This is a genomic window from Candidatus Weimeria sp. HCP3S3_B5 (assembly GCF_052064335.1).
Taxonomy (GTDB): Bacteria; Bacillota; Clostridia; order Lachnospirales; family Lachnospiraceae; genus Weimeria.
Map to the genome: position 1 here is coordinate 1 of NZ_JBQHVU010000008.1, position 57,671 is coordinate 57,671.

At 46.1% G+C, this 57,671-nt stretch carries 52 protein-coding genes, 5 tRNA genes and 1 other annotated feature (1 of these 58 running past the window's edge); of the genes, 14 read left to right on the forward strand and 43 right to left on the reverse strand.

The features are described from left to right. Positions 1 to 313 precede the first annotated feature (313 nt). The 9 genes from ACTNCK_RS05270 to ACTNCK_RS05310 all read right to left on the reverse strand — a co-directional run bounded on the left by ACTNCK_RS05270 (position 314) and on the right by ACTNCK_RS05310 (position 8,829). Positions 314 to 1,108 carry a P-loop NTPase gene (locus tag ACTNCK_RS05270; protein WP_441081558.1) on the reverse strand — a complete coding sequence of 265 codons (795 nt, stop codon included), beginning with the start codon at positions 1,106 to 1,108 and terminating at the stop codon, positions 314 to 316. 503 nt (positions 1,109 to 1,611) lie between these two features. Continuing rightward, positions 1,612 to 2,664, reverse strand: coding sequence for an electron transfer flavoprotein subunit alpha/FixB family protein (locus tag ACTNCK_RS05275; protein WP_441081410.1), 1,053 nt, complete (start codon positions 2,662 to 2,664; stop codon positions 1,612 to 1,614). Positions 2,665 to 2,786: 122 nt separating this feature from the next. Next, positions 2,787 to 3,590, reverse strand: coding sequence for an electron transfer flavoprotein subunit beta/FixA family protein (locus ACTNCK_RS05280; protein WP_441081411.1), 804 nt, complete (start codon positions 3,588 to 3,590; stop codon positions 2,787 to 2,789). A 55-nt stretch (positions 3,591 to 3,645) separates the two neighbouring features. Next, on the reverse strand, positions 3,646 to 4,806 hold the full coding sequence (locus tag ACTNCK_RS05285; RefSeq protein ID WP_441081413.1) for an acyl-CoA dehydrogenase: 1,161 nt from the start codon (positions 4,804 to 4,806) through the stop codon (positions 3,646 to 3,648). A 43-nt stretch (positions 4,807 to 4,849) separates the two neighbouring features. After that, positions 4,850 to 5,731 (reverse strand): 3-hydroxyacyl-CoA dehydrogenase family protein, encoded by an 882-nt coding sequence (locus tag ACTNCK_RS05290; RefSeq protein WP_441081414.1) that lies wholly within the window; start codon positions 5,729 to 5,731, stop codon positions 4,850 to 4,852. Between the two features lie 81 nt (positions 5,732 to 5,812). After that, positions 5,813 to 6,172 carry a four helix bundle protein gene (locus tag ACTNCK_RS05295; protein WP_441081416.1) on the reverse strand — a complete coding sequence of 120 codons (360 nt, stop codon included), beginning with the start codon at positions 6,170 to 6,172 and terminating at the stop codon, positions 5,813 to 5,815. Between the two features lie 42 nt (positions 6,173 to 6,214). Beyond that, on the reverse strand, positions 6,215 to 7,402 hold the full coding sequence (locus tag ACTNCK_RS05300) for an acetyl-CoA C-acetyltransferase (RefSeq protein WP_441081418.1): 1,188 nt from the start codon (positions 7,400 to 7,402) through the stop codon (positions 6,215 to 6,217). Between the two features lie 189 nt (positions 7,403 to 7,591). Next, a complete protein-coding gene (locus ACTNCK_RS05305) occupies positions 7,592 to 8,560 on the reverse strand; it encodes a DNA/RNA non-specific endonuclease (RefSeq protein ID WP_441081420.1) in 969 nt (322 codons plus the stop codon). Further along, positions 8,557 to 8,829, reverse strand: a complete 273-nt coding sequence (locus ACTNCK_RS05310) for a hypothetical protein (protein WP_441081422.1) — start codon at positions 8,827 to 8,829, stop codon at positions 8,557 to 8,559. The genes ACTNCK_RS05305 and ACTNCK_RS05310 overlap by 4 nt, the downstream gene beginning before the upstream one ends. 135 nt (positions 8,830 to 8,964) lie before the next feature. On the opposite strand from ACTNCK_RS05310, the gene ACTNCK_RS05315 reads away from it, so the two are divergent. The 6 genes from ACTNCK_RS05315 (at position 8,965) to ACTNCK_RS05340 (ending at position 10,454) form a co-directional block, all read left to right on the forward strand. Continuing rightward, complete coding sequence (locus tag ACTNCK_RS05315) at positions 8,965 to 9,894, forward strand: D-2-hydroxyacid dehydrogenase (protein ID WP_441081423.1); 930 nt, start codon at positions 8,965 to 8,967, stop codon at positions 9,892 to 9,894. A gap of 71 nt (positions 9,895 to 9,965) precedes the next feature. Then, positions 9,966 to 10,037 (forward strand) — tRNA-Glu (locus ACTNCK_RS05320). Between the two features lie 5 nt (positions 10,038 to 10,042). After that, positions 10,043 to 10,116 (forward strand) — tRNA-Ile (locus ACTNCK_RS05325). Between the two features lie 11 nt (positions 10,117 to 10,127). Beyond that, a tRNA-Asp gene (locus tag ACTNCK_RS05330) sits at positions 10,128 to 10,201 on the forward strand. Positions 10,202 to 10,233: 32 nt separating this feature from the next. Further along, positions 10,234 to 10,317 (forward strand) — tRNA-Leu (locus tag ACTNCK_RS05335). A gap of 63 nt (positions 10,318 to 10,380) precedes the next feature. Then, a tRNA-Arg gene (locus ACTNCK_RS05340) sits at positions 10,381 to 10,454 on the forward strand. A gap of 133 nt (positions 10,455 to 10,587) precedes the next feature. Here ACTNCK_RS05340 and ACTNCK_RS05345 read toward each other — a convergent pair. From ACTNCK_RS05345 to ACTNCK_RS05375, 7 genes are all read right to left on the reverse strand, one after another. Further along, complete coding sequence (locus ACTNCK_RS05345) at positions 10,588 to 12,306, reverse strand: peptide ABC transporter substrate-binding protein (protein ID WP_441081424.1); 1,719 nt, start codon at positions 12,304 to 12,306, stop codon at positions 10,588 to 10,590. 59 nt (positions 12,307 to 12,365) lie between these two features. Continuing rightward, the gene (locus tag ACTNCK_RS05350) at positions 12,366 to 13,406 is read right to left on the reverse strand and encodes an ABC transporter ATP-binding protein (RefSeq protein ID WP_441081426.1); all 1,041 of its coding nucleotides are present in this window, start codon (positions 13,404 to 13,406) and stop codon (positions 12,366 to 12,368) included. A 1-nt stretch (position 13,407) separates the two neighbouring features. Then, positions 13,408 to 14,412, reverse strand: a complete 1,005-nt coding sequence (locus ACTNCK_RS05355) for an ABC transporter ATP-binding protein (RefSeq protein ID WP_441081428.1) — start codon at positions 14,410 to 14,412, stop codon at positions 13,408 to 13,410. A gap of 11 nt (positions 14,413 to 14,423) precedes the next feature. Further along, the gene (locus ACTNCK_RS05360) at positions 14,424 to 15,509 is read right to left on the reverse strand and encodes an ABC transporter permease (protein WP_441081430.1); all 1,086 of its coding nucleotides are present in this window, start codon (positions 15,507 to 15,509) and stop codon (positions 14,424 to 14,426) included. A gap of 12 nt (positions 15,510 to 15,521) precedes the next feature. Beyond that, positions 15,522 to 16,433 carry an ABC transporter permease gene (locus ACTNCK_RS05365; RefSeq protein ID WP_441081431.1) on the reverse strand — a complete coding sequence of 304 codons (912 nt, stop codon included), beginning with the start codon at positions 16,431 to 16,433 and terminating at the stop codon, positions 15,522 to 15,524. Between the two features lie 427 nt (positions 16,434 to 16,860). Next, a complete protein-coding gene (locus tag ACTNCK_RS05370) occupies positions 16,861 to 17,601 on the reverse strand; it encodes a hypothetical protein (protein WP_441081432.1) in 741 nt (246 codons plus the stop codon). A gap of 22 nt (positions 17,602 to 17,623) precedes the next feature. Further along, positions 17,624 to 17,839, reverse strand: a complete 216-nt coding sequence (locus tag ACTNCK_RS05375) for a hypothetical protein (protein ID WP_441081435.1) — start codon at positions 17,837 to 17,839, stop codon at positions 17,624 to 17,626. 121 nt (positions 17,840 to 17,960) lie between these two features. Between ACTNCK_RS05375 and ACTNCK_RS05380 the strand changes: the two genes are divergently transcribed. Then, positions 17,961 to 18,701 carry an alpha/beta fold hydrolase gene (locus ACTNCK_RS05380; protein ID WP_441081436.1) on the forward strand — a complete coding sequence of 247 codons (741 nt, stop codon included), beginning with the start codon at positions 17,961 to 17,963 and terminating at the stop codon, positions 18,699 to 18,701. Here ACTNCK_RS05380 and serS read toward each other — a convergent pair. From serS to ACTNCK_RS05410, 6 genes are all read right to left on the reverse strand, one after another. Next, complete coding sequence (gene serS, locus ACTNCK_RS05385; RefSeq protein WP_441081437.1) at positions 18,691 to 19,992, reverse strand: serine--tRNA ligase; 1,302 nt, start codon at positions 19,990 to 19,992, stop codon at positions 18,691 to 18,693. The two genes, ACTNCK_RS05380 and serS, sit on opposite strands and share 11 nt — an antisense overlap. A 12-nt stretch (positions 19,993 to 20,004) precedes the next feature. Beyond that, a complete protein-coding gene (gene glyA, locus ACTNCK_RS05390; RefSeq protein WP_441081438.1) occupies positions 20,005 to 21,255 on the reverse strand; it encodes a serine hydroxymethyltransferase in 1,251 nt (416 codons plus the stop codon). Between the two features lie 44 nt (positions 21,256 to 21,299). Then, the gene (gene secD / locus ACTNCK_RS05395; protein WP_441081440.1) at positions 21,300 to 23,666 is read right to left on the reverse strand and encodes a protein translocase subunit SecD; all 2,367 of its coding nucleotides are present in this window, start codon (positions 23,664 to 23,666) and stop codon (positions 21,300 to 21,302) included. A gap of 57 nt (positions 23,667 to 23,723) precedes the next feature. Continuing rightward, entirely contained in the window at positions 23,724 to 25,103 is a 1,380-nt protein-coding gene (gene scfB / locus ACTNCK_RS05400) for a thioether cross-link-forming SCIFF peptide maturase (protein ID WP_441081442.1), read from the reverse strand. 26 nt (positions 25,104 to 25,129) lie between these two features. After that, a complete protein-coding gene (gene scfA, locus ACTNCK_RS05405) occupies positions 25,130 to 25,279 on the reverse strand; it encodes a six-cysteine ranthipeptide SCIFF (protein WP_441081444.1) in 150 nt (49 codons plus the stop codon). Positions 25,280 to 25,359: 80 nt separating this feature from the next. Then, a complete protein-coding gene (locus tag ACTNCK_RS05410) occupies positions 25,360 to 26,478 on the reverse strand; it encodes a trigger factor (RefSeq protein ID WP_441081446.1) in 1,119 nt (372 codons plus the stop codon). 171 nt (positions 26,479 to 26,649) lie between these two features. Here ACTNCK_RS05410 and ACTNCK_RS05415 point away from each other — a divergent pair, with 171 nt between their 5' ends. The 7 genes from ACTNCK_RS05415 (at position 26,650) to ACTNCK_RS05445 (ending at position 31,628) form a co-directional block, all read left to right on the forward strand. Next, positions 26,650 to 27,150 (forward strand): hypothetical protein, encoded by a 501-nt coding sequence (locus ACTNCK_RS05415; RefSeq protein WP_441081559.1) that lies wholly within the window; start codon positions 26,650 to 26,652, stop codon positions 27,148 to 27,150. Positions 27,151 to 27,294: 144 nt separating this feature from the next. Continuing rightward, positions 27,295 to 28,209: a 4-(cytidine 5'-diphospho)-2-C-methyl-D-erythritol kinase gene (locus ACTNCK_RS05420; RefSeq protein ID WP_441081448.1), complete on the forward strand. Its 915-nt coding sequence runs from the start codon at positions 27,295 to 27,297 to the stop codon at positions 28,207 to 28,209. Positions 28,210 to 28,221: 12 nt separating this feature from the next. Further along, a complete protein-coding gene (locus ACTNCK_RS05425; RefSeq protein ID WP_441081450.1) occupies positions 28,222 to 28,899 on the forward strand; it encodes a GntR family transcriptional regulator in 678 nt (225 codons plus the stop codon). Further along, on the forward strand, positions 28,899 to 29,315 hold the full coding sequence (locus ACTNCK_RS05430) for a DUF1934 family protein (RefSeq protein ID WP_441081451.1): 417 nt from the start codon (positions 28,899 to 28,901) through the stop codon (positions 29,313 to 29,315). Before ACTNCK_RS05425 ends, ACTNCK_RS05430 begins: the two co-directional genes overlap by 1 nt. A gap of 93 nt (positions 29,316 to 29,408) precedes the next feature. Continuing rightward, positions 29,409 to 30,095: a hypothetical protein gene (locus ACTNCK_RS05435; protein ID WP_441081452.1), complete on the forward strand. Its 687-nt coding sequence runs from the start codon at positions 29,409 to 29,411 to the stop codon at positions 30,093 to 30,095. Positions 30,096 to 30,216: 121 nt separating this feature from the next. After that, positions 30,217 to 30,882, forward strand: a complete 666-nt coding sequence (locus tag ACTNCK_RS05440; protein ID WP_441081454.1) for an amino acid ABC transporter permease — start codon at positions 30,217 to 30,219, stop codon at positions 30,880 to 30,882. Positions 30,883 to 30,887: 5 nt separating this feature from the next. After that, positions 30,888 to 31,628, forward strand: a complete 741-nt coding sequence (locus tag ACTNCK_RS05445) for an amino acid ABC transporter ATP-binding protein (RefSeq protein WP_441081456.1) — start codon at positions 30,888 to 30,890, stop codon at positions 31,626 to 31,628. A 5-nt stretch (positions 31,629 to 31,633) separates the two neighbouring features. On the opposite strand, the gene ACTNCK_RS05450 is transcribed toward ACTNCK_RS05445, so the two are convergent. From ACTNCK_RS05450 to ACTNCK_RS05550, 21 genes are all read right to left on the reverse strand, one after another. Beyond that, positions 31,634 to 33,070 carry an MATE family efflux transporter gene (locus ACTNCK_RS05450; RefSeq protein ID WP_441081458.1) on the reverse strand — a complete coding sequence of 479 codons (1,437 nt, stop codon included), beginning with the start codon at positions 33,068 to 33,070 and terminating at the stop codon, positions 31,634 to 31,636. Between the two features lie 49 nt (positions 33,071 to 33,119). Continuing rightward, entirely contained in the window at positions 33,120 to 34,358 is a 1,239-nt protein-coding gene (iscB, locus tag ACTNCK_RS05455) for an RNA-guided endonuclease IscB (protein ID WP_441081459.1), read from the reverse strand. Between the two features lie 410 nt (positions 34,359 to 34,768). Next, entirely contained in the window at positions 34,769 to 36,070 is a 1,302-nt protein-coding gene (locus ACTNCK_RS05460) for an O-acetylhomoserine aminocarboxypropyltransferase/cysteine synthase family protein (RefSeq protein WP_441081461.1), read from the reverse strand. A gap of 76 nt (positions 36,071 to 36,146) precedes the next feature. Then, positions 36,147 to 37,079: a cysteine synthase A gene (cysK, locus tag ACTNCK_RS05465; protein ID WP_441081463.1), complete on the reverse strand. Its 933-nt coding sequence runs from the start codon at positions 37,077 to 37,079 to the stop codon at positions 36,147 to 36,149. 649 nt (positions 37,080 to 37,728) lie between these two features. Then, complete coding sequence (gene hydE, locus ACTNCK_RS05470) at positions 37,729 to 38,862, reverse strand: [FeFe] hydrogenase H-cluster radical SAM maturase HydE (protein WP_441081465.1); 1,134 nt, start codon at positions 38,860 to 38,862, stop codon at positions 37,729 to 37,731. Next, on the reverse strand, positions 38,831 to 39,691 hold the full coding sequence (locus ACTNCK_RS05475) for a CvfB family protein (RefSeq protein WP_441081466.1): 861 nt from the start codon (positions 39,689 to 39,691) through the stop codon (positions 38,831 to 38,833). Before ACTNCK_RS05475 ends, hydE begins: the two co-directional genes overlap by 32 nt. Positions 39,692 to 39,705: 14 nt before the next feature. Next, complete coding sequence (locus ACTNCK_RS05480) at positions 39,706 to 40,458, reverse strand: glycosyltransferase family 2 protein (RefSeq protein ID WP_441081468.1); 753 nt, start codon at positions 40,456 to 40,458, stop codon at positions 39,706 to 39,708. Positions 40,459 to 40,496: 38 nt separating this feature from the next. Then, complete coding sequence (gene rpoC / locus ACTNCK_RS05485; protein ID WP_441081471.1) at positions 40,497 to 44,177, reverse strand: DNA-directed RNA polymerase subunit beta'; 3,681 nt, start codon at positions 44,175 to 44,177, stop codon at positions 40,497 to 40,499. 15 nt (positions 44,178 to 44,192) lie between these two features. Further along, positions 44,193 to 48,140, reverse strand: coding sequence for a DNA-directed RNA polymerase subunit beta (rpoB, locus tag ACTNCK_RS05490; RefSeq protein ID WP_441081473.1), 3,948 nt, complete (start codon positions 48,138 to 48,140; stop codon positions 44,193 to 44,195). 756 nt (positions 48,141 to 48,896) lie between these two features. Continuing rightward, complete coding sequence (rplL, locus tag ACTNCK_RS05495; RefSeq protein WP_441081475.1) at positions 48,897 to 49,274, reverse strand: 50S ribosomal protein L7/L12; 378 nt, start codon at positions 49,272 to 49,274, stop codon at positions 48,897 to 48,899. A 182-nt stretch (positions 49,275 to 49,456) separates the two neighbouring features. After that, a complete protein-coding gene (gene rplJ, locus ACTNCK_RS05500; RefSeq protein ID WP_441081477.1) occupies positions 49,457 to 49,978 on the reverse strand; it encodes a 50S ribosomal protein L10 in 522 nt (173 codons plus the stop codon). A gap of 33 nt (positions 49,979 to 50,011) precedes the next feature. After that, positions 50,012 to 50,145, reverse strand: a sequence feature (ribosomal protein L10 leader region). 41 nt (positions 50,146 to 50,186) lie between these two features. After that, on the reverse strand, positions 50,187 to 50,882 hold the full coding sequence (gene rplA, locus ACTNCK_RS05505; protein WP_441081479.1) for a 50S ribosomal protein L1: 696 nt from the start codon (positions 50,880 to 50,882) through the stop codon (positions 50,187 to 50,189). Between the two features lie 224 nt (positions 50,883 to 51,106). Next, the gene (gene rplK / locus ACTNCK_RS05510) at positions 51,107 to 51,532 is read right to left on the reverse strand and encodes a 50S ribosomal protein L11 (RefSeq protein ID WP_441081481.1); all 426 of its coding nucleotides are present in this window, start codon (positions 51,530 to 51,532) and stop codon (positions 51,107 to 51,109) included. Between the two features lie 18 nt (positions 51,533 to 51,550). Further along, positions 51,551 to 52,078 carry a transcription termination/antitermination protein NusG gene (gene nusG / locus ACTNCK_RS05515; RefSeq protein WP_441081483.1) on the reverse strand — a complete coding sequence of 176 codons (528 nt, stop codon included), beginning with the start codon at positions 52,076 to 52,078 and terminating at the stop codon, positions 51,551 to 51,553. Between the two features lie 13 nt (positions 52,079 to 52,091). Next, on the reverse strand, positions 52,092 to 52,304 hold the full coding sequence (secE, locus tag ACTNCK_RS05520) for a preprotein translocase subunit SecE (RefSeq protein ID WP_441081484.1): 213 nt from the start codon (positions 52,302 to 52,304) through the stop codon (positions 52,092 to 52,094). 11 nt (positions 52,305 to 52,315) lie between these two features. Beyond that, on the reverse strand, positions 52,316 to 52,465 hold the full coding sequence (rpmG, locus tag ACTNCK_RS05525; protein ID WP_441081486.1) for a 50S ribosomal protein L33: 150 nt from the start codon (positions 52,463 to 52,465) through the stop codon (positions 52,316 to 52,318). A 351-nt stretch (positions 52,466 to 52,816) separates the two neighbouring features. Beyond that, positions 52,817 to 53,962 (reverse strand): peptide chain release factor 2, encoded by a 1,146-nt coding sequence (prfB, locus tag ACTNCK_RS05530; RefSeq protein ID WP_441081488.1) that lies wholly within the window; start codon positions 53,960 to 53,962, stop codon positions 52,817 to 52,819. 37 nt (positions 53,963 to 53,999) lie between these two features. Then, the gene (locus ACTNCK_RS05535) at positions 54,000 to 55,238 is read right to left on the reverse strand and encodes a S41 family peptidase (RefSeq protein WP_441081490.1); all 1,239 of its coding nucleotides are present in this window, start codon (positions 55,236 to 55,238) and stop codon (positions 54,000 to 54,002) included. After that, positions 55,231 to 56,139: a permease-like cell division protein FtsX gene (ftsX, locus tag ACTNCK_RS05540; RefSeq protein ID WP_441081491.1), complete on the reverse strand. Its 909-nt coding sequence runs from the start codon at positions 56,137 to 56,139 to the stop codon at positions 55,231 to 55,233. Before ftsX ends, ACTNCK_RS05535 begins: the two co-directional genes overlap by 8 nt. Continuing rightward, complete coding sequence (ftsE, locus tag ACTNCK_RS05545) at positions 56,139 to 56,810, reverse strand: cell division ATP-binding protein FtsE (protein ID WP_441081493.1); 672 nt, start codon at positions 56,808 to 56,810, stop codon at positions 56,139 to 56,141. Before ftsE ends, ftsX begins: the two co-directional genes overlap by 1 nt. Further along, positions 56,807 to 57,671, reverse strand: partial view of a PucR family transcriptional regulator gene (locus tag ACTNCK_RS05550; protein ID WP_441081495.1) — the 3' portion only. The gene runs 227 nt beyond the window's last position; only the last 865 of its 1,092 coding nucleotides appear in the window; the start codon falls outside the window, past its right edge; its stop codon occupies positions 56,807 to 56,809. Before ACTNCK_RS05550 ends, ftsE begins: the two co-directional genes overlap by 4 nt.

Sequence of the window (57,671 nt, forward strand, 5' to 3'; positions counted from 1 at the left end):
CCACACTATGTAGGAGAAGGCAATGAAAACATGTCATTTTTTCAGTATTTATGCGGCTTTTCAGCCGTTTTCATAGTGGCAACATAGGTTGGAATTCCGGGAATCCAGGTTACACAAACAGTAAAATGCCTTGCTGGACATGTGCTTATAATACCCTCTCATAGCCACAAATTCAATTAAGCGGCTATTAAAGTTCGATAAACTTTTGTTTAGATACGTTTTATTTTCTCTTTATATTTATAAACTCCTGACAAGACAGGCATAAAAAAAAGAAGAAACAAAAAAAATTCTGTTTCTTCCAAATAAAAATAAGTTACAGCGCTTCAAGGATCCTTTGCATTGCAGGCTCGAAGGGTGCCTCTATCTGATAGCACTTACCCTCGTCCTCAAGCCTGGCATAGGATGGATCGATAGGAAGCTTTCCAAGTACTGGAAGTGACAGGTCTTTTGCGACCTGATCGATATTACTTTCACCGAATACAGAAATCTTCTCGCCACAATGGGGACAGATCATATAGCTGTAATTTTCAACTATTCCAAGTACAGGGACCTTCATCATGGAAGCCATATTGTAGGCTTTTTTTACTATCATGCTTACAAGGTCCTGTGGGCTTGTCACTATGACAACTCCATCAACCGGTAGTGACTGAAAGACCGTAAGCGGTACATCTCCTGTTCCTGGCGGCATATCCACAAAAAGATAGTCCAGATCACCCCAGACCACATCAGTCCAGAACTGCTTTACTGCATTTGCTATAACCGGTCCTCTCCAGATAACAGGTGACTCCTCATCGTCAAGGAGGAGATTAATAGACATGATCTCCGTTCCATCAGGGGCTGCTATAGGATATGAGCCTCTGTCGTCTCCATATGCCGGTCCATGCACCCCATACATCTTGGGGATCGATGGTCCTGTTATATCTGCATCAAGGATTCCGACCTTATATCCGGCTCTTGCCATCATAGATGCCATCTGTCCGGTCACGAAGCTCTTTCCTACTCCGCCCTTTCCGCTGACAACTCCGATCACATGACGGATAGAAGAGTATTTATTCAGATTCTCATGAAAATCATTTACTGCTTTTGTCTTCTGCTCCTTTATGCCCAGATCCTTTCGGAACTGTTCGACCTCCTTATCGATCTCTTCCTGACTCTTTTCCTTAGCCACTAAAACCTCCTGTACTTTCGCTGTTCATGCAGCTTAACTTTCATATATAAAAATCCGGCTTTCTGCGAAGCAAGTCGCAGATATCACGAAAAACGCTTAAATGAAAGAAGGACTGAGAACCAGCGAATTCCCAATCCTTCTATCAACAATTTGACAATAGATATGATACCACAACGTCACAAAAATGTCACATGTTTTTTGTAAAAAATTGAAATATTTTTTGTGGTTTTTTTGGCAGGATTTACCAAAAATACACAAAATAGGCGATTTTAGGACATTTTCCCAGTTCGGAATATCATCCGCCAAATAACAGATGATCTGGGATTTTCAATAAAAGCTTAAGAAATGTTTTGTTTTGACAGACAAGCCCCTGGGCCTGATATAAAAAGGACATCCGTCCAAAGACGGATGCCCGATATTAAAGGAAATTAAAGGATAGCTGATCAGGCTTCCTTTGCCTTCTGTGCCTTGATAGCCTCTGTGAGCTTCGGAACGATCTTGTTCAGATCGCCTACCAGACCATAGTCAGCAACATCGAAGATAGGAGCGCCCTCATCCTTGTTGATAGCGATGATGAGATCTGACTCTTCCATTCCGGCTACATGCTGGATGGCTCCGGAAATACCGATGGCGAAATATATATTCGGGCGAACAGTCTTTCCAGTCTGTCCTACCTGAAGATCCTTCGGCTTCCAGCCATTATCAACAACGGCACGGGAGCATGAAACCATTGCACCCTTTCCAAGAGCCTCTGCAAGATCATCAAGAAGCTTAAAGTTCTCTGCTGATCCTACTCCACGTCCACCAGATACAAGGATCTTTGCATCCATGATATTTGCAACCTTTGCGACATCCTTTACTACCTTCTCGATAGTTACAGTCTTATTATTCTCTGTGATCTTGATGTCAGCATTTATTACCTCAGGCTTTCTTCCGGCAACTGGCTCAAGCTTCTGCATAACACCAGGACGGACTGTAGCCATCTGAGGACGGTTGTCAGGGCAGGCAATGGTTGCGATCGTATTGCCTCCGAATGCAGGACGGGTCATCAGCAGCTGATTGTGCTTCTGCTCTACTCCCGGCTTTGCCTGCAGAGGGAAATCACCTATATCAAGCTTTGTGCAGTCAGCTGTAAGACCTGTAGCAACACGAGCTGAAACTGTAGGGCCAAGATCACGTCCGATGGCTGTTGCGCCTACAAGCATGATCTCAGGCTTATATTCATTGATGACACCTGCAAGTGCCTGAGCGTACTGCTCTGTACGATAGGTCTCAAGCAGAGGATCGTCTACTACGATGACACGGTCTGCGCCGTACTCACCAAGCTTGTCTGTAAGTCCACCAACATTAGAACCGATAAGGACAGCTGTTACCTTCTCGCCTAATGCGTCTGCTAATTCTTTTCCTTTACCGATAAGCTCAAGAGAGATAGAAGAAAGCTCTCCGTCTACCTGCTGAGCATAGGTAAATACTCCTTTGTAATCTTCTAAAGCCATTTATTTTACCTTTCTTCAAATGAAGTTCTAATTTTCGACCAGGGAAGTTCTTTTCGCTAAATTCAAGCTTTGTCTGCGGCTTGAGCCAGGCATTCGGCTTGCTCAAGCCCACATGCCTTCGGTCAGATAAGATGCTTCTCGTTGAGCTTACCCATGATATAATCAACGGACTCCTGAGGATCGAGTGTAACCTTTTCTCCAGCTCCCTTACGAACCTTATCAGAAGCCTTTGCGATCTTTGTCGGTGAACCCTTAAGACCCAGATCCTTATCATCTACATCCTTTAAGTCGGCTCTGCCCCAAACAGTGATCCTGTCTGCCTTCTGGTCGATAGCATCGAAGATTCCGCCTGGTGTCATGTACATAGGCTCCTTTGAAAGCTCTGCAAGAGCTGTAATAAGGCAAGGCATTGATGCCTTTAATACATGGTATCTATCGTCATAGACTCTCTTGACCTCGACAGTCTTTGCTGCCTCATCAACCTTGATATCCTCTGCATATGAGATAACAGGGATTCCAAGATGCTCAGCGATCTGAGGTCCAACCTGAGCTGTATCTCCATCGATAGCCTGACGTCCTGTGATTATGATGTCATAATCGATATTCCTTAAAGCTCCGGCAATAGTCGTGGATGTAGCCCAGGTATCAGCTCCTCCGAGTACACGGTCTGTTACTAAGACACCGTCATCTGCTCCCATAGCCATTGCCTCTATAAGGACATCCTCAGCCTTAGGAAGTCCCATTGTAAGAACTGTGACAGTTGTTCCAGGATTTGACTCCTTTATACGAAGTGCAGCCTCAAGACCAGCCTTGTCATCAGGGTTCATGATCGTAAGCATTGCTCCACGGTTAAGTGTTCCGTCCGGGTTGAAAACAACTCCGCCCTTGGTATCCGGAACCTGTTTAATACATACTACAATTTTCATGTAATGTCTGCTCCTTTGATATATTCTTTGTCAGAAAAACCATTTCCTGATCTCTTTATTTCAGGAGATTTCCTGAAATAACCATTCTCTGAACCTCTGATGTTCCTTCGTAGATCTCTGTGATCTTTGCATCACGCATCATACGCTCTACATCATACTCACGAGTATATCCATAACCACCGTGAAGCTGTACAGCCTTAGTAGTAACAGCCATTGCTGCCTCTGCTGCGAAAAGCTTGGCCTCTGCAGCCTCTACAGAGAATCTTGGCTTGTTCTTCTTTGCCTCTGCTGCTGCATAAACGAGGTACTGAGCTGCCTGCATACGTGTAGCCATATCAGCAAGCTGGAACTGTGTATTCTGGAATGCTCCGATAGTGCGTCCGAACTGCTTTCTTTCCTTTACGAACTCTATAGTACGGTCTATAGCACCCTCGCCAAGTCCTAAGGCCTGAGCTGCGATACCGATACGTCCGCCATCAAGAGTATGCATTGCTTCCTGGAAGCCCTTTCCTCTTACTCCGAGAAGGTTCTCAGCAGGAATACGGCAATCCTGGAAGATAAGCTCATAGGTAGATGAAGCTCTGATACCCATCTTCTTCTCTTTTGTTCCGAATGTGAATCCTGGTGTTCCCTTCTCAACGATGAATGCTGAGAAATTCTTCTTAGGACGGCCCTTCTTATCTGTTGTGATATCTGTAACAGCGATGATGACATAGATATCTGCTTCCTTACCGTTGGTAATGAAGCACTTCGATCCGTTAAGGACCCACTCATTTGTCTTCTCGTCTAAAACTGCCTTTGTCTGTGCTCCCTGAGCATCTGTTCCTGCTCCAGGCTCTGTCAGAGCGAATGCTCCGAGCTTCTCACCCTTTGCTAAAGGTACGAGGTACTTCTGCTTCTGCTCCTCTGTACCATAGTTCATGATAGGGTCACAGCAGAGAGATGAATGAGCTGAAACGATAACTGCTGTAGTACCGCAGACCTTTGCGAGCTCCTCTACACACATAACATATGTAAGAGGATCGCATCCCTGTCCGCCATATTCCTTAGGGATGGCAATTCCCAGGAAACCGTACTTAGCCATTTTCTCAACGGTTGCTCTTGGGAACTCTTCTGTCTCATCGATTTCCTGTGCGAGTGGCTTTACCTCTTTCTGAGCAAAATCAGCGAAGAGGGAACGTGCCATCTCATGCTTTTTATCTATAATAAAATCCATGGATTAATTTTCCTCCAATTGTTGTGAGGCTACAAACCCCAAATTACTGCTTATCTACCGGTACCTTGTTCTTGAAGCCCTGTGAATAGTCATAGAAGCCACGTCCGCTCTTGACACCGAGATGTCCTGCACGGACCATCTTCTTAAGAAGCGGAGCCGGACGATACTTTGAGTCTGCTGTCTCAGTGTAGAGAACGTTCATGATAGCAAGTACTATATCAAGTCCTATGTAGTCACCGAGCTCAAGTGGTCCCATCGGGTGATTGCAGCCAAGCTTCATAGCATTATCTACACCCTCGATGTCTGCAACGCCCTCTGAATATACGAAGATTCCTTCGTTGATCATAGGGATAAGGATACGGTTTGCAACAAATCCTGCTGACTCCTGAACACGTACAGGTGTCTTTCCGAGCTTTCTAGCGATCTCCTCGACCTTCTCTACTGTCTCATCCGGAGTATTGGCACCCTTGATGACCTCGATAAGCTTCATTACAGGAGCCGGGTTGAAGAAGTGCATTCCGATAACAGGAGTCTTAAGACCTGCACCGATCTCTGTGATGGAAAGAGATGATGTGTTTGATGCAAAGATACAGTCAGGGTTCTTTACTATGTTCTCTTCAAGATCCTTGAAGCAGTTCTTCTTTATATCCATTCTCTCAAGAGCAGCCTCAACTACGAGATCAGCATCTGTAGCGATGGTATTGAGACCGGTCTTGAACTTCCCGATAATGGCATCAGCCTTAGCCTGATCGATCTTGCCCTTGCTTACGAGCTTGTCAACGTTCTTCTTTACTTTTCCGAGTCCGCCTTCTGCAAACTCCTCCTTGATATCGCAGAGATATACTGTCTCTACCTCATCACACTGTGCAAATGTCTGGGCAATTCCAGAGCCCATAGTACCAGCACCGATTACAGCTACTTTCATGTATTTTCCTCCTGTTGTATGTGGCATTTAGTATGAAGTATATTATCAAAGGTCTGAGGTGCGAGGTGCGAGGCCATAAGATCAAGTATAAACCTTAAGGTTCTTTATAAGTTTACGCAACATTCGACTAATCTCATCACTAAGTGAGAGCGACAGCCTTATCTGATCCTCAGAAAAATATCCAAGTTTCATACACAGCTCCAATTGGGTCTCAAGCTCTGCCCTTGATCCTTGTGCTATATATAGAAACCTCAAGTATTCCTTCAACGAATCACGTTCATGTCCTTCAGCTATATTCGAAGGTATCGAAACCGCTGCCCTCCGCATCTGGTCAGATAGGGCATAAAGCTCCTCACGTGGAAGAAACTTTACTAATCTGTAAATTTCTTCTACAAGAGCCATACTCTTCTGCCAGACTATTAATCCCCTATAACTATCCACCCTCTGACCTCTGACCTCTAACCTCTCACCTCTAACCTACTATCAATCTCTCTCTACTACAGTCGCGCATCCCATTCCACCGCCGATGCAGAGGGTTGCAAGTCCCTTCTTGGCATCTTCCTTCTCCATCTCATGAAGAAGTGTTACAAGGATACGGCAGCCTGATGCTCCTACCGGATGTCCGAGTGCGATTGCACCACCATTGACATTGACCTTGGACATGTCGAACTTCAGCTCCTTGGCTACTGCAACTGACTGTGCTGCGAATGCCTCGTTAGCCTCGATCAGATCCATATCATCAACTGAAAGGCCTGTTCTCTTCATAACATTCTTAACAGCTGCTACAGGGCCAACACCCATGATCTTCGGATCTACACCGCCCATTGCTCCGCCAACGAAGTATGCCATAGGCTTAACGCCGAGCTCCTTTGCCTTCTCCTCTGTCATGAGAACGACAGCTGCAGCACCATCGTTGATTCCTGATGCATTTCCGGCAGTAACGACTCCGCCTTCCACTCCTGAACAGCAACGAAGCTTTGAAAGAGTCTCTACTGTTGTTCCAGCACGAGGTCCCTCATCTGTATCGATCACGATGTCACCCTTCTTGCGGTCATGGATAGTGATAGGAACGATCTCATCCTTGAACTTGCCTGCTGCCATAGCCTTCTCGCACTTCTGCTGTGATGAAGCGGCGAACTCGTCAAGCTCCTCACGGGTAAGCTTCCACTGCTTTGCAACGTTCTCAGCGGTTACCATCATATGGTACTGGTTGAAAGCGTCCCAGAGTGCGTCATTTATCATAGTATCTACAAGGACACCGTTGTTCATACGATATCCGAAACGTGCCTTATCAAGTGCGAAAGGAGCACGTGACATTGACTCTGTGCCGCCGGCAACTACGATATCAGCCTGGCCGGCCATGATCATATTTGCAGCTTCATTAACACACTTAAGACCTGATCCGCATACTGCGTTTAAAGTAACGGCTGGAACCTCTACAGGGAGTCCTGCCTTTATTGATACCTGTCTAGCTACATTCTGTCCAAGTCCGGCCTGGATTACGCATCCGAACTTAACCTCGTCTACCTGATCTGCCGGTACCTTTGCACGCTCAAGAGCTTCCTTAACTACTGTAGCGCCCATATCAACGGCTGATACAGTAGAAAGCTCTCCACCCATCTTTCCGATTGCAGTACGGCATGCACCTGCCAGAACTATTCTTCCTGCCATGTCACGTCTCCTTTTCTAGCGATCTACGCTATCTTTTCCCAGGAAAAATGCGGTTTCCTGTTACTCTTGTCATCTAAGACTGTTAAAATTTTAACAATCTTTTCTAAAAAATATAAGCCGCCGCACCGGCTACGTCATTTACTTTATCACATACGACGATTCATATCAAGGGTTTTTGTGAAAAAAGGCCTAAGGCCTGCATCTTCCGCATGGACTATAACCCTCTCTTATAAGCGTCTTTCGCTTTGCTTTTACTGACCTTTTGTTGTGGGCTGCCATCTGATGGACTGACGGGCAGGATGGCTTGTGAAATTTTTTCGTATTTGTATTCAGCACATAGTTATGAGCTCCATTATCATTCTGTGCTGCCCTGCTGTTTCTTGTCTTCTCCCTGGTGCTTGCAGTGCTGCCCTGATAGGCAACTCCCTGACTGGAGCCGTCCTTGTAGTCGATCTTTACTCTGGGCTGTACATTATAGCAGAATACACAGAACTGGACCCCTTTTCCGCTGTCCTCGAGGCTTTCTGCCTCCATCAGGACTCCGCGTGATAAAAGTTCACGTCCCTTGAATACCGGAGTCACACGGTAAAGTACATGATCCGAAGGGTTGGAATGCAGATATGAGGCGACCTGATCCTCATATGGCAGCATACCCTCATTGTTCAGGTATCTGGTCCCTGTGATCAGATTTCTTTCATTTGCATTCTCTCCGGTAAGCTGGTATCCGATCAGATGACAACGGTTGTAGAGATAATTGCCATCTATTCCTGCATACTTTACTGTATGCCAGCCTGTAGGATGCACAGAACCAATAGGTCCCCTTTCCTTGTCCGGCATCAGATCCGTCCCTATATCAGCAATGGCCACAGTGCATCTTCCCATGCTGTCGAGATCCTTATACTTTTCATAGCTTCTTTTTACAGAAAGCTCCTTTGACGTGAAATAAGGCCTGTTGCCATGGATCTTTACACTCGGATCCTTGCCATTCCACTTCGGGACACTTTTCTGATACGAGAAGCCCCTTGGGAGAGGATTAGCCTTAGCCTCCGTAGAGACAATGGTCTGATATCCACCTGTGAATGCAGCTGGACTAAAAAGTAATGTTGCGACAGAGGCCGCAGCAAGTATCCCGTTTAATATTTTCTTATTTCTTTTCATTTCTTATCGATTGAGGATGCGAGATCCGTCGTGTAATCATTTATAGCTGATAAGTCTATAGGAGTAACTGCTGCCTCCTTTGAGGATGATGCCTCCTCATTTGCTGTCTTTACCTTTCCATATATGGACCAGCCGATCCAGACCACAAAGGCTGCACAGATGACTGCCGACACAAGTCCTATCAGAAATCTGTTCCTTTTCTGCTTTCTTACTATCTGCTTCCTGTGAAGCTTCTCCTCCTTATGCTCGAGTACCTTTTCCTGACTCATTAAACTATGCTCCTTTTTATACTTTAAGCGAATGCTTCTCTATAATTATATATTTTTTCCTACCTGTTTTCAAGGAAGTTCTTTTTGATAAGGCCTTGCTGTGGTAGAATATATCCCAGGCAGAAAGGAGTCCAGATGAATATAGTTTTTCTTGACAGGAAGTCACTAGGCGATGACCTCGATCTCTCAGACTTCAAAAGACTCGGAAACGTAACTGAGTACAATTTCACTGAGCCTGACCAGATGGAGGAGAGAGTAAGGGACGCTGACATCCTTATAGTAAATAAAACTCAGATCAATGAAGCCACTGTAGGAGGAGCCTCGCATCTGAAGGCAGTATGCGTGACCGCTACCGGAGTCAACAATATCGATATCCCTTATCTTGAAAGCCAGGGGATCCACTGGCACAATGTAGCCGGATATTCGACCGAATCAGTTGCCCAGCATACTATAGCCATTGCCCTTTATATGTATGAGCATCTGGCCTATTATGACAGATATACCTCATCAGGCCAATATGCAGAGGACGAGCTTTTCACTCATTTCGCAATGACCTTTCACGAGCTCTATGGAAAGCAGTGGGGAATAGCAGGCCTTGGAGCAATAGGTCACAGGGTCGCGCAGATTGCCGCCTCCTTTGGATGCAGAGTCGTTTACTATTCGACCTCAGGCGTTGACAGGGCAGAGCCATATCCCCGCCTTGACTGGGAAGAATTCCTGACTACATCTGACCTGATCTCTATCCATTCTCCGCTTAATAAAACTACCGAAGGGCTATTTGACAGTCAGGCATTTGAACATATGAAAAACGATGCTATTCTTGTAAATGTAGCAAGAGGTGCCATAATCAACGAAAAGGATCTGGCATATGCCCTTGATAACGGTGAGATAAAAGCTGCTGCGCTTGATACCCTGACTGTCGAGCCTATGTCCAAATCTTCTCCCTTCCTTCGTATGAAGCATAAGGACAGGCTGCTTATCACTCCGCATATAGGCTGGGCCTCTACGGAGGCAAGGCAGAGACTCATGAGGATAGTACTTTCTCAAGTAAAGGAAGAAATTTAAAAAAAGCCCTTGCATTACGTTCTTCTTTGTGATATTATAGTCAAGTCGCGGATGTAGGCGCGGCTTAACATGGCTCCGTGGTCAAGCGGTTAAGACATCGCCCTTTCACGGCGGTAACACGGGTTCAATTCCCGTCGGAGTCATTTATGGATCCTTAGCTCAGTTGGTTAGAGCAACCGGCTCATAACCGGTCGGTCCTGGGTTCGAGTCCCCGAGGATCCACTATTTTGTACGGCCTGGTGGCTCAGTTGGTTAGAGCGCCGCCCTGTCACGGCGGAGGTCGAGGGTTCGAACCCCTCTCAGGTCGTTTTGCCGTAAGCATCTGCTTTAGGGCAAAGGGCCGGCGTGGCGGAACTGGCAGACGCGCAGGACTTAAAATCCTGTGGTGGTGACATCGTACCGGTTCGATCCCGGTCGCCGGCACTTGCATAGTATATCAGACTATGTTATAATTGATATTTGTTGAGACCATTATCGGTCATTTGTGTGCTCGTAGCTCAGCTGGATAGAGCACTTGGCTACGGACCAAGGTGTCGGGGGTTCGAATCCTCTCGGGCACGCTAGATTTATATCTCCCGGATCTTTCAAGGATCCGGGAGATTTTTTATTCTCTTCTTTTTTATCAAAGCAAAAAGATGCCCCACCCTGCTTAGCAGGATGGGGTATTCTACTCATCACCCTATATGATCTCTGTCATGACTTTGTAGCATACATGAAGTACTTCATGCCGTAAACTGTGCCGAAAGCACCCTTTACGTTTCTCTTTACCATATAGATATCATTATAGTAATAGATCGGGATTATTGCCCAGGTATCCATCAGCATATCCTCTGCCTGATGCATCAGATCTACGCGGGATGCGAAGTCTGTTGACTTCCTGATCTTATCTACAAGCTTGTCATAGTCAGCCCAGTTCTGAGGAGCTGATGAATGCTTGTCCATATCACGTCCCAGCTGGCTGTCGTTGTTTCCTGAATCGGTTGTATACATCTCAAGCATGTTGATAGGATCGTTGTAGTCGGCAAGCCAACCCTCACGGGCTGCTGCGAAGTTGCCCTTCTGTCTGTCAGCTATAAGAACCTTCCAGTCCTCTGTCTGTACCTGCATATTGATTCCAAGTGCGGAGAGATCCTGCTGGATTGACTCGGCGACCTTCTTATGTCCTGAATCATCATTTAAGATATACTCAAACGAGATAGCCGGGCTGCACTTGTAGGTTCCGTCACCATTGTCTGTAAACTTATAGCCGCATCCCTCCAGAAGTTTTTTAGCCTCCTCTACGGAATCCTGACCGGTCTTGTCCGCATCATAATAGCTCTTGTTCTTGAACTCTCCGCCGTCACCATCGCTCATTCCTGCCGGGATGAATGAATCAGCAAGCTTCTGGCCTGTCTGTCCGACAGTATCAACAATATATTTCCTGTCGATAAGAAGAGCGATTGCATGTCTGAAATCCTTGGCCTGCTGCTCTGTCATGTTCTTGAAGAGATCTGAGTTTACATTGAATCCCAGATAGTAGGTTCCAAGGTTATCCATAATATTGAACTCTTTATTGTTCTTTACAGACTTGATCTCATCGTTTGGTACTGTATCAATGAAGTCAAGATCGCCCTTATTGTAGGCTGCATAGGTAGTGGTATCCTGAGCAGACAGCATGAAATGGATCTGCTTGATCTTTACCTTTGATGCGTTATAGAAGTTGTCATTCTTTACATACTCCATTGACTCATCATGCTTCCATGACTTTAATGTGTATGCACCGTTTGAGACAAAGCCTGCCTCCTGTGACCATGTACCTGCAGGCACTTTGTCTGTAACTGACTTCTCTACATCCTTCTGGTATACAGGGAAGAATGTAGGGAAGGCAAGGAGATCATTGAAGTAAGGGCATGGATTTGTAAGCTTAATCTTTAAGGTATAATCGTCTAAAGCCTCTACATCAAGCTTATTTCCCTTACGGGCAATTATATCAAAGAGATATGCATATTCTGATGCTGTCTTCTTGTCTATAACCCTGTTCCAGGAATATAAGAAATCTTTTGCTGTAAGAGGATCTCCGTTTGACCACTTGGTCTTCTTGAGCTTAATAGTATACTCTGTCTTGTCTGATGAAACCTCAGGCATTCCGTCTGCTATGTCCGGAACAAGCTTCTGATCCTGATCATAGGTATAAAGTCCGGCAAAGGAATTGATGATATAGATTCCTCCGTCGACTGCTGTGTTAAGAGCCGGATCTATAGACTGAGGCTCAGGTCCGATATTGATGTTTAACACATCATCATCGTGGTTTTCCTTTGTGGCCTTGTCAGCGACCTTTGCGGATCCGCTGGCTCCTCCCTTGCTTCCTCCGCAGGCAGCCATGGAAAGTGCCATAGAGGATGCAAGAAGCAATGCAAGTAACTTCTTCTTCATAAGTTTTCCTCCTTATAAAACTATTGATCTATTGAGAACCATCATCTGATGGATACTCACTATTTATTGAAGCAGGCAACCATATGCCCGTTTCCTCTGTCTGTAAGAGGCGGACGATGCATAGCACACTCCTCTGTAGCATAGGCGCATCTGGTCCTGAAAGGACATCCCTTTGGCATCTTCAGCGGAGACGGAACATCACCCTCAAGAACTATCCTGTGGCTTTCTCTTGCTGTCTTAGGATCCGGAATCGGAACCGCAGACAGAAGAGAAAGAGTATATGGATGGATAGGATTGTCATTAAGTTCATCCGCATCTGCAATCTCCATCAGATGACCAAGATACATAACTGCTATCCTGTCCGAGATATGATGTACTACAAGCAGGTCATGAGCTATGAAAAGATAGGCAAGACCCAGCTTGTCCTGAAGCTCTTCAAACATATTTATGACCTGAGCCTGGATAGAGACATCAAGAGCAGAAACTGGCTCATCACAGACGATAAACTTAGGATTTACAGCCAGAGCTCTTGCTATACCTATACGCTGTCTCTGCCCGCCTGAAAACTCATGGGCATATCTCATGGCATGCTCTGCATTGAGTCCTACGGTCTCCATCAGAGAAAGGATCTTCTCTCGTCTCTCTGCCTTATTCTTATAGAGATGATGGACGTCAAGCGGCTCTCCTATGATATCCTCGACTGTCATCAGAGGATCAAGGGATGAATATGGATCCTGGAAGACCATCTGCATCTTCTTCCTGTAAGGAAGCATATTCTTCTTCACGGGATTCTTGATAAGTGGCTTTCCCTTTTCATCAAGGATCACATTGCCCTTTTCATCATAGCTTTCACCGCTGTCGAACAGCACGTCTCCGTCAAAAACTATACGTCCCGCGGTCGGCTCATAAAGCCTTAGAAGTGAACGGCCTACTGTCGTCTTTCCGCATCCTGATTCTCCTACAAGGCCTAAGGTCTCGCCCGGCTTTATAGCAAAAGACACGTCGTCAACTGCCTTTAGCGGTACCTTATGAAAGCCCGAGGAAACAGGAAAGTACTGTTTTAGGTGGCTTACCTCAACGAGGTTTTTTTCCTCTGCCATATCATTCTCCTTCCTTTTCTTCAAGAGCTTCCTTGATATTCATAAAGCAGGCTGCCCTGTGACCCTGACCTACCGCGATCTCATCCGGCTTCTGATGAAGACAAATCTTCATGGCATTGGCACATCTCGGACAGAAGGCACAGCCCTCAGGCAGGTTTAACATATTGATTGGAGTACCTCCTATTGGAACCAGCTTCTCATTCATATTGTCAGCTCTTGGTATGGAACGGAGTAGCCCCTTGGTATATTCATGAGCCGGTCTATAGAAGATATCATCGGCGTTTCCTCTCTCACAGACTCTTCCTCCATACATGACCATTATCTCATCGCACATGGAGGCTATCACGCCCAGATCATGTGTAACAATAATGATCGCCATACCAAGCTTCTTCTGCAATGACTGCATTAGCTCAAGTATCTGGGCCTGGATAGTAACATCAAGAGCTGTTGTAGGCTCGTCGGCAATAAGGACGTCAGGCTCACAGCAAAGGCTCATGGCTATCATGATACGCTGCCTCATGCCGCCCGAAAGCTCATGCGGATACTGCCTCATCCTTACCTCCGGCTCATTTACTCCTACCAGCTTAAGCATCTCGACTGCCCTGTCATAGGCCTGCTTCTTTGTCTTGTCAGTATGAAGTCTTACAGCCTCTATCAGCTGATAGCCTATGGAAAAGGTCGGATTAAGAGAAGTCATAGGGTCCTGAAAAATGATAGATATGTTCTTTCCTCTGAACTTCTCCATCTTCTTTTCATTCCATCCAAGGATATTTTCGCCCTTGAAAAGGATTTCTCCCTTTGTAACCTTTCCTGTCGCTGCTAAGATCTGCATTATCGAATAAGCGGTGACAGATTTTCCTGAGCCAGACTCTCCTACTATTCCCATTGTCTCTCCCGGGCGCAGGTTGAAGTTTACTCCGTTTACGGCCTGGACCTCTCCGTTTTCAGTAAAGAAACTGGTGTGGAGATCCTTAACCTGTAAAATATACTTTTCTTCTTCACTCATAATGATCTCCTTTAATTCAGCTTCGTATCAAACGCATCCCTTAAACCATCACCAAGAAGGTTGAAGGCTAAAACGATAAGCGAGATAACGACAGCCGGTATGACCAGTCTAAGAGGATAGGTCTGCATTGCTCCTCTCGCATCATTTGCCAGAGAGCCAAGCGATGTAAGCGGGATATTTACACCGAGTCCTATGAAGGAAAGGAAGCTCTCTGTAAATATGGCGCTCGGAATCTGAAGTGCCGTTGTGATTATTATTATGGACAGGCAGTTAGGGATAATGTGGGTCCTTAGTATCCGCCCGTTCGATGTACCTATGCTCTTTGCGGCAAGCACATACTCATTATTCTTTATCTGCAGGATCTGTCCTCTTATTAGCCTTGCCATTCCTACCCAGTAGAGAAGAGCAAATACTATGAACATAGAGATCATATTTACTCCTAGCTTGGCAAGCCCCGTCCCCTGGATAAGAGGGGTAAGTGTCTGCTGCAGTACTACCGAAAGCAGGATGATTATAAGCATGTCAGGAAGCGAATATATGACATCGACTATCCTCATCATTATAAGGTCGACTGTACCTCCAAAGTACCCTGCTATAGAGCCGTAGATAAGCCCTATGATAAGGACCATGACCGCTGCAACTATCCCTACCATAAGCGATACTCTTGTGCCGTATACAACGCGGATAAAATAGTCTCTTCCCATCGAATCAGTTCCGAACAGATGAGGGAAAAGCTTCTTTCCGCTGTCCTCCATATACTGGGTCTCAAGCTGCGAATATTCCATTGGTCCTAAGTTGGTCGCGCTCTTGTCTCTGCGACCATTTACCGTTATTATGGTCTGGTAGGAATAGGGACAAATATGCGGTGCTATTACAGCGATCGCTATCAGTATGATAAGAACTACTATACTTGCCATAGCCAGCGGATTCCTTCTAAGCTTCCTCATTCCGTCCCGGAAGAAGGTTGAAGACTCACCCATTACATCCTGCTGCCTCTTTTCCTCGTCACTGGCCTTTTCAAAGTCACTTGCGTTAAACTTCGAAAGATCTATCTGAGAGCTCAGGAAGGCTCTCTTACTGTACTTTTCTTCTGCCATCTCAAAGCTCCTTTATTCGAATGTGATACGCGGATCGATTATCTTGTATAGAATATCTGTGATCAGGTTTGCTATTATCATCAGAAGTGCGAGGAATATCGTCACTGCCATGATATATGGATAATCCCTGTTATTGATACTCTGAACAAACATTGTTCCAAGTCCGGGTATTGTAAAGATACTCTCGATGACCATCGATCCTGTGATGATATAGGCGAACTCAGGTCCGACATAGGTGATCACAGGAATAAGGGCATTTCTTAAGGCATGGACAAAGATGACCTTAAGCTTCGGCACACCCTTGGCGCGGGCTGTGGTTATATAATCCTGATTCAGTGCATCAAGCATGGATGTCTTTGTGAGCCTTGTGATATAGGCCATTGGATAAACCGCAAGCGATATGACCGGCAGAATGAAGTTAGGATGGTTGACATCCCATACCGGTATCAGCTGAAGCTGCATACAGAAAAGGAGCATCAGAAGCGTCGCTAGAACAAATGATGGTATCGCTGTCCCAAGCGTAGTGAGAACTACCAACACCCTATCCGGCCATTTATTTCTCGTCAGCGCCTGGATCGAGCCAAATATGATCCCAAGGATCAGTGCCAGTATCAGAGCTGAAACTCCAAGCTTAGCAGATACTCCGAACCTTGACCTAAGATCAGGCCAGATTGCTCTCTGAGTCTTTAACGAAATACCCCAGTCGCCATGAAGGAAGTTCTTCATGTAATTGAAGTACTGGACTCCGACCGGCTTATCGAGCCCATATCTCTTGTTCAGGGTCGCGATGACCTCCTTTGACATGGCCTTCTCAGATGTGAATGGTCCGCCCGGGATCAGGTTCATCACAAAGAAGGTTATGGCGCTTACGATAATAAACGCCACAATGGCCATGACAACTCTTTTCACAATGTACTTTGCCACTTTTCTTTTCTCCTTGCTTATATTTTTATTTGCACTAACGCAAATTCAAGCCTTGATATTAAAAAAGTGCAGATAATGTCCTACTTATCTGCACTCCCTTGTGTTTATCAATAGTCTCCATTCTGCCTGGGATAATTTATTTTGTTAAAGTGTTAAAACGGTAAACTATATTGCTTATTCACAGTTTCTTCACAACAATGTCCATTATACATATTCATGAATAAATGTCAACAGAAACTTGAAATTTATCTAATGTTTATTTTTCTTATATTAGCGCTGTTTATCGGTGATGTTTTAAATTGGCAAAGTATAAATATAATATTTATTAGTAAACTATATAGATATAATTGCGTTTCTATGCATATTTATACATAAAAATACAAAAAAGGACCGGCTCAAGCGGCCAGTCCCTGATCCCTAATCCCTATCATCTAATATAGCGGTAAAAATTGCTTTCATAATTGTTTAGATAATCCTGCAGAGCATTCATAAGATTTATGTTGTCTGCGAAAAGGATCATAGTGATCACTAAAAGGACGATCGAAACAGCAGCACAGATTATCCCTGCTATCGCAAAGCCGTTGTTCTTTCTCTTCGAAAGAGAGATAATGCCGAATACGATAGAAAGGATTGCCGGCAGAACGTTAACGAATGAGCAGAAGCAGAGAAGGGAGATAATTCCAAGCACCATTGAGGCGATCCCGAACCCTCTTGATGGATCCTGCTGATAGTAGCCATTATAGGGCTGATATGGATTCTGAGGATATCCGTTTCCATTATTCCAGGCATTCTGCCCATCAGGACCGTAGCCAGGGCCAGTCTGTCCGTAAGGACCGTAGCCAGGGCCAGTCTGTCCGTAAGGACCGTAGCCAGGGCCAGTCTGTCCGTAAGGACCATAGCTGTTATTTCTATTGCCCCCATTCTGGCTCTGCCTGTATGCCTGCCACTGATCAGGGTTCACGCGACATCCCTGATCTCTATTGCCATTCATACCATAAGAATCAGGTCTGCCCTGCTCTGTACTTCCACTATCCAAAACCGGTCCGTTCTGGCTCTTATCTATATCCGAATCCTGCTCCTGCGTCTCCTCCGCAAAGATATCCTGCTCTGACGGCTTTTGATCCGGATCCTCATTGCTACCATTATTATAAAAATTGTTGTTATCCATAGATTCTCCTAATTTATATCGATCATTTTGGCGGCTTTAACGGATCTATACCTAATCCGGCAAAATAAGAAGCCCCAATGATAAATACCAGTATGTATATGACAATGTAGACAGCTGATATGACAGCGCCGCAGATCACAAGTCTGTCGTTTTCCTCACTTGATCTTCCATGCAGTACTGCGAAGACTATAGAGGCTATTGCCGAGGCAAGCCCTAAATACCATCTGAGGCAGCTCAAAATGAGAGATCCGATGCTTAGTACAAAGCATAATATTCTGTATACTGATAATTTAGTGTCTTTTTTGTCCATAAGTATGCTACAATGTATTCATTCAGCAGCTTATATCGAGGTTTTAAGTATGGTTTACGTATTTGGCTCCCAGGTGATCTATTATCAGCACATTCCCGGAAAGGAGAATGCCGCCCCTCTGATCCTGCTTCATGGAAACGGTGAGGATCATCATATATTTGACACCCTCTGTGACTCCCTTGGAGAGGATTTCGACATCTATGCCCCTGACAGCAGGGGTCACGGTCTGTCTGCCTGTCCAAAAGAGCTCCACTATCAGGATATGGCAGATGATCTCTATCGCTTTATCACAGAGCTTGATATAAGGAAGCCTCTTATTGTCGGTTTCTCTGACGGAGGAATCACTGCTCTTATATTTGCCTCCACCTACTCTCATCTATGCAGCGGAATCATATGCTGCGGAGCCAATACATGCCCTAAGGGACTTACTGGCCAGGAACGTATGGCGATAAAGAAGGCAATGAAAAGAAAGCTGTCCTCTCACGGCAGCTCGGATACTGATATAGATACTGTATCAAGTCAGGTCTTTGCTGCAAGCGGAGCCTTGGAAAGACTTATGCTGACCGAGCCTGATATATCAGAGAAGATGCTTGGACAGATCTCTGTCCCAGTCCTGGTCCTGTCTGGAGAAAATGACCTGGTAAAAAAGTCTGATACAATGAAGATCTTCTCCTCCATACAAAAAAGTCAGCTCCGTATCCTCCCCGGGGAGAATCACGGAAGCTATGTGATCGGGTCTGACAGGCTTTCCTCCTTTATAAGAGACTTCTGGGCTATCTTTACTGATTGATCTTATGCTTAGGGATAAGCTTTTCTATCCCTCCCATATAAGGCCTTAAAACCTCCGGAATGCTTACTGTACCGTCAGCATTCAGATTGTTCTCAAGGAAGGCTATGAGCATTCTCGGAGGAGCTACTACTGTATTATTCAGTGTATTTGCAAAATACTTCCTGCCATCTGCAGCCTTTACCCTGATACCAAGTCTTCTGGCCTGAGCATCTCCTAAGTTGGAGCAGCTTCCTACCTCAAAATACTTCTTCTGTCTCGGGCTCCATGCTTCGACATCACAGCTCTTGACCTTTAGGTCTGCAAGATCTCCTGAGCAGCACTCCAGTGTACGTACAGGTATATCCATGCTGCGGAAAAGCTCTACCGTATAGCTCCAGAGCTTATTATACCAGTCCCAGGCCTCTTCAGGTCTGCAGACCACTATCATCTCCTGCTTTTCAAACTGATGGATACGATAGACTCCTCGCTCCTCTATTCCATGAGCTCCCTTTTCCTTACGGAAGCAAGGTGAATATGAGGTCATTGTATAAGGCAGCTTTTCCTCGTCATTTAAGGTGTCCTTATAGCGTCCTATCATAGAATGCTCTGAGGTACCGATCAGATAGAGATCCTCACCCTCGATCTTATACATCATCGCATCCATCTCATCGAAGCTCATGACTCCGTCAACGACAGCGGAATGGATCATATAAGGCGGGATGCAGTAGGTGAAGCCCTTGCCTATCATGAAATCCCTGGCATATGCGAGTACAGCCGAATGAAGTCTTGCTATATCTCCGAGCAGATAATAGAATCCGTTTCCAGCCACCTTGCCGGCAGCATCGAGATCTATGCCGTCGAAGCTTTCCATGATATCAGTATGATATGGAACAGGGAAGTCAGGAACGACCGGCTCACCAAATTTCTCTATCTCCTGATTGCAGGAGTCGTCAGGTCCTATAGGCACAGAAGGATCTATGATATTAGGGATCACCATCATATCATCCCTTACCTTCTTCTGATACTCCTTTTCCTTCTCTTCGAGCTCCGTAAGCCTTGCGGCATTGGCACTTACCATTGCCTTGGTCTTTTCAGCCTCGTCCTTCTTTCCTTCCTTCATCAGGATGCCTATCTGCTTTGAAAGACGGTTTCTCTCGGCACGGAGGTTATCAGCCTCACCCTTTGCCTCTCTTGAAAGAGCGTCATACTTTATAACTTCATCTACTAGCGGAAGCTTCTTGTCCTGGAACTTTTTCTTTATGTTCTCACGGACTGCATCCGGATTTTCTCTAAGAAACTTAATGTCAATCATAAATGCTCCTGATCAAAAAAACTTTCCTGATAATGGATACCTATCTGTGAGCTTCTGGATGATAGCTCTTGCAGCAGGAATTCCCTCTTCCTTTTCATCGATCACAGCAGCTATTGCCTCTGCTACCTGATCGAAATCATCCTCCTTAAGACCTCTTGTGGTTGCCGCAGGTGTTCCGAGACGGATTCCTGAGGTCACAAACGGGCTCTTAGGATCATTAGGAACAGTATTCTTGTTGGCTGTGATATGAGCCTCATCAAGCCATGCCTCAACCTCCTTGCCTGTAAGTCCCTTATTTATCAGGTCAACAAGCATCAGATGATTGTCCGTACCGCCAGAAACGATATCGATCCCCCTGCTCATAAGACCGTTTGACAGGGCCTTTGCATTTAGGATGATCTGGTGGGCATATTCCTTGAACTGCGGGCTTAATGCCTCTTTGAAGCAGACTGCCTTTGCTGCTATCACATGCATAAGAGGGCCACCCTGAATTCCCGGGAAGACTGCTTTATTAAGCTTGTACTTCTCGCTTGCCTCCTTTGTCGCAAGGATAAGTCCCCCTCTAGGTCCGCGAAGAGTCTTGTGGGTAGTAGTCGTCACAATATCTGCATATGGTACAGGAGACTGATGATAGCCTGTTGCCACAAGGCCTGCTATATGAGCCATATCTACCATAAGGACCGCCCCGACCTCGTGAGCTATCTCAGAAAATTTCTTGAAGTCAATAGCCCTTGCATAGGCACTTGCTCCGGCAATGATCATCTTTGGTCTGCATTCCTTTGCTATCTCCTCGACTCTTGTATAGTCAATGAAGCCCTGATCATTTACTCCGTAAGGAACAATATTGAAATATGTCCCTGAGAAATTAGCCGGTGATCCATGGGTCAGATGTCCGCCGTGATCAAGGCTCATTCCCATTATGGTATCACCAGGCTTGCATACAGCATATTCAACTGCCATATTTGCCTGAGCACCTGAATGAGGCTGGACATTTGCATACTCTGCTCCGAAGAGCTCCTTTGCTCTTTCTCTGGCCAGATCCTCTACTATATCGACCTTCTCACAGCCACCATAATATCTGTGTCCAGGGTAGCCTTCTGCATACTTGTTGGTAAGGATGCTTCCCATAGCGCTCATAACCGCAGGGCTTACCCAGTTCTCCGAGGCGATAAGCTCAATGTGGCTCTGCTGGCGGTCGAACTCCTCGCAGATAGCCTCTGCTACTTCAGGGTCTTCGTTTCTGATGTCGTCAATAGTGTACATGTTTCCTCCTGTAAAAAAAGGCCGGGACGGACCCGGCCTGGTCACTATACTATAGCACCATTATTATACTTGTCCGGCTTTACTACCGGTTTCTTCTTCTTTTTCCTTGCGTTTGGTCCCTGCTTCTGATCAGTCTCATCGCCTTTTCCTATATGGACTCTTGCCACATACCAGAGAGGAGTAGCTACGAAGATAGATGAGTAGGTACCGCAGATAACTCCTACGAGCAGAGGGAAGGCAAACTCCCTTATCGATGATACTCCAAGGATAAGGAGCATTATTATAGTAAGAGCTGTCGTAAACGATGTACTTAAGGATCTTGTCAGTGTCTCCGTCACAGATTTATCAGAGATGTCACTGAGTACAGCAGCTGTCTTCTGCTTGCTTGTATTGCGCAGATTCTCACGGATACGGTCGAATACCACGATCGTATCGTTTATCGAATATCCTACTATAGTAAGGATACAAGCCACAAAGGCTGAACCAACCGACAGCCTGAATACCGCATATACGCCAAGAGTGACCAGCACATCATGGCAGAGTGCCAGTACAGCTGATGTAGCAAATCTGACATCACGGAACCTGAACCAGATGTAGAAGAGAATCATGATAACAGAAACGATCACAGCTATAATAGAAGTACGTCTCATCTCTCCAGAGATGGTACCGCTTATGTTCTGTGTCTGTACGTCAGACTCCTTTACTCCGAAGCTCTTGTTCAGCAGGCTGTTAAGCTTTTCTCTCTCTGACAGATCAAGAGTACGTGTCTTGAAGATTATCTGGTTTCCTCCAGTCACCTTCTGACTCTGTACGTTTGCATCTCCTGTTACCTTCTCGATAACCGGCACTATCTTCTCATCAATCTGCTCGATAGAATAATTCTTTGAGAAGTTAACAGTGGTAGATGTACCGCCTGAGAACTCAAGTGAATAATTGAGAGCCTTTCCTGTCGAAGCCTTGTATCCGATCATTGAGATGACCCCGATAGCAATAAGTGTAAGAGATATACCGAAGAAGATTGCCTTTTTCCTGATAAGAGGCATAGTCCTTACATTCCAGAGATGGCCATAAATCTTTGCATCTGTACAGCCGAAGTTGTAGAAGGAGTTCATAAGACCTCTTGTGATAAAGAGGGCTGTAAACATGGACAGGCAGGTACCGAGTCCTAAAGTAATGGCAAAGCCCTTTACTGTTCCGGTTCCTATCACTCCTAAGACAAATGCGACGATAAGAGTCGTTATATTACCATCGAGGATGGCTGACAGCGCTCTCCTGAATCCTGTCTGCATAGCAGCCTTTACTGTACGGCCTGCTGCTATCTCTTCCTTTATTCTTGAGAAGATGATGACATTCGCATCGACTGCCATTCCTATACTTAAGATGATACCGGCTATACCCGGCAGGGTAAGAGTGATATCAAATACCTGAAGTATGCTTATAATAAGCTCTGTATAAAGAAGAAGGGCAAGTGAAGCCATTGCTCCAGGGAAGAGATAGGCTATGCACATGAAGATCATCACGAGCAGAAGTCCGATTCCTGCTGCCATAAGTGATGTCTTTAAGGCATTGGATCCAAGCTGGGCTCCTACTATCTCTGACTGGATCTCCTTAAGCTTGATATCGAGACCACCGATACGGATATATGAAGCAAGGTTCTGAGCCTCCTCTATATCCTTCATTCCGTTTATCACACAGTTACCGTCCGAGATCTCCTCGTTAACACTCGGTACTGATACAAAATTGCCATCATAGTAGATACCGATAGTATCATGGCTGTCTGCAGCTGCTTCCTTTGTCGCAGCCGCGAATGCGGATGCGCCCTCGCTCTTTAGCGAGATGGATACGACAGGCTCCTTATTTCCAGTATTATTGGAATCCTCGTAAACTGCCTGTGCGCTCTTTACCTCTGATCCGTCCAGAACGATTGAGCCGTTCTGCTTTAAGCTCTTGATAGTCACGCCGTCAGACAGCTTATACTGTCCGGTCTTCTGATCATAGGTGTAGTTCTCTTTGCCGCTTGAATCCTTGTGCTTTATGAAATATAGATCACCAGGTGTCCCAAGCTGCTCCAGAATCTTGTTGGCATCCTTTACTCCAGGGATCTCGACAGCGATTCTGTCGTCACCCATCTGGTATACATTAGCCTCTGTCGTGTTTGACTCGCTTCCCAGATCGTTCTCTATACGCTTCTGAAGCTTGTAGATAGTATCCTGGATCTGGGTTTTCGTAGCCTTGCCCTTTATCTGGTAAGTGATCGATGCTCCTCCTGCCAGATCAAGTCCCAGCTTCAGACTGTTCTTACCATCTTTTAAGGTATCCCTTATCACTGTAAGAGAAAAATACCCCAAGAGCACTACGACTGCAAGAAAGGCGCAAAAAAATGCGACTGATTTTCCCTTCTTCGGTTTCATTGTTGTTACACTCCTTGTTACATTTTAGGACGCTGTCAGGGCTGACAGTGCCTGATCTCATTCTCCTTTTTCCCTGTATGCTGCCTTAAGCATGATAGCACACTCTATCCTCTTCTTCTCAAGAGCACATCCTATCTCATAGACATCCCTCAGGTTGCCTGTGAAATTATAGGCGTTTGCGCTGCATCCGCCACTACAGTAGAACCTGGCAAAGCATTCACGGCACTTAGGGCGTGAATATACATTGCAGCCCTTGAATTCAGTCACTATATCGTCCCGGCTGATTCCATTATATACATCTCCGATACAGAAATCGGTCTTTCCGACGAACTGATGGCATGGATAGATTGAACCATCTGGAGTAACTGATACATACTCGGTACCTGAGCCGCAGCCACTTAGTCTCTTATAGACGCATGGGCCTCCCTCCAGATCTATCATGAAATGGAAGAAGTTGAATTCCTCCGGCGTGCCATGACGCTTTATCATCTCTCTAGATAGAATATCATACTGTTCACACAGAACAGGAATATCCTCCGTACGCAGCGAATATGGCGCTTCCCTTGGAGCCACTACCGGCTCAATGCTTATCTGCCTAAATCCCAGATCGGCCAGAGCAAGAATATCCTTGGCAAAATCGAGATTGTATCTCGTATATGTACCGCGGACATAATACTGCTTCCCCAGAGCCTCTCTCATGGCAGCAAACTTCTGATACTTAGGGACTATTATGTCCCATGTCGGATCGCCGTTATGGAAGGGTCTCATCCTGTCATGGATCTCTTTCCTTCCATCGATCGACATAACGACATTGTCCATTTCCTGATTGGCAAATTCCATTATCTCGTCATTCAGGAGTATACCGTTCGTCGTGAATGTGAAGCGGAAGTGCTTGCCTGCCTCCTTCTCTCTCTGTCTGCCGTAGGCAACAAGCTGCTTTACGACATCGAAGTTAAGAGTGGGCTCTCCTCCGAAGAAATCCACCTCGAGATTCCTTCTCTGTCCTGAATGTGAGATAAGAAAATCGAGAGCCGCCTTTCCGGTCTCAAAGCTCATAAGCTCCGCCTTTTTTCCGAAATAAAGGCCCTCGTCAGCAAAACAGTATTCACAGCTCAGATTACAGGCATGAGCCACATTAAGACACATAGCCTTAACAACCGTTGGCCGTCTGGTGTAATCTATCACTCTGTCCTGATATGGATCAGGTGTGAACAGAGCCTTCTGATCCTTAAGCTGGGTGATCTCGTCGTAGGCCTCCCTGATATCCTCCTCCGTCTCTTGCGGATATTTCCTGGCGATATCTGAGATGACCTCCTCCTTACTCTTCTGCTCATATTCACCTATCATATCATAGGTAGGATCATCAACTATATGGATGGCTCCTGAATTCACATCAAGGACAATGTCATATCCATTATTCTTGTAATGATGAATCAAATCATAAACCTCTGCAGTCGCTTAAATCATCTCTGTGCAGGATTCTCGCAGTGCTGGTTGCCTACTGTGCAGCTGGTCTTACATGCTGACTGGCATGAGGTCTGGCACTCACCGCATCCGCCGTGCTCAACTGTGTTCTGAAGTCTCTTTTCATTTAATGTCTCAATGTGTTTCATAAAAATATCCTTTCCTGAATAATTTTGTTTCTAAACATACTGTAAAACTATAACACAATTCAAAGGAAAATAAAAGTCTTTTATTTTTCTTTGACTGTTGCCTTTTCTACGCAGTATTCAAGGGCCTTGTTGACTCTGTATATCATCTGCAGATAGTCCTTTCCCTCTGTGGCAGTAGAGCCGTATTTCTTATAAACCTGCACAGCGTCCTGGCCATCTGTGGCAAGGGACTTTATATAGCTGTTGAAGCCGGTCTTATCGAGGCTTATTCCCTCCTTGTCAGCTATAGCTGTAAATACAAGCTCTGTCTTTACGTTTTTCTTTACTGTTTCCTTTATCTTCTTATCGAATTCCTCCTCTGTGGTTCCGTACTGCTTCAGAAAGGTCTTCCACTGCTTCTTTGTGATGCCGTTCTGGGTCATGTACTGGTCCTTCAGATTCTCTGTTCTTTTCGTCAGAAGACCCTTAGGATATCCGTTTACCCTGCAATTTTTAAGCACCGCCTTCATGACAAGCTGTCTTGTCTTTGATGTCTTTTCAGACTTGTTGTTTTCAGCAAGCTTCTTCTTTGCATAATCATAGAAGGCATCCTTTGTCTCCACATTGAAGTTCTTCTTTAAAAAAGCCTTATCCACACTATCAATATCAGCCTTCTTGCAGATATAGTTCACTGTGAACTGAAAGGTGACCTCCTTGCCGGCAAGATCCGTCGCCTGATAGTCCTTCGGGAAGGTGACTTTTGAATCAACCTTGCTTCCGACCTCAGCTCCGACAAGACCGTCGGTAAATCCATCTATATAACCCGTCCCACTTGATGCATCCTTATTTCCTGAGACATCTATCGTCACATCTGTAGCAGTACCGCCGTCAAAGGCCTTGCCGTCCTTCATTCCCTTATAATCAACGTTTACTATGGAATCCTTTTCAACCTTGGTCTTGGTTGAATCTTTTATAAACCCACCTGCATTTGAAATAAGCGTCTGCTCATAATCCTTTACAGCTGCGTCATCTGTCTTATAGGCTTTGGTGAGGCTTACCTCAACTCCCTTATAATCTCCCAGAGTCACATAATCAGCTGCCTTATATGTTCCGGTCGAAGCCTTCTTAGCCCCCTGTGTTTTCTTTCCTGCTCTGCTAGTACATCCGCCTGTGATCACCATTGCTACCGCAATGATCCCTGCTGCAATTCTTCTGTTCATATTAGTTCTCCTTTTCAAACAGTAAAGAATTCTACCATAATCCACCTGTTCTTTCAACTATAATGTCTTGATATCGGCAGGTTAAAATGATAGAATTATATTGTTTTGAAACTAATTCAAAGGAGTAATAAATCTATGCTTTATCCAAATTCAGTTCCTCTCTTCCTTGCTATCGGACCACTGGCGATCACCCTTATCGTTATTGCCGCTGTCCTCGTCGCAGCCACCATAGTCCTTGCGATCCTTGGCAAGAAGGCACAAAAAAGAGCCGACGAGCAGCAGGAGCAGATTGATGCCACTGCCCAGACCTACACTATGCTGATCATTGATAAGAAAAAGATGAGGATAACCGAAGCAGGGCTTCCTGCATCGGTTACAGCCAATACACCATGGTACTCGAAGCGGGCCAAGGCTCCTGTCGTAAAAGCCAAGGTCGGGCCAAAGGTAATGACCTTCATCTGCGACCCTGAGGTCTTCGATCTGATCCCTGTCCATAAGGAGGTAAAGGCCAGAGTCTCAGGTCTTTATATAAGCCGTGTCCAGGGTGCACACGGAACTCATATCACTCCTCCTGCCAAGGAGAAGAAGGGACCTCTGGCATGGGCCAGACGTAAGGTAAGGGAAGCCCAGAAGGAAAAGGCTAAGGAAAAGAAGAATTCAAAGAAGAAATAAGGAGTCCCTTCGGGGCTCTTTTTTTTTTTGCAAAACTGGTTGAGCTTGATTTATCATCTGAATTCCGTTATAATATTTTGTATACAGCATTCAAGAAAAAACAATCGCTAATTGGACTATTTTTGAAACAATGAAAGGAACCTGGTGAAATCAGTAATCGAAAGGGCTTATGCTAAAATAAATATAGGGCTCTCTATCACCGGGAGGCGTGATGATGGATATCATCTGCTTTCCATGGTAATGCAGACGGTGGGTCTGTATGATTCGATAGGGATCTACCGAACCAATGACAGATATGAGATATCTATGGATATGGATTATGCTGGTTCCCATCCCGAGGAAGAGATCACCTGCGACGAGAGCAATCTCTGTATCAGGGCAGCAAAACTGATCTGCTCTCTCCTGCCCGAGAGTCATGGATACTATATCCATCTGACCAAGAATATTCCAGTCGCTGCCGGTATGGCTGGCGGAAGCTCTGATGCCGCCGCTGTACTTCGCGGTATAAATGCTATCGAGGGTCATATCTTCTCCTCCGATCAGCTAAGGGCTATGTCTGTTTCCTTAGGTGCCGATGTTCCCTACTGTATCGACGGAGGCCTGTGTCTCTGCGAAGGTATCGGAGAGAAGATCACTCCGATCGATGCATCACTAAAGACGCATATCCTGCTTGCAAAGCCACCATGCGGAGTTTCAACCCCAGCTGCATACAAATGGTTCGACTGCCATCCCGATTCCGCAGGCGGCGATATAAATGCTGTGATCGATTCTATCAGAAAAGGTGATATGAAAGGCATCAGGGATAATATCCACAATGACCTTGAGGATGCTGCCAGGCACCTTGTCCCTTCTATCCCAGATATAGAAGAGATAATGGAGGAAAAGGGCGCGATTCTCTCAAGAGTCACAGGAAGCGGACCTACCGTATTTGGCTTCTTCTCATCTGAGGAGGAGAGAAGTGCTGCCTCATCCGAGATAAAGAGCAAGGGACTGTGTACGGATATTTTTTCAGTGGAGGCACTGACACCCGACTATGCCCATAAGGCAGAGCGGAAATAGAAAGGTTTATATATGGAACTTAAAATGGATTCAAATTCTGACCTTCCACTCAGGGATAATGTTTTCAATGCTCTAAGAGACGCCATACTGATGGGTGAGCTGGCTCCGGGTGAGCGGCTGATGGAGATACATCTGGCCAATAAACTGGGCGTTTCCCGTACTCCTATCAGGGAGGCTATCAGGATGCTCGAACAGGAGGGCCTGGCTGTCACCATCCCGAGAAAGGGTGCACAGGTAGCGAAGATGACCGAGAAGGATCTTCTCGATGTCCTCGAAATCAGGGATGCTCTTGATGAGCTGGCCGTATCCGATGCCTGCGAGAGAATGACATCAGAGGATTTCAGAAAGCTGGAGGATGCCATGCATGACTTCGTCGAGGTGACCAGGGCAAAGGATGTAAGGGCCATAGTTGAGGCTGATGAGGCCTTTCACAATGTGATCTATGAAGCCACCGGCAATCCGAAGCTGATGAACATCATACAGAATCTGAAGGAGCAGATGTACCGCTATAGATATGAGTACATCAAGCAGGACAAGGATTACTCCGATCTCGTAACAGATCATTCCAAGATTCTCGATGGTCTCAGGAGAAAGGATGTGAACTACGTCCGTTCCGTAATGCATGAGCATCTGCAGAACCAGGTTGACTCTGTCAAGAAGGTAATCCAGGAACAGAATGAGGATTCATAATGTCTTATGAAGTAAAGATCCACCTGAAATACGTCCAGAAGTCCAAAGACATGGCCGATATCAATCATACGGATACAAGCGGCCGTCTGTCTGTCTCCTCGGGAAGCAGATTTCTCCTGAGATTTGATACCACAGATGAGAATGGCGTGACCTCCACCTCCGTAAAGTCCACCGACGGGAAGCGGATCACCGTTATAAGAAAAGGAATCTCTAATACAAAAATGGAGTTCGATGTTGATACACCGACTCCATTTCTTTATGCTACGCCTATAGGGACTCTCGAATTCATGCTCAGGACCGGTGAGATCAGTCTGATACTTGACGAAGCTCCATCGCTTTCTCTTGTAATGCGATATAAGCTTTATAATAATGGCGATATGGTCTCTGAGAACAGGATTGAGATAACTGCGGTATGATTTTTCAGAAAAGGCTTTACGAAACTGAGTTCCGGAACGATAATTATTATAACAAGGATGTTAATTAAGTGAAAGAATGTCAAGGAGGTTTTTATGGATTCAACACAGATCACTGCTGTTGGTAGCGGCAGCGCATATACACAGGCCGCTGCAGCAGCAAAGAGCACGGATGCCGTTACTGATACCAGGACTGCTGATGATGCCTCGAAGAAGGCAGGATTTTCTGATACCGCTGCCACCTATGAGAAGTCTAAGGTGACAGGCTCCACGTACAATACCAGGGTATTCACATCAGAGGAGCAGAGAACCGCATTCATCAGCCAGATGAAGTCTGATATGGAGTCAAGGCAGAAGAGCCTGATGGATATAGTCAATAAGACGATCCAGGGTCAGGGAAATGCCATCAGCAATGCCGATGATATGTGGAAGTTCCTCGCAAGCGGCAATTTCACTGTAGATGCAGCCAATAAGGCCCAGGCCCAGAAGGATATCGCAGATGACGGCTACTGGGGTGTCAGCCAGACCTCAGACCGTATCGTTGACTTCGCAAAGGCCCTCAGTGGCGGAGATTCAGCCAAGGCTGACAAGATGATCGAGGCCATCCAGAAAGGCTTTAAAAAGGCAACAAAGTCATGGGGCAAGACTCTTCCGGATATCTCCCAGAAGACCTATGATGCAGTCATGGACAAGATGAACAAATGGAAAAACGGAAAAGAAACCACTTCCACAGATAACGCTTCTAAAGACAAGACCACGCAGTCAGCAAAGACAGAGGCCTGAATACAGTCAGGACGTTTTTCAGGAGTCACCAGATGGTGGCTCCTTTTTCATACAGATTTCATTTTACATTGTACACAATCTATTATATAATATCCTTATTTACGATAAGGAGAAGATTATCATGAATAATGTATGGCAGGTTGTGGTTGATTCATTCCCACAGCTATTATCACGCGGACTTCTGATGACAATTCCGCTGACACTCATATCTTTTGCAATAGCGCTTGTGATTGCAGTTGTTGTGGCACTTGTGCAGTTCGCTCGCATTCCTGTTCTAAGGCAGATCTGCCGCTTCTATATATGGGTCATCAGGGGCACACCTTTACTTGTACAACTGTACGTTATCTTTTTCGGACTGCCTTCAATAGGCGTAAATATCGATGCATTCCCGGCGGCGGTGCTTGTTTTTTCAATAAACGAAGGAGCCTATGCTGCTGAGACTATCCGTGGTGCACTCGAGTCAGTGCCATCCGGACAGATGGAGGCCGGCAGATGCGTCGGAATGAGCTATGTCCAGATCATGTGGCATGTACTTCTGCCGCAGACATTCAGAACAGCATTCCCAGCCCTCGGAAATGAGCTGATATCAATGGTCAAGGATACTTCTCTTGCTGCCAATATCACTGTCACAGAGATGTTCTTCCAGGCCCAGAGAATCGCTGGACGTACATATCAGACAATGGCTCTCTACCTCGAGGTAGCAGTGATCTATCTGATTTTCTCAACCGTTCTGTCACTGCTTCAGAGATTCGGCGAGAAGAAGCTTTCAGTTTATGGTAAAAGGTGAAGCATATGGCATTATTAGAGATAAAAAATATCAGGAAGAATTTTGACGATAAAGAAGTCCTGCGCGGAGTCAGCTTCAATGTAAATAAAGGCGATGTGGTATCAATTCTAGGACCGTCAGGTTCTGGAAAGACCACTCTTCTGCGCTGTATCAATTTTCTGGAAAAGGCAGATTCCGGACTCATGGAATTCGATGGACAGATGTATGATCTGAAAGATATGTCAAAAAAAGAGATAACCGGCATCCAGAAGCAGACAGGATTCGTATTTCAGGACTATAATCTATTCCAGAACAAGAATGTTCTTGACAATGTGACACTCGGACTCACATCTGCAAGGAAGATACCAAAGGATCAGGCAGTACGGACCGCCATGGATATGCTCTCCCGTGTGGGAATGGAAGACTATGCAAAGCAGTATCCTTCACAGCTATCAGGCGGCCAGCAGCAGAGAGTAGCCATTGCCCGAGCCCTGGCTACAGACCCGAAGATCATCTACTTCGATGAGCCGACATCAGCACTTGACCCACAGCTGACCGGAGAAGTGCTCACTGTCATAAGACAGCTGGCCGAAGACGGAATGACAATGCTTGTAGTGACACACGAGATGTCATTTGCCAGAGAAGTGTCGAACAAAGTGATATTCATGGACGGCGGAGTCGTCGTAGAGCAGGGAGTTCCTGATGAATTTTTCTCAAATCCTAAGGAAGAGAGAACCAGAGAATTCCTGCGTCTTGAGACAGAATAATATCATCAATTTCTGATCTTCTCCCACTTATGACCAGCCAGATGTGTGAGGAACAGTATACCACGCACAATAAGCTCCGTGCACATTGAGATCCAGACACCACGAAGGCCCAGACGTCCTGAAAGAACTGCCGCCAGCGGGATTCTGACTCCCCACATGCTTATAATATTGCGGATCGTAGCCGAAAGCGTGTCACCTGTTCCGCGGAAGACACCGCTGGCCACAATTGAGGCTCCGAACATCGGCTCAGCAAATGCCTCTATACGAAGGACCTGGGTTCCAAGCTTCCTGATCACAGGATCCGGGCTCAGTATCCCTATCATCTCCGGTGCAAAAATATACATCAGAATTCCTGCACCTGTCATCACAACTATGCCACTGATAGTCGTGATCCATCCAAGCCTTCTCATGAGTTCATGTCTTCTGGCTCCATAACACTGGCCTATCAGAGTCACGGCGGCGGATTGGATGCCATATCCAGGCATATAGCACAGACTCTCGGCCGTCACAGCAAATGAATTGGCGGCAATCGAATCTGCTCCGAGAGGCGCCACAATAGTTGTAGATACTACCTGTGCGCCACCCATAATAACTGATTCTACGGCCGATGGAACAGATATTTCAAGAGCCTTCTTTATTATTTTTTTCACATCATGAATCCTCTCTCCGCTTCTCAGATGAAGCACAGGAGAGATCCTGAGCAGATAGATAAGGCATAATGCCGCAGCAACGGCCTCTGCAAGAGCAGTACCAAGCGCAGCGCCTTTTATCGTAAGTCCGAATCCATATACATGTATATTTTTTCCAAAAATACTTATATTCCTTGATGGAAAGATAAAAATCAGGTTGAATATCACATCCAGCACGCACTCCAGAACACCCAGAAAGCTCGGAAGCTTCATATTGCCTGATGCCTCAACCATACCACCTGCTATGTACATCATCTGCATGGCCGGAAGCGCCATTGAATAAATGCCAAAATATGCGCTGGCTCTGGGAGCTACCCTGCTGTCGCCACCCAGCCATAGCGGAATCTTTCCTGAGAATGCGACACAGAATGCCATTACGATCAGACTAATACATAATGCAAAAATAAGTCCGATTCGTACGATATTTCTTGCTTCCTTATCATTTTCAGCACCTATTCTGTGTGCGATCAGGACGTTGAATCCTATGCCTGCCGCTGTGCACAGCCCTCCTATGAGCCACGTCGTAGATGCCACAAGTCCTATTGCTGCAGAGTCAGTTGCCCCTAGCTGTCCTACCATTGATGCATCAATATACTGCATGATGATTGAAGACAGCTGTGCTATGATAGCCGGAAACGCAAGCTGTGCTATAAGTTCAATCTCTTCTTTTCTGTCAAGAGTATGGCCTTCACGCATACGCGCAAGCAGATTGCCTTTACGATCTGTATGCTGTGTCTGTTTACTCCCTGTCATATATATTTAGCGGTTCCTCCCACAGGCTTGCCTGTGGGAGGAACCGCCTTTAACCTACCTTTCTTTGTTCTATAAGATAACTACTACGCATTTTTAACAACTTTAGGTTTTTGTATCCTACAGAGGCATTGACATGTGTTCCGTCTAAAAACCTTAAATCCATGCGCCCGGTTGCCCTGCGGCCAAAAATAAAGCACTTCTGACCTTTCCACAGGACTTGATCGTACAATCTAAAGCCTTTAACTTCATATGGTGCTTGATTTCGTTTACGATAGCCACCTTTGATAAAGTTTACCTTATGTATCTGCCTATTGTGGCAACGAACTTTTTTGTAATAATAGACATCTCCATTACTAACAGCATTGGGATTGCCGCTAATACAACGAGCATCTATATAATGATCCTTTGACAAGCCGTTTTTTATACGAGTGTTTTTAGTGATATATCCATAAGTAAGTTTTACATCTGAATATATAGCTTTAAGTCTCTCGTACAAAGCCCAACGCATGATACCCATAAATGTAGCATCCTTAAAAGACATTCCTCTATGTATTGTCTTAGGGAGTTTTATGGTTTCCTTATGATATCCAGTATGACAGGTTTCACATAGTGTGATCAGGTTGTTAGGTGCGTTGCCGCCAGTCTTACGACTCTCTATGTGATGGACATTAAGAATTTTGTCTTTGGACTTGCCTTTACAACATTGACAAGTGTGACCGTCACGGAAAAGCACATATTCTCTGACATTCCAAAAGCCTAACTGTTCACCATGCTGATAGTCGGCGCCATTTATGGTAGGATCTTTAATCTTTTGAATATCAAAAGAAGCTACTTCTACTACGATATTTGAGATAGGCAGTATTTTGTGTACCTTTGCTATCATCGTAATGTGAGAGTCTACTTTTTGCTTTACAGAGGGCGCTAACCATCTGTCACTGCGCCTGCGATTATTAAATCTTGGTTTACGGTGACGGAGTTTACGACTCCTACGGGAACATCTTAATTCTCTACGAGTAGAAAGTAAATCAACAATATCGTCCCTAAGCTCTACATCGGATTCAAATAATACTTTATCCTTTGTAGTTGCTGAAAGACCGATATGCTTACTTCCACTATCTACGCCTAAAGTTACCTTTTGTGTATAGTTCGTGCTACTATACAACAATTGTATTGTGAACGGACAGCGGTGTATCACCTTTGCCTTACCTTGCTTTATAAGAATACGCACTTTAGCATGGTTTTCTGTAGGCATTAAAGGCTGTCCGGTTTTTGATAATACATAGACCATAGGTCGTACTCCTTTCTTAAAACCTCGAAAGGTTTTAGTCACTCACACCGAAGTGTGGTTAGTGTACCATCGCCAATGTTAATGAGAGGTTTTATACGTCTGCAACACTGTTCCTATACCTCAGAACTGTTTAATCACAGACCTTAGAGTTGCGGACTTGGTACTACATCCACAGGTAACTATATATTCTCTCCTAACGTAGTGCTCGAAGCACTTAGGCTACTTACTAAAGGTTGCTAGGCAACCCCACAGGCTTGCCCGTAGGTATTAGTGAGATATTTACCTCATTACAATAATACAGAGGCTATTATATAAAAGATTGTACGCAATGTAAAATTAAATCTGTATGAAAAAGGAGCCACACGCGGTGGCTCCCAGAAAGGTATATGTAGTATGAAGGATAAAATTAATTACCTGATTGCATCGAAGCCCTGCTGGAGGTCTTCAATGATATCATCGATATGCTCTGTTCCGATTGACAGACGGATCGTATTAGGCTTAATGCCCTGATCGCGAAGTTCTTCTTCGTTGTCCTCGGAATGAGTTGTTGAAGCCGGATGAATGACAAGTGACTTCACATCAGCAACATTTGCAAGGAGTGAGAATAGCTCGAGGTTGTCGATGAACTTCTTGGCTGTGTTCTCATCGCCCTTGATATCAAAGGTGAAGATTGAGCCGCCACCATTCGGATAATACTTCTTGTAGAGCTCCTGCTGTACAGGATCCTTTGAAGCTGCCGGATGAGAAATATACTCAACCTCAGGTCTGGTCTTCAGATAATCAACTACCTTGAGAGCGTTCTGAACCTGTCTCTCGACACGAAGTGAAAGTGTCTCAAGTCCCTGAAGGAAGATCCATGCATGGAATGGGCTTAAGGTAGCACCCTCATCACGAAGGATGATGGCACGAAGATATGTAGCGATTACAGCCGGTGCTGTATCCTTAGCGAATGTGAGTCCATGATATGACTCATTCGGCTGTGTGAGCCATGGATACTTGTCAGATGAAGCCCAGTCAAATGTACCACCATCAACGATGACACCACCGATTGTGGTTCCATGTCCACCGATGAACTTGGTAGCTGAATGAACTACGATATCAGCGCCGTACTCGATCGGACGAAGGTAATACGGTGTAGCAAAGGTGTTATCAACGATAAGTGGAAGGCCATGCTTATGAGCAATCTGTGCCCACTTCTCGATGTCCACTACTTCACTGTTCGGATTCCCAAGAGACTCTACATAGAGGGCCTTGGTATTGTCCTGAATGGCATTCTCGATCTCATCATAATTGAACGGATCAACGAATGTAGTATGTACATCATAGTCAACAAATGTATGAGCCAGGAAATTGTATGTGCCGCCATAGATATTCTTTGCAGAAACGATATGGTCTCCTGCCTTTGCTACTGCCTTGAATGCATAAGTAACAGCTGCTGCACCTGATGAAACAGCAAGAGCTGCAACACCGCCCTCAAGAGCTGCGATTCTCTTCTCGAATACGTCCTCTGTAGGATTTGTAAGTCTTCCATAGATATTTCCGGCATCCTTGAGTCCGAATCTGGCCTCAGCATGGTCTGAATTGTGAAAGACATATGATGATGTCTGATAAATAGGCACTGCTCTTGAATCAGTAACAGGGTCAGCCTGCTCCTGACCTACATGAAGAGCCAGTGTCTCAAAATGTAACTTTCTATCTGCGTATCTAGCCATTTATTATCTCCTTATTATTGTCAGGTTGAAGAATTTTCCTATCCCTGACCCCTATGTCCTAATTCCTTATAACTAATTATGAAAACAGTGCTGTTGAAAGGTATCTGTCTCCTGAATCAGGAAGAAGGGCTACTATATTCTTTCCCTTTGCTTCAGGACGGGATGCGATTATATCAGCTGCCTTTAATGCCGCTCCTGATGAAATACCTACGAGCGCTCCCTCATTTACAGCGAAACGGCGTCCTTCCTCGAACGCATCATCATTCTCGATTGTGATGATCTCATCGTAAACCTTTGTATCAAGAACCTTTGGTACAAAGCCGGCTCCGATTCCCTGGATCTTATGAGGTCCTGCCTGTCCCTTTGAAAGCACCGGGCTTCCTGCAGGCTCAACTGCTATGATCTTTACATCAGGATTTTTGGACTTGAGATAATGACCAACTCCTGTAAGGGTACCGCCTGTTCCTACACCTGCGATGAAATAATCAACCTTTCCCTCAGTCTGCTCCCAGATCTCCGGTCCTGTCGTTCTCTCATGCGTAGCTGCATTTGATGGATTATCGAACTGCTCGAGAATCAGTGATCCAGGTATCTGCTCATGAAGCTCATTAGCCTTCTCTATGGCTCCCTTCATGCCCTTGGCTCCGTCTGTGAGCACGAGCTCTGCTCCGTATGCCTTGAGAAGATTTCTTCTCTCTACTGACATGGTCTCCGGAAGTGTAATGAGTGCCTTGTATCCCTTTATCGTAGCTACTGCTGCGATTCCGATTCCTGTATTTCCAGAGGTTGGCTCGATAAGAGTAGCGCCCGGCTTTAAAAGTCCCTTCTTCTCAGCGTCCTCGATCATACCTAAGGCGATACGATCCTTTACAGATCCGGCTGGATTGAAAAGCTCAAGCTTCACGAAGATATTGGCGTCTTTAACGCCAGCTGCCTTGGCATAGCGGGATGCCTTTAAAAGAGGTGTGTTTCCTATAAGTTCAAGAATATCATTAACTGCTTTACTCATGTGTAGTATTGTCCTTTCCTTGCTGTGGTTGGTATTTTTAAGGTTTGAGGTGCGAGGTCTGAGGTCTGAGGTCTGAGGTCTGAGGTCTGAGGTCTGAGGCCTGAGGTCTGAAGTCTGAGATCTGGTCTGAGGCCTGAGGTCTGAGGCCTGAGGTCTGAGGTCTGAGGCCTGAGGTCTGAGATCTGGTCTGAGGTCTGAGGTCTGAGGTCTGAGGTCTGAGGCCTGAGGTCTGAAGTCTGAGGCCTGAGATCTGAAGTCTGAGGCCTGAGGTCTGAGATCTGAGATCTGGTCTGAGGCCTGAGGTCTGATGTTATATGGTGTAAACCTATCACCTAGCACCTAACACCTAGCACCTAGCACCTAGCACCTAGCACCTAGCACCTAGCACCTAGCACCTCGCACCTCGCACCTCGCACCTCGCACCTCGCACCTCGCACCTCGCACCTCGCACCTCGCTCTTATTTCAACATCGAATTCCGATCTTTTCTTCGAGCTTCATTTCGTCTCCTTTTCTTTCCCTAAATTCCTACTGGGAAACTAGGTTTTCTTGGTATGGTTGTATTATATCATTATATTTTCTTTTGTCAATACCTTTTTTTCATTAATATACCTTCATGTCTCCCCTGTCCATTACACGCTGATATAGGCCTTAATGTGCCTTCACATCTCCTCTGTCTATGACCAGCTGATATCCGCTTGAGCTGGTCCTTCTCTCCATGCAGCCTCTGCACTCTGAGGACAGCTCGCCGGTACATATCTTGTTGTCATAGAGCTGGTACTGCTTTCTGACCTTGACCGGAGAGAGATTTGGCATCACTACATTTGCCCCTGCCTTCATCCCCATCTCCCTTCCAAGAGGATGGATCGTTCCAAGAGCCGTTGTCGCCGGAATAAGGGCATAAGGAAAAATAAGCCTGAGGATCGAAATAAGTCTAAGTGTCATAGTCAGTGATCCATTGCAACAGTCCCTAAGCGGTGTATCGTGGTGGGTCAGATAAGGTCCTATCCCTATCATATCAGGCATAAGCGTCTGTAGAAACCTGATATCCTCCAGAAGACATCCGGCAGTCTGTCCCAGAGAGCCTACCATAAAGCCTGACCCTACCTGATAGCCTATCTCCTTTAAGTCAAAAAGACATTTCTTTCTATGCTCTAGTGAAAGCTCAGCCGGATGGAGGAGGCTGTAATGTCTGGTATCCGCTGTCTCATGTCTTAGCAGATAGCGTTCCGCTCCTGCATCAAAATACCTCTGGTATGACTCCCTTTCCTTTTCTCCTATAGAAAGAGTGATCGCGCAGTCGGGATGCCTTTCCTTTATTGATGAAACTATATCACAGATCATCTGATCAGTATAATATGGATCCTCTCCTCCCTGCAGTACAAAGGTCCTGTAGCCCAGATCATAGCCCTGATCCGTACACGATAGTATCTGATCACAAGACAGCCTGTACCTTTTTAAGTTTCTGTTATCTCTTCTGATACCGCAATAATAGCAGTCGTTTCTGCAAAAGCTTGAAAATTCTATAAGTCCCCTGACATAGACAGCTGTTTTGTATTCTCTCCTTCTTACTCTGTCAGCAGCATCAAAAAGCGCCTTTTCAGCCTCGGTAAAGGAAAGACTCAAAGGCAGCCGCTCACATGGATCAGATGCTGCCTGCGGTGTATTTGGAAAAAGACCCTCTCCGCTTCCTGTCGGCATAGTGATAAGAGCAAGCAGCTCATCATCACTTAAGTCTCCCTCCTCTGTCAGCTTATCGATCAGCTCTTCGTATTTTTCCGCCATCGAGACTTATCCTTCGCTCCTTATATAAATGTCCGACCGCCCTCTTGAATGCAGCCTTTGAAAGTCCTGTCTCACGAAGTATTACCTCCGGCGAGGCCTTTTCGGTAAAGGGCAGTACTCCTGCATATGAATCGATAATCTCCATTATCCTCTCTCCATCACTGTCAAGCTCCTTATAGGCATCTCTTCTGCCAGATAGTGAAAGCTTGCCATCAGGCTTTACCTCTGTAACACGAAGCTCGACCTGATCACCTATATTATGCCCCCTCATATCCTCATGCCGTGGTATCATGCCTGAATAGATATCATCTACTGCGACGAATGTCCCGAAATCATGTCCGAATTCATATATCCTTCCGCTGACCATATCTCCTGCCTTATATGGACTGTCAGTCCTTAAAACATCGTAGATATGCTTCATCGATGCCGCAGGCCTGCCACTCTTGTCTATATAGAGCCTGACGAGGACCTGATCACCTGTATCAGGCATATGCTCTCTGTCCCGTCTTCCTGTAATCTCATGGAAGGGAAGGAGCAGATCCTTTGGCAGTCCCCAGTCCAGAAAGAGGCCTATCCCAGTTACATCCTTTACAGTAAGTAGAGCAGGTCTGTCCTTAGTGATCAGAGGATCAGCAGTCGTTGCTATGGGTCTGTCACTTGAATCCAGATAGATAAATACCCTTATACTATCTCCTGTTGAAAGCCCTTCAGTCAGTTCCTTTGATGGCAGAAGGACCCTTTTTTTGTCATCCACTCTCTCGGCAAGAAGTGCTCCGAACTCCTTGAACGAGACTATCTTTAAATCATTATATTCACAAAGCTTAAGCATATATCTCCTTTAGATCATGAGAATTTGCGCAGACCAGAAAGTCCCCATCTGATCAGATTGATAAACGATCTGACAGGGTTAAGGTGCAGATAGCTCCTGTAAAACCTCCACTGGACGGCTACAAGCTTTTTCTTGTCACCTGTAGTAGACGTCGAAATCACACGATACTTGGCAAGGACCTTTGGGTTTCCATAGGCAGTTCCGCTCTTCTCTACACAGGTGATCCAGTAGGCATAGTCATCCCTTAAGCTTTTCAGCTCCTCATTCAGATATACCTTTCCGTATGTCCCTGCATCATAAAGTCCGCTCAGGCAGCCTATCCGGTTCATAACATACATATCCTTAAGCCTGATAACAGGAAGGCATCTGTCCACCCTTCCTATTATCCTGGAATTCTCATCTATGTGCTCATAGCTGGAGCAGACCACAGAGCATCTCTTCTCCTTTATAAAAGCGATCTGCTGGGAAAGAAATGACGGATACCATAGATCATCTGCATCAAGAAGACAGATGTATCTGCCCTTCGCAAGCCTGATTCCATGATTTCTTGCATTAGCAGAGCCTCCGTTCTCCTGATCGATCAGAATGATCCTCTGATCCTTCCTTTCATATTCATGAACTACCTCATGAGAATTGTCAGAAGAACCGTCATTGACTATTATCATCTCCCAGTCCTTATAATCCTGTGCGAGAACGCTTTCTATCGTCTCACCTATATATTTTGCTCCGTTGTAGCACGGAGTGATAATCGATACCTTTTCATTCATAGCAAAAAAGCCTGCCAGACTTACTGGCAGGCACAAGTTCAGATTTCTACCTTATCCTCAGAATCCTCTGTTTCATCCTCACAAAGAAGAGGCTCATCCTTTATCAGGTCCTCAATATTGGTTGTATAATCAGTATTCAGCTTGATATCTCTGTATCTCTTCATTCCTGTTCCGGCAGGAATAAGCTTACCGATGATGACATTCTCCTTGAGACCCTGAAGAGTATCTACCTTACCCTTTATAGCGGCATCAGTAAGAACCTTTGTGGTCTCCTGGAATGATGCTGCTGATAAGAAGGAGTCTGTAGCAAGAGCAGCCTTGGTGATTCCAAGAAGTACTCTTTCTCCACTGGCTATCTCTCCGCCTTCCTTTGCGACTCTTTCATTCTCTTCCTCGAAATCAAGGAAATCAACCTGACTTCCAGGAAGGAACTTACTGTCGCCTGACGCAGTGACACGGACCTTCTTCATCATCTGACGGACAATGACCTCGATATGCTTATCAGAGATATCAACACCCTGTCTTCTGTAGACTGTCTGTACTTCCTTAAGGATATAATCCTGTACAGCGTCTACTCCTTTGACATCGAGAAGATCATGCGGATTTATAGATCCAGCTGTAAGAGGATCACCTGCATTTACATGCTGTTCTTCAACTACCGTTATATGGCTTCCATAGTTGATAGGGTATGTCTTTACGACTGCCTCACCATCAGTGGCTGCATCGCTTATGACATCGATCTCCTGGCCTCTCTTCTCCTCGTTTCTGAAACGGATCTTACCAGAGATAGCAGTAATGGTAGCCATACCCTTAGGCCTTCTGGCCTCGAAGAGCTCCTCAACTCGAGGAAGACCCTGAGTAATATCGTTACCTGCGACACCACCTGTATGGAATGTACGCATTGTAAGCTGTGTACCAGGCTCACCGATAGACTGGGCTGCAATGATACCGACTGCCTCACCGACCTGCACTGGCTGTCCGGTAGCCATGTTGGCACCGTAGCACTTTGCACAGATACCGTTCTTGCAGCGGCAGGTGAGTATGGTACGGATCTTGACCCTGGTGACTGGATTTCCATCCTTGTCAACACCCTTTGTCACTATATCCTCAGCTCGCTTAGGTGTGATCATATGGTTAGCCTTGACTATCACGTTGCCATCAGCATCGCATATAGTCTCGCAGGAGAACCTTCCTGTAAGTCTGTCCTGAAGAGACTCGATAAGCTCAGGCTTTCCGCCGTTCTCTGCGTCTCTCTCAAATACATATACATACTTGCCAGGAATCTCTCTGTCACTGCCCTCGTTACAATCCTGCTCCTTGATGATGAGCTCCTGTGATACGTCGACCATTCGTCTTGTAAGATATCCTGAATCGGCTGTACGCAGAGCAGTATCTGACATTCCCTTTCTTGCTCCATGTGCTGACATGAAGTACTCGAGTACGTCAAGACCCTCACGGTAGTTACTCTTGATAGGCATTTCGATCGTATGACCGGTCGTATCTGCCATCAGTCCCTTCATACCTGCAAGCTGCTTGATCTGCTTATCAGAACCACGGGCTCCTGAATCCGCCATCATATGGATCTCGTTATAATCATCGAGTCCATCAAGAAGATCCTTTGTAAGCTCCTTATCCATGTCTTCCCAGATCGTGATAACAGACTTGTAACGCTCCTCGTTTGTGAGCTTACCCTTTCTGTACTGCTTCCTTATATACTCTACTTTATTCTCCGCATCATCGATAAGTCCCTGCTTCTCCTCCGGTACCTTCATATCAGAAATAGAAACTGACATTGCAGAAAGAGTGCAGTACTTATAGCCCATGGCCTTGATATCATCAAGAACCTCTGCGGTCTTTGTAGCGCCATGAACGTTCATGACCTTCTCGAGGATAGCCTTCTGGTCACCCTTCTTTATCAGCTTGTCATATTCGAGCTTCAGCTCATTGCCCGGAATGCTCCTATCGACAAAGCCAAGGTCCTGAGGGATGATCTCGTTGAACATGAATCTTCCTAATGTAGACTCAACAAGACCTGTTACCTTTCTGCCGTCAGGCATTGTCCTTGACATTCTGATACGGATCCTTGCATGATAATCAAGACCTCCGTTCTCATGAGCAAGAAGAGCCTCGTTATAATTTTTGAATACCTTGCCCTCTCCGACTGTACCAGGACGCTCCTGAGTCATGTAATAGATCCCGAGTACTATATCCTGTCCAGGAACTGCTACTACTCCACCATCTGATGGCTTGAGCAGGTTGTTTGGAGAAAGGAGCATGAAGCGGCACTCTGCCTGAGCCTCCTGTGTCAGCGGCAGATGAACAGCCATCTGGTCTCCATCGAAGTCAGCATTGAAGGCCGCACATACCATTGGATGAAGCCTTATGGCCTTTCCTTCTACAAGAATAGGCTCAAATGCCTGAATACCAAGTCTGTGAAGTGTCGGAGCACGGTTAAGCATTACCGGGTGTTCCTTTATCACGTCCTCGAGTACATCCCATACTGCCGGATCATCCTGCTTCTCGACGAGCTTCTTGGCGCTCTTTATGTTTGCGACTATCTTTCTTGCCTGAAGCTCTCTCATAACGAAAGGCTTGAAAAGCTCGATAGCCATTTCCTTAGGAAGTCCGCACTGATACATCTTTAGATCAGGTCCGATAACGATAACAGAACGTCCTGAGTAGTCAACTCGCTTACCAAGGAGGTTCTGACGGAATCTTCCGTTCTTACCCTTTAGCATGTCTGAAAGAGACTTTAAAGCCCTGTTCCCGGCTCCTGTAACTGCTCTTCCTCGGCGTCCATTATCTATAAGCGCATCGACAGCCTCCTGGAGCATACGCTTCTCGTTCCTGATGATGATATCAGGTGCAGCAAGCTCTAAGAGCTTTCTTAAACGGTTGTTTCTGTTTATTATCCTTCTGTAGAGATCATTCAGATCTGAGGTCGCAAATCTTCCTCCGTCGAGCTGGACCATAGGACGAAGATCCGGAGGTATGACTGGAAGAACATTGAGTATCATCCATTCAGGCTTATTACCTGATTCACGGAAGGCCTCCACGACCTCTAGTCTCTTAATGATTCGTGCCTGCTTCTGTCCTGAGGCATTCTTTAACTCCTCAGTAAGCTCCTTTGCATCCTTGTCGAGATCTATCTCCTTAAGGAGCTCCTGAATGGCCTCAGCCCCCATTCCGGCTCTGAATGAGCCCTCTCCGTACTGCTCGACATACTGCTGGTATTCCTGCTCGGAAAGGACATCCTTCTTATGAAGCGGAGTATCCTTAGGATCAAGAACTATATATGATGCGAAATAAAGTACTCTCTCAAGCATCCTTGGAGAAAGATCAAGGATAAGACCCATCCTTGAAGGGATGCCCTTGAAGTACCAGATATGGGAAACAGGAGCAGCCAGCTCTATATGTCCCATTCTCTCACGTCTTACCGAGGCCTTTGTGACCTCAACGCCGCATCGGTCGCAGACAACACCCTTGTAACGGATCTTCTTGTACTTACCGCAATGACATTCCCAGTCCTTCGTAGGTCCAAAGATCTTTTCACAGAAAAGTCCGTCCTTCTCAGGCTTAAGAGTACGGTAATTAATGGTCTCAGGCTTCTTGACCTCTCCGTGTGACCACTCTCTTATCTGATCAGGAGAAGCAAGGCCGATCTTTATAGCATCAAACGATGTTGACTGATTGGTTTTTATTTCTCTATTATCCGCCATCAAATTCTCCTTCCGTTAGTCATTGTTGTCAAGGTTGATCAGATCTGATGCGGCAGACTCAGCATCGAGCGGCATATCCGACTCATCATCTCCGTTGTCCTCAGTGATCTCCTGGAGCTCGCCTGTTTCATCGTTGAACTCCTGCTTCGAGAAACCAAGCTTTCCGAAATCCTCAGCGCTCTCAAAGGCATAATTGCTGTTATTATTGTTAGAATCATCCTTATTGATGATACTATTGATATTCGTATTACCGTAGTCCTGAGACTCCATAAGATGGACTTCATTTCCATCCTCGTCAAGCACCTTGACATCAAGGCAGAGTGACTGGAGCTCCTTAAGCATTACCTTGAAGGACTCAGGGATTCCAGGGGATGGAATATTGTTGCCCTTGATTATTGCCTCATAGGTCTTCACACGTCCGACTACATCATCAGACTTCATTGTGAGGATCTCCTGCAGTGTATATGCTGCACCGTAGGCCTCAAGTGCCCATACCTCCATTTCTCCGAAACGCTGTCCGCCGAACTGGGCCTTACCGCCGAGTGGCTGCTGAGTTACCAGAGAGTACGGACCGGTTGAACGGGCATGGATCTTATCATCTACCAGATGATGCAGCTTCAGATAATGCATGTGTCCGATCGTAACCGGAGAAGCGAAGTCTTCGCCTGTACGTCCGTCACGGAGCATGACCTTTCCATCACGGCTTAAAGGAACTCCCTTCCATACCTCGCGATGATCCCTGTGATCCCAGAGATACTGCATGACGTCAGCATTTACAGAACCCTCATACTTACTCTTGAAATCATCCCAGTCACTATTCACATAGTCATTGGCCATCTCCAGAGCGTCCCCGATGTCCTTCTCTGTCGCACCGTCGAATACCGGTGTCTCGATATTAAATCCAAGTGCCTTTGCCGCAAGAGAAAGATGAATCTCGAGCACCTGTCCTATATTCATTCGTGAAGGCACACCCATCGGATTCAGGCAGATATCAAGTGGACGGCCGTTTGGAAGGAATGGCATATCCTCTACCGGAAGAACTCTTGAAACTACACCCTTATTTCCGTGACGTCCTGCCATCTTATCTCCTACGGAGATCTTTCTCTTCTGGGCTATAGTCACATGGACTCTCTTATTGACGCCGGCAGGAAGCTCAGCCGTCTTTACATTCTTTGCATCCTTTGGAATAGGAGTACCCTCTCTGATGAAGGTAGTAGCCTCGACTACTATTCCGTAATATCCATGAGGTACCTTAAGGGATGTATCGCGGACCTCTCTGGCTTTCTCACCAAAGATAGCTCTAAGGAGCTTCTCCTCTGCTGTAAGCTCTGTTTCTCCCTTAGGAGTAACTTTTCCTACAAGGATATCTCCGGCTCTTACCTCTGCTCCGACTCTTATCACTCCTGATTCATCAAGGTTGCTCACTGCATCTGCACCGATTCCCGGTACATCTCTTGTGATCTCCTCTGGTCCGAGCTTGGTGTCTCTTGCGTCTGTATCAAACTCCTCCATATGGATAGAGGTGAATACATCGTCACGTACAAGTCTTTCTGACAGAAGGACAGCATCCTCGTAGTTATAACCTTCCCAGGTCATGAATCCTATCAGAGGGTTCTTTCCTAGTGAAAGCTCTCCATCCTTTGTAGAAGGTCCATCTGCAATGACCTCGCCCTTGTCCACATGATCGCCCTTGAATACGATCGGTCTCTGATTATAGCAGTTGGACTGGTTGGATCTCTGGAACTTGATCAGATCGTATTCGTCACGTGATCCATCGTCTGTCTTTACTACTATCCTTGTAGCCTCTGAATCAACTACTGTTCCGGCATTCCTTGCAAGTATACAGTCTCCTGAGTCTCTCGCTGCCCTGCCCTCCATTGCAGTTCCAATAACAGGCGCCTCTGTAGTAAGAAGAGGCACTGCCTGACGCTGCATGTTGGATCCCATCAGGGCACGGTTAGCGTCATCGTTCTGCAGGAATGGGACAAGAGCCGTAGCTACTGAGAATACCATTCTAGGGGACACATCCATGAAGTCAAACAGGGTCTTATCGTACTCCTGTGTCTCCTCCCTGAATCGTCCTGAAACGGAATTTCTTACGAAATGTCCTTCTCCATCAAGCTTCTCATTAGCCTGAGCCACATGATAATTATCCTCTTCATCAGCAGTCATGTAGACTACTTCATTTGTAACACGAGGATTAGCCGGATCTGTCTTATCGATCTTTCTGTATGGAGCCTCTATGAAGCCATACTCATTGATACGCGCATAGCTTGCGAGAGAGTTGATAAGTCCGATGTTCGGTCCTTCTGGTGTCTCGATAGGGCACATACGTCCATAATGTGTGTAATGGACATCACGCACCTCGAATCCTGCACGGTCTCGTGACAGTCCTCCAGGTCCAAGGGCTGAAAGACGCCTCTTATGTGTAAGCTCTGAAAGAGGGTTGTTCTGATCCATGAACTGTGACAGCTGGGATGATCCGAAGAACTCCTTTACTGCTGCTGTGACAGGTCTGGTACTGTTGATCAGACTTGATACCTTGATGCTGTTAGGATCCTGAGTCTGCATCCTCTCCCTGATCACTCTCTCAAGCCTTGAAAGTCCGATCCTGTACTGATTCTGAAGCAGCTCACCAACGGCTCTTACTCGACGATTTCCCAGGTGATCGATATCATCATCGTTTCCGATGCCCCACTCAAGGTGCATATTGTAATTGATCGAAGCAAAAATATCCTCTCTGGTGATATGCTTTGGAACAAGCTCTGACTTGCTGCGAACAAGCACATCAAGCAGATCCTCGTCATCTAATTCCTTCTCGAGGATCTCCTTCAGCTTAGGGAAATATACCTTTTCCTTTATCCCGCTCTTCCTTGCTATCTCCTCATCGACATAGCAGTCAAGGTCTACCATCATATTGGAGAGGACCTTTTCATTCCTCTCGTCTGTCTGAATATATACAAACGGAATTCCGGCATTCTGGATTTCGTCAGCCTTTTCTCTTGAAAGCTTGGTACCGGCCTCTGCGAGAACCTCACCAGTCTCGGTATCCACCACATCCTCTGCAAGGACCTGATTGAAAAGTCTCTGCCGAAATGAAAGCTTCTTATTGAACTTGTATCTTCCTACCTTTGCGAGATCATATCTCTTCGGGTCAAAGAACATAGTATCAAGAAGAGACTCTGCGTTCTCCGGTGTCATAGGCTCGCCCGGACGGATCTTCTTATAGAGCTCTATAAGTCCTCTGTCATGGCTTCCTATCGCATTCTCACCCTCAAGGCATGGATCCTTCTCGAATGAAGCAATGATCTTTGGCTCCTCTCCGAATACATCGAGTATCTCCTGATTGGTTCCGAGTCCGAGCGCACGAAGAAGAACCGTTACAGGAACCTTTCTGGTACGGTCTACTCTTACATAGAAGACATCGCTTGAATCTGTCTCGTACTCAAGCCATGCTCCTCTGTTAGGGATGACTGTGCATGAATACAGCTTCTTACCTGTCTTATCGTGATCTATTCCATAATAAATGCCAGGAGAACGGACAAGCTGGCTGACTATGACTCTCTCAGCGCCATTGATAACAAAGGTGCCGGTGTCAGTCATCATAGGAAGCTCTCCCATGAATATCTTCTGCTCGTCAATCTCGTCATTAACGAGAAGCTGTACCGTGACCTGCAGAGGAGCCGCATATGTAGCGTCTCTTTCCTTGCACTCGGCGATCGTGTACTTTGCCTTGTCACGAAGCAGCTCAAATCCCATAAATCTGAGACTCATGCGTCCGCTGTAGTCCTCAATAGGAGAGATATCATCAAAAGCCTCCTGCAGACCTTCATCAAGGAACCACTGGAATGACTTTTTCTGAACCTCTATGAAGTTCGGCATCTCCAGTACTTCCTGCTGCTGGGCATAGCTCATTCGGATTCCCTTGCCTGCCTTGACCGGACGTATTCTGTTTTTCTCCATTTGGCATTCCCTTTCAAAAAAAGTTAACCTGGTTTCAAGCCTATTATCATAAAAAAGGGCACAAAAATCCCTTCTATATAGTTTCTGATAATACAGCAACGTATAGTTTACCACAACCAGTCAAGGGGTGTCAAGGGGGGGGAGGTGTGAGGTGTAAGGTCTGAGGTGCGAGGTCCGAGGTCCGAGGTCTGAGGTCTGAGGTGCGAGGTCTGAGGTCCGAGGTGCGAGGTCCGAGGTCTTAGGTGCGAGGTCCGAGGTCTGAGGTCTGAGGTCTGAGGTCTGAGGTGCGAGGTCCGAGGTCTGAGGTGCGAGGTCCGAGGTCTTAGGTGCGAGGTCCGAGGAGTGAGGTCCGAGGTCTGAGGTCTGAGGTGCGAGGTCTGAGGTCTGAGGTCTGAGGTCTGAGGTCTGAGGTGCGAGGTCCGAGGTCCGAGGTCTGAGGTCTTAGGTCCGAGGTCTTAGGTCCGAGGTCCGAGGTCCGAGGAGTGAGGTTTTAGTTGAAATAACAGGTATTAACTATACCCTAATCCCTATACCCTAATTTCTCTAACCTCTCACCTCTCACCTCTCACCTCTCACCTCTAACCTCTAACCTCTAACCTCCTGTCAAGGAAGTTCTTTTCGCTAAATTCGAGCTTCGCCTATGGCTCGCTCTCGCCTACAAGCTTTCGGCCCCTAACCCCTATATCAAAAAAGGATCCTGCAAATGCAGAATCCTTTCTCAATATTAAGATAAAACTAGTAAGTCCTAAACCATGATTACTTAAGAGTAACCTTAGCTCCCTGCTCCTCAAGCTTAGCCTTAAGCTCATCAGCGCTTGCCTTGTCAGCGCCCTCCTTGATAACCTTAGGAGCTGAATCAACGAGATCCTTAGCCTCCTTAAGTCCGAGACCAGTAGCCTCACGAACAACCTTGATGACCTTAACCTTGTTAGGGCCAACCTCAGTAAGCTCAACGTCGAAGCTGTCCTTCTCCTCAGCTGCATCTCCGCCAGCTGCTCCACCTGCTGCAACTACAACTCCTGCTGCTGCAGATACACCGAACTCTTCCTCACATGCCTTTACAAGGTCATTAAGCTCAAGAACTGAAAGCTCTTTGATTGCTGCGATAAACTCATCTGTTGTCATCTTTGCCATTTTGTTTTTCCTCCAAAACTTAATTTCAAGATTCATCCCGGCAGGAGCTAATTCGCACTCACGTCTCGCTGTCGTCGTGAGCATCTCACTCGACGTGAGATGCTCGCGCTCCTGCCTGTATTATGTCTATAGATATCTGTTTTGTATGATCTGGGCGTACTCCCTGACCACCTTGCTAACCGTTACTCGGCTGCTGGTGCTGCTTCCTCTGCAGCTGAATCTGTTCCCTTGTCTGCGATCTGCTTCAGTACCCTTGCGAAATTCGTGATAGGGCTCTGGAGAGAACCAAGCAGACGTGAAAGAAGCTCTTCTCTTGATGGAACACTTGCGATAGTCTTCATCCCTGCTGCATCATAGAAGGATCCCTCTACGATACCAGCCTTGATCTCCAGTGAAGGAGCGTCCTTAGCGATCTTTGTGATGATGCGGGCTGGTGCCGATGCATCGTCCTTGCTGATCGCGATAGCGTTTGTTCCCTCAAGAAGGTCGCTAAGCTGCTCGCAGTCTGTTCCGGCGAATGCTCTCTTCATCATAGTGTTCTTGTAAACCTTGTAAGTGCATCCGGCTTCACGCAGCTGCTTACGCATCTGTGTGTCCTGAGCGACTGTAAGGCCACGGTAGTCAACAAGAACAACTGACTGCGCATCCTTGATCTGCTCGGAGATCTCGTCTACGACCGGCTGCTTTAACTCTACTTTAGCCAAAATCTATACCTCCTGTAAGTATTGTATTCTCGCTTGCTTCATAAAAAAGAACCCTGAGGGCTGGCCACAGGGTTCATGAAATGTCTAATAGATAAACATCACCTCGGCAGGTTGCATGCGTTGCGGATAAATCCACCTGCTGTCTATGGCAAGCTTTTAAATATTACATCTATCTGATGCTTTTGTCAAGTACTTTCTAGCAGAAAAATCACATTCCGTAAGGAACTGCGTTTACACGAACGCCAGGTCCCATAGTAGAAGTAATTGTAATGTTCTTAAGGTATGTTCCCTTAAGTGTGCTAGGGCGAGCCTTGACAATAGCATCCATAAGAGCCTGGAAGTTGTCAGCAAGATCAGCTTCACTGAATGAAGCCTTACCTACTGGTACATGGATGATATTAGCCTTGTCCAGACGATACTCGATCTTACCGGCTTTAATATCGTTGATAGCCTTTGTAACGTCCATTGTGACTGTTCCTGCCTTTGGGTTAGGCATGAGACCCTTAGGTCCTAAAACACGTCCCAGACGTCCAACAACGCTCATCATATCAGGTGTAGCTACGACTACATCGAAATCAAGCCATCCCTCATTCTGGATCTTCGGAATGAGCTCATCGCCGCCTACAAAATCAGCTCCTGCTGCTGTAGCCTCATCTGCCTTTGCACCCTTTGCGAATACAAGGACACGAACAGTCTTACCTGTTCCATGAGGAAGAACTACCGCTCCACGGATCTGCTGATCTGCATGACGTCCATCACATCCTGTACGGATATGAACCTCGACTGTCTCGTCGAACTTGGCTGTGGCATTCTTCTTTACGATTGCAACTGCCTCAGCTGCATCGTACTGTTTTGATTTATCATAGGACTTCAGTGCGTCCTGATACTTTTTTCCTCTTTTCATTGTGAAAAAATTCCTCCTGTGGTGTTTATGGGAAGAGGTTCCCTCCCACTTGTCTGTTGGTAAAGGTAGTATGAGGTATTAGGGATCAGGTGCTAGTGGGCCATATCTGATACCAACTATGCCCGTAAACCCATAACCCTGTGCTCTGTTTGCTAAGCTCACAGAACAACCTGACTTGTGGCTCGAGCGACGCCCTCGGCTTGCTCTTTCCTACAAGCCTTGTGTCAATCCACTACCTCTACTCCCATTGAGCGAGCTGTTCCAGCGATCATTGATATAGCGGAATCAATGTCTGCTGCATTAAGATCTGGCATCTTTGTCTCAGCTATCTCCTGAAGCTGAGCCTTGGTGATCTTTGCTACCTTATTCTTGTTAGGCTCGCCTGATGCCTTCTGGAGCTTGCAGGCCTTCTTGATAAGGACTGCTGCTGGAGGAGTCTTTGTGATAAATGAGAAACTCCTGTCAGCATAAACTGTGATGATGGTAGGTACTACTGTATCTCCCATATCTGCCGTCTTAGCGTTGAACTGCTTTGTGAACTCCACGATATTCACACCGTGCTGACCAAGTGCTGGTCCAACCGGTGGTGCCGGAGTAGCTTTTCCGGCCTGAATCTGAAGCTTGATGTATCCTTCGATCTTCTTAGCCACTTTAAATCATCCTCCTAGTCAATTGACTTTCTTTACGTCTGCGAAACCTATCTCAACCGGGGTTTCACGTCCGAACATCTCTACATTGATGGTAACTGTCTGCTTGCTTGTGTTCATTGAGGTGATCACACCGGCGGTATCCTTCCAGACACCTCCGAGTACAGAGACCGTATCTCCGACACCGAAATCCACCCTGACATCCTCTGTGGTGCGAACGCCCATGCTTCTCATCTCGAAATCGGTAAGAGGAACCGGCTTGCTCTCCGGGCCAACAAAGCCCGTAACGCCTCTGGTATTCCTTACGATATACCAGGTATCATCATTCATCACCATCTTGATCAGAACATATCCCGGAAAGAGCTTGTGCTCCGCCGTCTTTCTTTTGCCGTTCTTAACCTCGGTGACTTCCTCGGTAGGCACCATAACCTCCTGAATCAGATCCTCGAGATGACGGTTCTTGACGGCCTCCTCGATAGTGGTCTTTACCTTGTTCTCATATCCTGAGTAGGTATGCGCCACATACCACTTTGCTTGTGTCTCTGCCATTGCATGCCCTCCGTCAAAGTTTGATCACTTTTTCAAATCCGAACTTGATAAGCATATCGAAAAGAACGATAAGCAGCGCAAGTACAACTGAAACAATGACAGTTGCTGAAGTCTGACGTCCTACCGTAGGAGCATCAGCCCAGACGATCTTGCGGAACTCATCCTTTATGCCTTCCCACCATTCAGAAATGCTCTTCTTCTTTGTCTTAGCATTGCTTTCTGCCATAAGGTGCTCCTTTACTTTGTCTCTTTGTGTAAAGTATGCTTTCTGCAGAATGGGCAGTACTTCTTGGTCTCCATCCTTTCAGGATGTGTCTTCTTGTCCTTTGTCAGATTGTAGTTTCTGTGCTGACACTCTGTGCAGGCAAGTGTTATCTTTGTACGCACAACTTCCACCTCCAAATCAGTTATTGTGTGTGTTTATTTGGGTCATTTCCATACCTGTGCCCGGCAGCCGCTATCCGCCAGATTCAGAGCATAAAAAAAAGACCCTGTCATCCATAGCCTTAATAGAATACCATGGAGAGAGAGCCTTGTCAAGGAGTTTTTATTTAACGCCCTCCTACCTCGCACCTCACACCTCGCACCTCACACCTCTCACCTCTCACCTCTCACCTCGCACCTTACTGCTAAGGAAGTTCTTTTCGCTAAATTCGAGCTGCGCCTTCGGCTTGCTCTCATTAATCTCAAAGAACGACCTCGCCTGTGGTTCGAGCTTCGTCTTCGACTCGCTCTTACCTACAGGCTTTCGGCCTCTACTCCGCGTTTCGGTCTTCCCAGTGATACCCACTTGAGATATGCGTTCATGAAAGGATCCAGGTCGCCATCCATCACGCCATCGACATTTGAGGTCTCCTCGCCTGTCCGTAGATCCTTTACCATTGTGTATGGCTGAAAAACATAGGAACGGATCTGGTTGCCCCAGCTGATAGAATTCACATCGCCTCTGATCTCGGCCTCCTTCTGTTCCTGCTCCTGCTCCTTTAATAGCTCTAGCTTGGCACGCAGCATCTCCATAGCCTTGTCCTTGTTCATGTGCTGGCTTCGCTCATTCTGGCAGGTAACGACAATCCCGGTCGGAAAGTGGGTGATCCTGATCGCAGATGAGGTCTTGTTGATATGCTGTCCACCGGCTCCACTCGAACGATATGTATCTATCCTGATATCCTCATCCTTTATCTCTATATCAGGGGCATCCTTAAGCTCCGGCATTACATCAGCATTTGAAAAAGAGGTCTGTCTCTTACCATTTGCATTGAAAGGAGAGATACGCACAAGCCTGTGGACTCCCTTCTCCGAACGGAGATATCCGTATGCATTTTCTCCATTTACCTGAAAGGTCACAGACTGAAGGCCTGCCTCGTCCCCCTCTACCTCATCTAATAGCTCGACAGCAAATCCATGCTTGTCTGCCCACTTCATATACATACGATAGAGCATCTGTGTCCAGTCCATTGCCTCTGTTCCGCCTGCTCCGGCATGAAGGGTCACGATAGCATTGTTGTGGTCGTATTTGCCAGAGAGAAGGGTCTTTATCCTTAAATCCTCAAGATCCTTTTTGAATTCCTCGAATTCCTGCTCTGCCTCCTCAAGCATAGCCGGATCATCCTCGTCCATCTCCTGGTCCATTTCGATAAAGGTCTCTATATCCTCGTATTTCTGCTGAAGAGCATCAGCTACAGTCACATCATCCTTAAGGCTTTTAAGTGTCTGGCTCTTAGCTGTTGCAGCCTCGGCATCATTCCAGAAGTCAGGGGCCTCCATCTCACGCTCCATCTCCTCTATCCTGTTCTTCTTGCCTTCTATATCAAGCGATCCGAGAACCTCCTTCATAACAGGCTCATATCCCGAAAGCTCGCCCTTCATCTGGTCAAATTCTAACACTTTTATCTCCTTATCTGGTCAGTGACCCGCCATCCATTCATTGGTACAAAAGCTTGCCCAAAAGCACGCTTATACCCTTCTGTACCTGATTGTCCTTTGAGAAATCATAGTCCGAAAGGTCATCAAGGCCTGCCCTGTCACCGCTATATCTGTATTTCAGCACTATATCAGGCTTAATGCCCTTCTTGTGTATGCACTCACCGTCAGGAGTAAAGTATCTCTCTACGGTAAGCTTTACAGCAGAGCCGTCCCCTAAGGTAAACTCCTGCTGCACTATCCCCTTTCCAAAGGTCCTGGTGCCTATCAGGGTCCCGTACTTAAAATCCCTTACAGCACCCGAAAAGATCTCGGCTGCCGAGGCCGTATCTCCTGATACGAGCACAACGGTAGCAAGCTTCTCCTGCTTCTTGTCATCTGAGCTGAAGGTCGTCTTTTTGCCGTTCTTATCCATCATACAGACAGTGGTGCCCTTTGGCAGGATATCATCAAGTATCCTTGTCACAGAGTCCACAAGTCCACCGGGATTTTCCCTCAGATCATAGATCACAGCCTTCATTCCCTCTCCCTTTAGAGACTTAAGCTCCTTCTCGAATTCCTTTGCAGTAGTTCCGTTGAACTCGGCTATATTTATATAACCGATGCCATGCTCTTTGTCAAGCATCCGTCCCCATACAGACTGCGAGGTCAGCTTCTCGCGCCTTATGCTGACCTTTTTTCTCACGCCTGACCGGGAATAGACCACATTTACCTTACTGCCTGCCCTTCCCTTTATATGGCCTGTGAAATCTGAAAGGCTCATGTCGGAAGCTATATATCCGTCACAGGCGATTATATAGTCACCCTTTTTCAGTCCGGCCCGATCTGCCGGTGAACCTGAAAAGACCCTTACAACCTTTACCTTTCCGCTTGATGCATCCTTTGTCACACTGATCCCTATGCCAGTATACTTCCCGGAAGTCTCCTGCTGCATCTTCTTATATTCGGCGCTCGTAAGATACTCTGAATATGGATCATCCATTGCCCCGACAAGACCACGGTAGACTCCGGTCTCCTTATCCTTATCTGAAATATCCTTATAATAATATTTATCTATCAGTCCGGAAATGACCTTGACCTTTGCTATGGATCTTATGTTTAAAAAATCCAGATCGAAGGCCTTTCCAAGGATCAGATATGCTCCTGTAAGAAGAGCAGCAAGAAATACCAGAACACCTATGGCTCCGGCTAAAATGCCTTTTTTGAAATCACTTGAGCTTGCTTTTTCCTTATCAGACATGTAAATGCTTCTTTAGTGTAAGACGAGATCCAACGTAACCTATTCCTACTCCCAGTATCAGTGAAACCGGAACAAGGACTCTGAAAATGCTTCCGATCGGAGTGAACGAAAACATATTCGACAGTGCATCAAAACGGGTCGCAACGTAGCGGATTATCCTGCCATAGAGAGTATAGAGAAGAAGGAGCGGAATAATGGATCCTATAAGACCTATCGTCACACCCTCTACTATAAAAGGCTCCCTGACAAAAGAATCCTTCGCTCCGATTAGCTTCATAATAGCTATCTCCTCTTTCCTGACAGAGATACCTACCGTAATGGTATTGCTTATAAGAAAGACTGCAACTGCCACGAGCACAAGAACTATGCCCATAGAGATAAGCCTAACAAGAGCATTGAAGTCTGTAAGTGTGCGGGCCGTAGATGCAGACTGATGGACCTCACGGACTCCCTCTAGCGAGCTTAAATACTTTACAAGCTTAGCCTGCTTTGATACATCCTTCAGATAGATTTCGTAATTGGCCATGTCCTTAAGTGGATTGTCGTCTGCAAACGACTTGGCTGCATCCTTGTGGTTGCCGAAATAGCTTTTCTGGAACTCCTTCCAGGCCTCGTCAGCCGTCACGAACTTATAGGTCCTGACCTCTTTCCTTTTGCTTATGGCTGTACCTATCTTATCGATCTGGGTCTGGGTCGCGTTATTATCGAAATAAACAGTAACAGCAACACCCTTCTCGGCATTTTTGAGCATTCCGCCAAAGTTCATGCTTACCGCATAAAAGAGGCCGAAAAGAAATATGCAGGCTGTCATAGTAGCTACCGAGGCGAGCGAGAACATCTTGTTCCTCCATATGTTCTTTAGTCCCTGCCTCAGATTGTAGTTAAATGAGCTGAAATTCATCAGAGAGCCTCCTCTTCGTCGCTCATAAGAGTTCCCTTGTAGATAGTGATCACACGCTTGTTCATAGCCCGGACGATCTCCATATTATGGGTTACGACAAGGACCGTGGTACCGTCCTTATTGATCTCGTCGAGAAGCTTCATTATCTCCCAGGCATTGTGGCCGTCGAGATTTCCTGTCGGCTCATCCGCAAGAAGGATCTTGGGATGATTGACAAGAGCTCTTGCAATCGCAACTCTCTGCTGCTCTCCTCCTGACAGATGGTTGGGAAGAGAACGATATTTGCTGGCAAGCCCTACACGTGAAAGCATCTGCGGAACCCTTTTCTTTATCTCACGCTTTGAGGCTCCTGTGACTCTCATGGCAAAGGCCACATTTTCATAGACATTCCTGTCCTTTAACAGTCTGAAATCCTGGAATACACATCCGATCTTCCTTCTGTATTCAGGAATGTCCTTATGTCTAATCCTGGAAAGATCCTTACCTGCCACCTCGATCTTTCCTGCGGTAGGTGGGAATTCCTTAAGAAGAAGCTTGATCAGGGTAGACTTTCCAGAGCCGGAATCTCCGACTATAAATGCGAATTCACCCTGATCTATATCCATGCTTATATCCTTTAAGGCTGCCACGCCCTTCTCGTATGTCTTTGTGACATTTGTAAGTGTGATCAAAAATCCTGCGCCTCCATATACTTCATGTATTCTACAACCATCATGGCGATCTTGAATGTTATAGCATCGTCAAATACACGAAGATCCAGTCCTGTGCTCTTCTGGATCTTGTCGAGACGGTATACCAGTGTATTCCTGTGTATATAGAGCTGTCTCGATGTCTCAGAAACATTCAGACTGTTTTCAAAAAATTTGTTGATGGTAACCAGAGTCTCCTCATCAAAGTCATCAGGAGAACGGTCTCCGAATATCTCGCCAATGAACATCTTGCACAGAGGGATCGGCAGCTGATAAATCAGACGTCCGATACCAAGCACTGAATAAGCTATGATCTGCTTGTCTGAGAAGAATATCTTTCCTACGTCAAGTGCCAGCACTGCCTCCTTATAGGAACGGGACACATCCTTCAAGTCAGTAACTATAGTGCCATAGGAGATTCTGACTGCATCCTGCTGTCTGTCACAGAAAACCTGAAAGACGCTTTCGCAGGCCTTCTCTACTTCATCATAGCTGTTCTGTGCGAGCTGCTTTACTACTATTATATTATCCTCGTCAACCGCAGTGACGAAATCATGGTTCTTGCTTCCGAATATGCCTCTTACACACTCCATCTCGTCTCCGCGCTTGATCTTGTCATTTATCTCTATAACTATACAGACCCTTAAAGCCTCGACATCTATATGAAGCTTCTTTGACCTGTTGTAAATGTCGACGAGCAGGAGATTATCGAGCAGGAGATTCTTAATGAAATTGTCCCTGTCAAACCTTTCCTTATAGGCTACTGTTAGCTCAGAGAGCTGGAATGCACAGACCTTGCCCATTCCCTGCGCCTTGTCCTCATCGTCATCCCTTGATATAAGG

Bases quoted from the DNA above. Each gene is read 5' to 3' on its own strand.
- ACTNCK_RS05315 (WP_441081423.1), top strand. From the start codon at position 8,965: ATGAATATAGTTTTTCTTGACAGGAAGTCACTAGGCGATGACCTCGAT.
- ACTNCK_RS05355 (WP_441081428.1), bottom strand. From the start codon at position 14,412: ATGAGTGAAGAAGAAAAGTATATTTTACAGGTTAAGGATCTCCACACC.
- ACTNCK_RS05305 (WP_441081420.1), bottom strand. From the start codon at position 8,560: ATGAAAAGAAATAAGAAAATATTAAACGGGATACTTGCTGCGGCCTCT.
- ACTNCK_RS05445 (WP_441081456.1), top strand. From the start codon at position 30,888: ATGGCATTATTAGAGATAAAAAATATCAGGAAGAATTTTGACGATAAA.
- ACTNCK_RS05410 (WP_441081446.1), bottom strand. From the start codon at position 26,478: ATGAACAGAAGAATTGCAGCAGGGATCATTGCGGTAGCAATGGTGATC.
- ACTNCK_RS05360 (WP_441081430.1), bottom strand. From the start codon at position 15,509: ATGGCAGAAGAAAAGTACAGTAAGAGAGCCTTCCTGAGCTCTCAGATA.
- rpoB (WP_441081473.1), bottom strand. From the start codon at position 48,140: ATGGAGAAAAACAGAATACGTCCGGTCAAGGCAGGCAAGGGAATCCGA.
- ftsX (WP_441081491.1), bottom strand. From the start codon at position 56,139: ATGAATTTCAGCTCATTTAACTACAATCTGAGGCAGGGACTAAAGAAC.
- ACTNCK_RS05475 (WP_441081466.1), bottom strand. From the start codon at position 39,691: ATGCTTAAGCTTTGTGAATATAATGATTTAAAGATAGTCTCGTTCAAG.
- ACTNCK_RS05285 (WP_441081413.1), bottom strand. From the start codon at position 4,806: ATGGATTTTATTATAGATAAAAAGCATGAGATGGCACGTTCCCTCTTC.
- ACTNCK_RS05370 (WP_441081432.1), bottom strand. From the start codon at position 17,601: ATGGATAACAACAATTTTTATAATAATGGTAGCAATGAGGATCCGGAT.
- ACTNCK_RS05280 (WP_441081411.1), bottom strand. From the start codon at position 3,590: ATGAAAATTGTAGTATGTATTAAACAGGTTCCGGATACCAAGGGCGGA.
- secE (WP_441081484.1), bottom strand. From the start codon at position 52,304: ATGGCAGAAAGCAATGCTAAGACAAAGAAGAAGAGCATTTCTGAATGG.
- nusG (WP_441081483.1), bottom strand. From the start codon at position 52,078: ATGGCAGAGACACAAGCAAAGTGGTATGTGGCGCATACCTACTCAGGA.
- scfA (WP_441081444.1), bottom strand. From the start codon at position 25,279: ATGAAACACATTGAGACATTAAATGAAAAGAGACTTCAGAACACAGTT.
- glyA (WP_441081438.1), bottom strand. From the start codon at position 21,255: ATGTACACTATTGACGACATCAGAAACGAAGACCCTGAAGTAGCAGAG.
- secD (WP_441081440.1), bottom strand. From the start codon at position 23,666: ATGAAACCGAAGAAGGGAAAATCAGTCGCATTTTTTTGCGCCTTTCTT.
- ACTNCK_RS05460 (WP_441081461.1), bottom strand. From the start codon at position 36,070: ATGGCTAGATACGCAGATAGAAAGTTACATTTTGAGACACTGGCTCTT.
- serS (WP_441081437.1), bottom strand. From the start codon at position 19,992: ATGATTGACATTAAGTTTCTTAGAGAAAATCCGGATGCAGTCCGTGAG.
- ACTNCK_RS05300 (WP_441081418.1), bottom strand. From the start codon at position 7,402: ATGGCAGGAAGAATAGTTCTGGCAGGTGCATGCCGTACTGCAATCGGA.
- ACTNCK_RS05450 (WP_441081458.1), bottom strand. From the start codon at position 33,070: ATGACAGGGAGTAAACAGACACAGCATACAGATCGTAAAGGCAATCTG.
- ACTNCK_RS05290 (WP_441081414.1), bottom strand. From the start codon at position 5,731: ATGAAAGTAGCTGTAATCGGTGCTGGTACTATGGGCTCTGGAATTGCC.
- rplA (WP_441081479.1), bottom strand. From the start codon at position 50,882: ATGAAAAGAGGAAAAAAGTATCAGGACGCACTGAAGTCCTATGATAAA.
- ACTNCK_RS05480 (WP_441081468.1), bottom strand. From the start codon at position 40,458: ATGAATGAAAAGGTATCGATTATCACTCCGTGCTACAACGGAGCAAAA.
- ACTNCK_RS05350 (WP_441081426.1), bottom strand. From the start codon at position 13,406: ATGGCAGAGGAAAAAAACCTCGTTGAGGTAAGCCACCTAAAACAGTAC.
- ACTNCK_RS05345 (WP_441081424.1), bottom strand. From the start codon at position 12,306: ATGAAGAAGAAGTTACTTGCATTGCTTCTTGCATCCTCTATGGCACTT.
- ACTNCK_RS05425 (WP_441081450.1), top strand. From the start codon at position 28,222: ATGGAACTTAAAATGGATTCAAATTCTGACCTTCCACTCAGGGATAAT.
- ACTNCK_RS05535 (WP_441081490.1), bottom strand. From the start codon at position 55,238: ATGTCTGATAAGGAAAAAGCAAGCTCAAGTGATTTCAAAAAAGGCATT.
- ACTNCK_RS05435 (WP_441081452.1), top strand. From the start codon at position 29,409: ATGGATTCAACACAGATCACTGCTGTTGGTAGCGGCAGCGCATATACA.
- iscB (WP_441081459.1), bottom strand. From the start codon at position 34,358: ATGGTCTATGTATTATCAAAAACCGGACAGCCTTTAATGCCTACAGAA.
- ACTNCK_RS05440 (WP_441081454.1), top strand. From the start codon at position 30,217: ATGAATAATGTATGGCAGGTTGTGGTTGATTCATTCCCACAGCTATTA.
- rplL (WP_441081475.1), bottom strand. From the start codon at position 49,274: ATGGCAAAGATGACAACAGATGAGTTTATCGCAGCAATCAAAGAGCTT.
- rpoC (WP_441081471.1), bottom strand. From the start codon at position 44,177: ATGGCGGATAATAGAGAAATAAAAACCAATCAGTCAACATCGTTTGAT.
- ACTNCK_RS05380 (WP_441081436.1), top strand. From the start codon at position 17,961: ATGGTTTACGTATTTGGCTCCCAGGTGATCTATTATCAGCACATTCCC.
- ACTNCK_RS05275 (WP_441081410.1), bottom strand. From the start codon at position 2,664: ATGGCTTTAGAAGATTACAAAGGAGTATTTACCTATGCTCAGCAGGTA.
- ACTNCK_RS05310 (WP_441081422.1), bottom strand. From the start codon at position 8,829: ATGAGTCAGGAAAAGGTACTCGAGCATAAGGAGGAGAAGCTTCACAGG.
- ACTNCK_RS05430 (WP_441081451.1), top strand. From the start codon at position 28,899: ATGTCTTATGAAGTAAAGATCCACCTGAAATACGTCCAGAAGTCCAAA.
- cysK (WP_441081463.1), bottom strand. From the start codon at position 37,079: ATGAGTAAAGCAGTTAATGATATTCTTGAACTTATAGGAAACACACCT.
- hydE (WP_441081465.1), bottom strand. From the start codon at position 38,862: ATGGCGGAAAAATACGAAGAGCTGATCGATAAGCTGACAGAGGAGGGA.